Consider the following 54,803-nt stretch of genomic DNA (forward strand, 5'->3'; position numbering starts at 1 on the left):
TCGGTGTTGTCCAGCACGATCGACTCGACTTCGAGTTCCTTGGCGGCCACGTCGAGCTCGTCGCGGCGGGCGCCGGCGATGACGACGTTGTGCCCGGCGTCGCGGAATCCCGCGGCGATGACGCGGCCGAGATCGGTATCGCCTCCGGTGACCAGAACGTCCATGAACAAGGCCTCCTCGTGTGCAACGCTGAACGCGGTTGCCGCCATGTTACTGGACAGTAGCTAGCTGACGAAACTCGCCACGCGGAGGAATGGGTCCTAGGGTTTGGCGAATGTGGCTCATGCGCAAGCTGATGCGTGCGGTGGCGGTCGTGGCGCTCCTCGCCGCAGGCGGGGCGCTCTCCGCGTGTGATTCGGGCTCGAAACAGTCGGGTCCTGTGGTCAACGTCTACGCGGCGGCGTCCCTGAAGCAGGCGTTCACCGCGCTCGCCGACCGCTACAAGAAGGACAACCCCGGCGCGGACGTCCAGTTCAACTTCGCGGGCTCGTCGTCGTTGGTCGAGCAGCTGACCCAGGGCGCGAAGGCCGACGTGTTCGCCTCGGCCGACGCCAACAACATGACCAAGGCCGCCAAGGCCGGGTTGGTCTCCGCGACCCCGGTGAACTTCGCGTCCAACACGCTCGTCATCGTGACCCGGCCGGGTAATCCGAAGCAGCTCAACAGTTTCGGTGATCTGGCCCGGCCCGGGCTGAACGTCGTGGTGTGCGCGGCCCAGGTGCCGTGCGGCACGGCGACCCGGAAGGTGGAGAAGATCGCCGGCGTGCAGCTCAAGCCCGTCAGCGAGGAGACGTCGGTGACCGACGTGCTGAACAAGGTCACGAGTGGGCAGGCCGATGCCGGCGTCGTCTATCAGACCGACGCCAGGTCGGCCGGCGACAAGGTCACCAAGGTCGACTTCCCGCAGGCGGCGTCGGCGGTGAACATCTATCCGATCGCGGTGCTGAAGTCGGCGGGGGATGCGTCTGCCGCGCAGCGGTTCGTCGACCTGGTGACGAGTGACGCCGGTCATCAGACCCTGGCGCAGTTCGGGTTCGCGAAGCCTTGAACCCAGGACTGCCGCGCTGGATTTACGTCCCGGCGGCGCTGGGTGCGTTGTTCGTCGTCGTGCCCCTCATCGCGATCGCCGCGAAGGTCGACTGGTCGCGGTTCCTCGAACTGATCAGCAGCGACTCGTCGGTGACCGCGCTGCTACTGAGCCTCAAGACCGCCGCGGCCAGCACCTCGCTCTGCGTGGTGCTGGGCGTGCCGATGGCACTGGTCCTGGCGCGCAGCGGCTCCCGCGTGGTGCGCTGGACCCGCCCCCTGATTCTGCTGCCGCTGGTGTTGCCGCCGGTCGTCGGCGGTATCGCGCTGCTGTACGCCTTCGGCCGGCTCGGGCTGATCGGCAGGTACCTGGACGCGGCGGGTGTGCACATCGCGTTCTCGACGACGGCGGTCGTGCTGGCACAGACGTTCGTCTCCCTGCCGTTTCTGGTGATCGCGCTGGAAGGCGCGGCTCGCACGGCCGGGTCGCAGTACGAGGCGGTCGCGGCCACGCTGGGCGCCCGTCCGACCACGGTGTGGCGCCGGGTCACGTTGCCGATGCTGGCGCCGGGTCTGGCGTCGGGTTCGGTGCTGGCGTTCGCGCGGTCGCTGGGGGAGTTCGGCGCCACGCTGACGTTCGCCGGCTCGCGCCAGGGGGTGACGCGGACGCTGCCGCTGGAGATCTATCTCCAGCGCGAGGCCGACGCCGATGCCGCCGTGGCGTTGTCGCTGGTGTTGGTGGTGGTCGCGGCCGTCGTGGTGCTCGTGACGGGTGGGGCCCGGTTCGGACGCGGGCCGTTCGAGGCGGAGAGCCGGCAGTGACGGGCGGTCTCGCGGTACGCGCTGTCGTCGGCGCTCGTGGCATCGACGTGGAGCTCGACGTCGCAGCCGGCGAGGTGCTGGCCGTCGTCGGGCCCAACGGTGCGGGGAAATCCAGTGTGCTGCATGTGATCGCCGGCCTGCTGCGGCCCGACGCGGGCACGGTGACGGTGGGCGGTCGCCGGCTGACCGACGCCGCATCGGGCCTGCACGTCGCGGTCCACAACCGGCGGGTCGGCCTGCTGCTGCAGGACCCGGCGCTGTTTCCGCACCTGACGGTCGCCGGCAACGTCGCCTTCGGGCCACGGGCCCGTCATCACCTGCGTGCCGAGGCGCGGCGGACGGCCGGCCGCTGGCTCGGCGAGGTGGGCGCCACCGAACTGGCCGATCGCCGGCCGGGGCAGCTGTCGGGCGGTCAGGCGCAGCGAGTCGCCCTGGCCCGGGCGCTGGCCGCCGAACCCGACGTGCTGCTGCTCGACGAACCGCTGTCGGGACTGGACGTCACGGCCGCCTCGGCGATGCGCCGGTTGCTGCGTGATGTCCTGGGTGCGGGCGGACGCAGTTCGGTGCTGGTCAGCCACGATCTGCTCGACGTCGTCACGCTGGCGGATCGGGTGGTGGTCATCGAGGGTGGCCGCATCGTCGAATCCGGCGCCGTCGCCGACGTGCTGACCGCGCCGCGGACGGCGTTCGGGGCGCGGTTCGCGGGTGTGAATCTGGTCAGCGGACGCGCGGGTGACGACGGCGGCTCGGTACTGGCCGCCGGGCAGACGTGGCGCGGGGTGTGGGGACCGGACGTGACGCCGGGCGGCTCGGCGATCGCGGTGTTCGCTCCGGCGGCGGTATCGGTGAGCCGGGCGCTGCCCGCCGATGACGTCAATGTCGTCGTGGTCGGGGTCGCGGAGCTGGATCACCGCGGCCCGGTCATCCGCGTGCGCGCCGAGGCGACCGACGACGGCGGTGGGGGCCTGGCGGCCGACATCAGCGCCGAGGTGGCGGCAGGTCTACGGCTGATTCCGGGGGAGCGGGTGTACTTCGGCGTCGATCCGCGGGACGTCGCGATCAGGCCCGCCTGACGGCACGCCCGGCCCTTCTCGAGCCGCACCGCGGCACCGCGGCGCCTCAGCAACCGAGCGATATCGCCGTGGTCTGTCCAGATGCCCGAAGCGAGCTAACCGACTCGCGAGGGAATTAGCCGCAACTCGCACTTGCGTCACGCCGGTAACACTGTATTTTCGTCCCCATGCGACACCCGGATGCGCGGACAAGTGCCCGCAAACGCCTTCCGAAATCACTGACTGCTGCGGTAGCAGGTGCGGCGGCCGCGGCGATCGCGCTGCCGAGCGCGATCTCGTATGCCGACCCGGTGCCGCCGGCTCCTGCACCCGCCCCGGCTCCTGCTCCGGCGCCCGCCCCGGCCGGAGAACCGGCCCCGGCGGTCGAAGCGCCCGCGCCCCCGTGGGCTCCGCCGCCGCCCGCGCCGGATCCCGCCGCGCCTCCGGCCGACCCCAACGCGCCGCCGGCCGCCGCGCCCGCGGCTCCCGGCGCACCGGCGCCCGGTACCGCTGCGGGTGCGACTCCGGCTGCCGCCCCGGCGCCGCCGGCTGAGCCCGGCCGCGTCAACAACGACGCCGGTGGCTTCAGTTACGTGGTGCCACAGGGCTGGAAGATCGCCGATGCCACGCAGCTGTCGTACGGCCAGGCGCTGCTGACCAAGGCCCCGGCCGCCGGTTCGGAGCAGGCCCCGAGTGACACCAGCGTGCTGCTGGGCCGGCTGGACCTGAAGCTGTTCGCCGGTGCCGAATCCGACAACGGCAAGGCCGCCAACCGGTTGGCCTCGGACATGGGCGAGTTCTTCATGCCCTTCCCGGGCACCCGTATCGGCCAGGAGACGACGGCGCTGACCGCCGGGACCCTGCCGGGCGCGGCGTCGTTCTACGAGGTCAAGTTCACCGACACCGGCAAGCCCAACGGCCAGATCTGGGCGGGCGTCGTCGGCAACCCGCCGCCGGATGCCACCATCCGCAGCCAGCGCAACCCGCAGCGGTGGTTCGTCGTGTGGCTGGGTTCGGGGAACCACCCGGTCGACAAGGCCGCCGCGGTGACGCTGGCCCAGTCGATCCGCCCGTGGAACCCGCCGCCCCCGCCGCCGGTCGATCCGAACGCCCCGCCCAAGCCCGCCGATCCGGCCCACCCGATGGTCGGCGTGCCGGTACCCGTGACGAACGCACCGCCGGAGATGGCTCCCGCCGGATAGTCGCCCAAATGAATTGAGGACCGTGCCCAGTCGGGCACGGTCCTCAATTCATTTCGGTACGGGTTACGTCGTACTCTTCGACTTCACGAAGCGGTAGATCAGCACCAGGATCACCGCACCGACCAGTGCGCCCCAGAAGGAGTGCTGGATCGGTGGACGGAAGTCGAGCTTGTGCGGCGCGTAGACAATACTGCTCAACGTGCCGCCGACATAGCCACCGGCGATGCCCAGCACGCACGTGAGGATCCACCCCATGTCGTCCTTCCCGGGTACGACGAACCGGGCGATGGCTCCGACGATGAGGCCGAGAAGAATCAACCAGACGATGTGCATCATTGTCATGACCTTTCGATTGACTGATACATCTCGAGGCTAGCCCGGTTCGGCGCGCGACAACGAGGTCTGAAACGCAGCGATCTGGTGACGGTTAGGGGACCAGTCCCGCGCGGCCGGGGCGTCTAGCTGAAGTGCCAGACGGCGGCCGCGGCGAGCGCGCCCATGCCGTTGAGTGACCAGTGCAGCGCGATGGGCGCGAGCAGGCTGCCGGACCGGCGCCGCAGCCAGGTGAAGACGAATCCGGCGGCGGCGGTGGCGACGACGGCCATGGCCACGCCGGCGATCATGCCGGCCACTCCGCCGCCGAGAACGCGGGTGAATCCGACGTTGCTGCTGGTCAGGCCCAGCGAAGTGGCGATGTGCCAGAGGCCGAACAGCAGCGACCCGGCGGCGGCCACGCCACGGAAGCCCCAGGCGCGGTCGAGCGTGCCGTGCAGTACGCCGCGGAACGCGAGTTCTTCGGGGATGACGGTCTGCAACGGGATGACGATCATCGACGCGAGTAGGGCGCCGGAGATGGTGGCGTAGTGGTTGTTGAGGAACATCGGCCGGGTCCAGGGCAGCAGCACGCCGACGGCGATCACCGACCCGACGAGCAGGATCGCGCCGAGCGCGTAGCGCATGCCGGTCCGCCAGTGTGCGCGGCCGAGTCCGAGCTCGGTCCAACCGAGGCCCCGCTTGCGCACCAGGGCCACGAGGGCGAGCGCTGCGAGTGGCACCACGACGATGTTCGCCCAGGGGGTCGTGAAGTGGGCCAGCAGATTGGTCGCGACCAGGACGGCCACCACGACGGCCACGTCGATGTAGACGCGCGGATGCCGCACGGCTGGTGAGCCGGTCGGTAGGCAGGGTGCAGCGGCGGCTGCCGAGGCGTCGATCATCTGTGCCGAGTGTACCGATGCGCGGTGGCGGGCCAGGTCACATCGGTGCGCGACGACTCACTACCGCCGGGCCGGATTGACCTGCTCGCGCGGAGTCAGTGACGGCGCTTCCACCGCCGGTACTCCTCGGGTAGGCACACCGCGCAAGGGCGGTATCCCGCCGCGACGGCAACGGTTTCGTCGGCGAAGAACACCCGGTGGGCGCGGTAGCCGCCGGCGGCGATGGCCCGCATTGCTGACGGGCAATCGAGTCGCCCGTAGAGCTTGTTGCGCCGGTGGCCGCCCAGGCGCCCCGGTGTCGCACTGGCGTAGGGCCGGCCGTGGGCGTCGACGAGCGTGTACCTGCTCACGCGGCGTCGTGGAAGATCAGGCCGAGGGTCATGCGGGATCCCGAGCGCAGGGTCGAAACACCGTGGCGCACAGGGCCGACGGCCCACCCTCTTTTCGATGCCACCGGCCGCTCGCGCGTGGTGATGACGAGCCCGTGCCCGAACGGGATGGAGATGGCGGAGCCGCGCGACTGAGCGCGGGGCCGCTGCTCGTACAGCAGGAATTCGCCACCGGTGTAGTCGACCTCGGGGCGGGTCAGGTTGATGACGACCTGCAGCGGAAAGACCAAGTCCCCGTACAGATCCTGGTGCAGGGCGCACCAGCCGCCGGCACCGTACTTCAGCAGCAGCGCGGTGGTTCTGGTCTGCCCCGCTCGGTGGCAGGTCGCCAGCCAGTCGTCGAAACTGTCGGGCCACGGTGGGTCGCGGCGCAACCTCGTCCACCAGTCCCGGGCGATCGGCAGCAGCCGAGGGTAGAGCGCGTATTTGAGCTCGGTGACGATTTCGGGGTAGGGGCGGTGGAAGTAGCGGTACTGGCCTTCGCCGAACCGGTACCGGGCCATGTCGATGGTCGACCGGAATCGGGTCGCATCGGGGTAGATCGCCGCCAACTCGGCGGCCTCGTCCGGGGTGATGAGAGGTCCGGTGAGCGCGCCGCCGACGGTCTCGAGTTCGGTACGGACGGCACCCCAGTCGGTGCCGGCGACGCGCTGTTGCCAGATGCTCATGCCGCGGCCTCCAAATCCAGCAGGAGACGCTTGGCTGCCGGGCCGCCGAGGTAGCCGCCCATCGCACCGTCGCTGCGGACCACGCGATGGCACGGAACCACCACGGGCAGTGGGTTTTTCGCACATGCGGTGCCGACGGCGCGGACCGCCTTGGGGCTGCCGGCCAGCGCGGCGACGGCGGCGTAGCTGGCCGTCTGCCCGTAGCCGATCTCCGGCAGCTGGTGCAGCACCGCGGCGCGGAATCCCGCCGCGAGCCGCCAATCCAGCGGGACGTCGAAGACCCGGCGGGCCCGGGCGAAGTACTCGTCGAGTTCACGGGCCACCGCGTCGAGCCGGGCCGGCGCCTGCAGGATGCGCGGGCTCACCTTGTCGGCAAGCTGTTGCAGCACGGCGTCATGGTCTTCGACGGCGTAGGCGACTCGGATCAGGCCCTGGTCGGTGGCGGCCAGCAGCAGGGGTCCGACGGGGCTGTCGACGGTGCGGTAGGCGATGTCGAGGACCCCGTCGCGCTGGGCGGCCGCGGTCAGCCGGTTGTGCAGTTCAGCCATCCGGTCCGGGTCGATGTCGGTGATGCGCGCCAGGTCGCTGGTGATGATTTCGCCGTTGATCATTGCGGGCTCCTTTCTGTGTTCCGCGGCGGCGCGGCAACTTCGACGAGTTCGCCGAGGTAGGTGCGTCGGAGCGTGGCGATGCCGTCGCTGGCGGCGCGGCGTGCGGCCGCGGCGGTGCCGCCGAGAATCTCGGCGATCTCGTTGTAGGGCAGTCCCGCGAGGTAGTGGTACGCCACGGCGTGCTTCTGTTTGGGCGGCAGCCCGTCGACCGCGGCGGCCAGGTCATCGAAGTCGCGGGCCTCGCCGGGCCGCGATGGCTCGGGTACGACGTCAGTGGGAATCGGCTGGCGGGTCCGGGATCTGGTGATGTCGATGGCCTTGTGGTGCGCGATGGTCACCAGCCAGGCCTCGAGATTCGCCGTCACCGGTAAATCGGGATAGGCCTTCAGGGCCGCCAGGAACGTCTCTGACCAGGCGTCGTCGGCGTCGTGTGCACCGACAACGACGCAACAGACCCGAAAGACCGTAGGGCCATGGTCGCGCACCACGGTCTCGAAGGGCGGTTTGGCTTTCACACCCAGTAGACGCTCCGTCGTCGGCATTTGTGAGGTGGCGATCCCCACAGATGTACCGATGCTAGATGGCGCGGGAAGCTACGAGGTGGAGGGCTTTACCCACGCAACGACGACAATGAGACCGACGGATCCGCGAGCGCCCCCACATCAACCGGGCGCCGAGACCGGATGAGCTGCTTGATGTCGTCGAGGCCTTCCCAGATGTTGACGTTCATGCCGGCCAGCACACGGTGTCCGCCGTCGAGCCAGAACATGGTGAACTCGCGCGTCCCCAGATCGCCGCGTGTGATGGCCATCTCGTACTGCGGCGCGTATCCGACGTATTCCATGCCGAGATCGAACTGGTCGGTGAAGAAGTACGGCAACTCGTCGTAAGTGCCTGGCGCGCCCAGCATTCCGTCGACGGCGACTGCGGGCTGCTTGAGGGCGTTGGCCCAGTGCTCGGTACGGATCGGGACGCCGAACAGCGGATGCTCGGCGGCCGCGATGTCGCCGACGGCATAGATGTCGTCATCGCTGGTCTTGAGGGATTCGTCGACGGCGACACCGCCGTCGGCGATCACCAGACCGGAGCGTTCCGCGAACTCGACGTTCGGCTTGGCGCCCACCGCGATCAGTACCGCGTCCGCCTCGACGGTCGTCCCGTCGCCGAGTAGCAGGCCCGTCGCTTTGTGGTCGGCGGTGGTGATCTCGTCGACCGTGGTGCCCAACCGCAGATCGACGCCGTGGTCCCGGTGCAGGCCGACGAACACCTCACCGGCTTCCTTGCCCAGGGAGGCCCGCAGCGGCAGCGCGGCCGTCTCGATCACCGTGACCTCGACGTCGAGCCCACGGGCACTGGCCGCGACTTCGAGCCCGATCCAGCCGGCTCCGACTATCGCGAGCCGCTGGCCTGAGGTGAATTCAGCCAACAGTGCGGCGGCGTCGTCGATGGTGCGCAGGTAGTAGACGCCGTCGGCATCGGCGCCCGGGATCGGGGGTTTGCGGGCGCGGGATCCGGTGGCCAGCAACAACTTGTCGTAGTGCTCGTGATCGCCGGAGTTGAAGGCCACCATGTGTGCGGTGCGGTCGAGCGTGGTGACCTCGGTGCCGAGTTTCAGGTCGACGTCGTGCTCGGCGTACCAGCTCTTCGGCTGCACCGTGAATTCTTCGATGGCCTTCTTACCGACCAGGAATTCCTTGGACAGCGGGGGACGCTCGTAGGGGAGCCGGTCTTCGGCGCCGAACAACACCACCTGTCCGTCAAAATCCTTGCCGCGCAGGGCTTCTACGGCCTTGGCGCCCGCCAGCCCGCCGCCGATGATCACAAAAGTGGGTGAGCCGGCCATTCGAGGTTCCCTTCATCGATCTGAATTCGTGCTTGTGAAGCTAGGTTTCGATCCGTTGGCGCACGCTGTCATCGAGCGAGGCCCGCACGAGTGCGGCCGCCAGCCGGGCGTTCCGGTCCGGTGCCAGGCTGCCCAGCTTGCGGACGTCGGTCGGTAGGCCCAGGTCCTTGGCGGCGGCGAGCGCGCGATCGTCGAAATACGGTTGCGCCCAAGTCCAGACGTCCTGGATCTCGCGCAGGAAGATGTCGGCGCCCGTCCGGCCGATACCGTCGAAGCCCTGCAGGGCCTTGCCGGCGGCTTTCACGTCGTGGCGGGCCCGGATCCGCAGGTTGCGAAGGTCGCCGCCGTATTCGTCGTTGACCCGTTTCGCGATGTGGGTCATCCGCGTCGCCGAGCTCTCGTCGTATCGGGCGTATCCGGCGCGTCCGAACGCCTTGATCATCTGGCCGCGGTCGGCCTCGAGTACCGCGGTGGGCGTGCGTAGCCCGGCGCGGAACAACTCTCGCGCCGCGGCGACCGCGGTTTCGGCGGCGATGGGCTTGCTCGCGAGCATGCACAGTGACAGCAGCTTGAACAGGGGCATCGGCTTGTCGCGGAGGGTTATCCCGGCTTCTTCGGCATACGTCGTGCCGGCTGCGTCGAGCAACCGCGCGACGATCTGTCGATCTCGTGCCATAACCCACGCATACCCAACCGCGTGGTGCGCAAACGCTACTTGGGCGGCAGCGTGCCCGCGAAACCGACGCCCCGGTCCACCCAGGCCTGCAGCTGGCGCTTGGTTTTCAGGCCGTCCGGCGCCACGCGCAACCAACCCCGCATCTCGCGGCCGCCCATCACCATCAACTCGACGTGCGGACGTCCCAGCAACTTCTCAGTGTCATCGGGCGCAACCCGCACCAACAGGCCGCTGTCGTGGCTCGCGGCCACCGACATGTGGCCGTTCAGCAGGAACGCCAACCCGCCGAACATCCGCTTTTCCTCGATGCCGCGGACCGGGCCGAGCAGCTCACGGATCCGGTTGGCCAGATCCTCGTCATAGGCCATATGGTCAGTCTGCACCACTGAGCCGCCGGCTTTGGCTATCTTGCCGCTGCGTAGTCAGCGAACACGTTAGATTCCACACGTGCTGATCGCGGCGTTACGGGACCTGCAGTGGCGGCGGCGCCGATTTCTGATCGCGGTCGTCGGCACTTCGTTCGTGTTCGCGATGACGCTGGTGCTCACCGGACTGGCCAACGGATTCCGGGTGGAGGCCAGTAATACCGTCAACTCGCTGGGCATCGACTACTTCATGATCCAGAACGGCGCGGCCGGCCCGTTCCTGGGCTCGTCGCCGTTCGCGCAGACCGAAGTCGAACGCGCACAAAAGCTTCCGGGCGTGCAGGCCGCCGCCGCGGTGGTCTACGCGGGCACCACGGCACTCGACAACGGGACGCCCCGGACCATGAACCTGTTCGGCGCCCCGACCGCCGGACCCGGCATGCCGGCGATGTCGCAGGGCCGCCCGCCCGCCACGCCCGACGAGATCGCGGTGTCGTCGACGCTGGGCCGGAAGATCGGCGACCAGATGCACATCGCCTCCCACAACCTGCAGGTCGTGGGGATCGTCAACAACTCAACGGTGCTGGCGCAGCAGCCCAACCTGTTCCTGACGACGGTGGGTGCGCAGCGTCTGGTGTACGGCGGGCAGCCCGTGATCGCGTCGGTGGGGATCCGGGGCGATCCGGCCAAGGCGCTCGACGGCTACCGGCTGGTGGACCGCCGCGGCGCCATCGACGACATGATGCGGCCGTTGAAGGTCGCGGTGGACGCCATCAGCATCATGGCGGTCCTGCTGTGGGTGGTGGCCGCGACGATCATCGGCATGTTCATCTACATGTCGGCGATGGAGCGCACCCGCGACTTCGCGGTGTTCAAAGCCGTTGGCGTCAAGACGAAATCGATGATGGCCGGGCTGGCATTGCAGGCCGTGTTCATCGCCGTGTGCTCCGCGGCGATCGGCGTGCTGCTGGCGATGGTGCTCGGGCCGATGTTCCCGATGCGGGTCGACGTCCCCGCCGGCGCCTACCTGTTGCTGCCCGTGGTGGCCATCACCATCGGGCTGATCGCCAGCCTGGCGGGCATGCGGAGAGCGGTGACGATAGATCCGGCGATGGCATTCGGGGGGCCATAGACCATGAGCGACTTACAGATTCGTGACCTGGTGGTGGAATACGGCAAGGGCGCCGACAAGGTCAGGCCCATCGACAGCTTCGAACTGGAGCTGTCGGCAGGATCGCTCGCGATCCTCCTGGGGCCCAGCGGTTGTGGGAAGACGACATTGCTGTCGTGCATGGGTGGGATCCTCAAACCCACGTCGGGTCAGATCCTGTTCGACGGTATCGACGTCACCAAACTCGGCCCCAAGGCACTCACCGATTACCGCCGCAACACCGTCGGCATCGTGTTCCAGGCGTTCAATCTGGTGCCCAGCCTGACGGCCGCCGAGAACGTCATGGTGCCGATGCGGGCCGCGGGCATGAGCCGCGGCGCGGCCCGTCAGCGCGCCGCGGAACTGCTGGATCGGGTCGGCCTGTCACACCGGATGACGCACCGCCCCGGTGACATGTCGGGCGGGCAGCAGCAGCGCGTCGCGGTGGCGCGGGCCATCGCGCTGGACCCGCCGCTGATCCTGGCCGACGAGCCGACGGCACACCTGGACTTCATTCAAGTCGAAGAAGTGCTGCGGCTCATCCGGGAACTCGCCGACGATCGCGTCGTCGTGGTCGCCACCCATGACAGCCGCATGCTGCCGCTGGCGGACCGGGTGATCGAACTCGTCCCGACCGTCGCCAGCACCGACCGGGAGCCCGAGGTCTTCGAGCTGGCGGCGGGTCAGCTGGTGTTCGAGCAGACGACCATCGGCGACCTGATCTACGTGGTCAGGGAGGGCCGGTTCGAGATCACCCGCGAGATGCCCGACGGGGAGACGATGCTGCTGTTCACCGCCGGCCCGGGCGAGTACTTCGGCGAGATCGGGCCACTGTTCGGCATTCCCCGCACGGCGACGGTGCGGGCTCTCACCGACGGGGTCGTTGTCGGCTACACCGTCAAGGACTTCCGGGCGCGGCTGGGACCCGACCGCATCCACGAACTCATCGAGCACCGCGAGATCCACCTGGCCGGCGAACCGCCGTCGGCCGACATCGCCTGATTCTCAGTCCGGGTCGACGCGGACCGACAGCAGGTCGGTGCCGATCCAACGCGAGCAGGCCCAAATGTCCCACCCACCATGAGGTGAACAGGAGCATTTGGGCCTGCTCGTGAGCGTTACGCCGCTGCCGTGACCTCAGCGGCCGGCTCCAGCGCCTGGGCGATGATGTCGGCCACGTCGGTCATCGGCCGCACATCGAGTGCGTCCAGGACCTCGGCCGGCACGTCGTCCAGATCCGGCTCGTTGCGCGACGGGATGAAAACCGTTGTCAGCCCGGCACGTTGGGCTGCCATCAGCTTCTGCTTGACGCCGCCGATGGGCAGTACCCGCCCGTTCAGCGTGACCTCGCCCGTCATGCCGACGTCGGAACGCACCTGCCGTCCAGTGGCCATGGAGACCAGCGCGGTCACCATCGTCACACCCGCGGACGGACCGTCCTTGGGCACCGCGCCCGCCGGCACGTGGACGTGGATGCGCCGATCCAGTGCCGTCGGATCGACACCCAGTTCCGCCGCGTGCGACCGCACGTAGGACAGCGCGATCTGCGCCGACTCCTTCATCACGTCGCCCAGCTGACCGGTCAATTGCAGACCCGGCTCGCCATCGTTGGATCCGGCCTCGATGTAGAGGACGTCGCCGCCCATGCCGGTGACGGCCAGGCCGGTCGCCACGCCGGGCACCGCGGTGCGCTCGGCCGACTCCGGCATGAACCGTGGCCGGCCCAGGTAGTCGATCAGATCCGGCTCGTCCACCGTCACCGCGTCGACGCCGGTGGCCAGCTTGGTGGTCACCTTCCGCAGTGCCTTCGCCAGCAGTCGCTCGAACTGCCGGACACCCGGTTCGCGGGTGTAGTCCGCGGCGATCTTGCGCAGTGCCGCGTCCGTCACCGTCACCTCGTCGGTGGTCAGCGCCGCCCGCTCGGCCTGCCGGGGCAGCAGGTAATCCCGGGCGATGGCGACCTTGTCGTCCTCGGTGTAGCCGTCGATGGTGACGAGCTCCATGCGGTCCAGCAGGGCGCTCGGAATGTTCTCGATGACGTTGGCCGTCGCCAGGAACACCACATCGGACAGGTCCAGATCCAGGTCCAGGTAGTGATCGCGGAACGTGTGGTTCTGCGCCGGGTCCAGGACCTCCAGCAGCGCGGCCGCCGGATCGCCGCGGTAGTCCGAGCCCACCTTGTCGATCTCGTCCAGCAGCACAACGGGATTCATGGAACCGGCCTCACCGATGGCCCGCACGATGCGGCCCGGCAGCGCACCGACGTAGGTGCGCCGGTGTCCCCGGATCTCGGCCTCGTCACGCACACCGCCCAGGGCGACGCGGACGAACTTGCGGCCCAGCGCGCGTGCCACCGACTCGCCCAGCGACGTCTTGCCGACGCCGGGAGGACCGGCCAGCACCATGACGGCACCCGAGCCACGGCCACCGACGACCGCCATGCCGCGCTGGGCGCGGCGGGCCCGCACCGCCAGGTACTCGACGATGCGATCCTTCACGTCGTCCAGCCCGTGGTGATCGGCGTCCAGGATCTCCCTGGCGGCCTTCAGATCCGTCGAATCCTCGGTGCGCTCGTTCCACGGCAGCTCCAGCACCGTGTCGAGCCAGGTCCGGATCCAGCCGCCTTCGGGGGTCTGCTCGCTGGACCGCTCCAGCTTTCCGACCTCACGCAGCGCCGCCTCCCGCACCTTCTCGGGCAGCGTGGCCGCCTCGATGCGGGTCCGGTAGTCCGCGGGCTCCTCGGCCCCGGCGCTACCGTCCAGCTCGCCCAACTCCTTGCGGATGGCGTCCAGCTGCTGGCGCAGCAGGAATTCCTTCTGCCGCTTGTCCATTCCGGCGCGGACGTCCTCGGCGATCTTGTCGTTCACCTCGACCTCGGCGAGGTGCTCGCCCGTCCATTCGATGAGCAGGCTCAGGCGACGACTCATGTCCTCGGTCTCCAGCAGCTCGCGCTTCTGGACGTCGGTCAGGTAGGACGCGTAGCCCGCGGTGTCGGCCAGAGCCGACGGCTCGCTGATCTGGTTGACCGCGTCGACGATCTGCCAGGCCTCGCGACGCTGCAGGATTGCCAGTAGCAGCTTCTTGTATTCGGCTGCCAGGGCGCGCGTCTCGTCGGTCGCAGCGGTGTCGGCGATCTCGTCGACCAGGACCCACAGTGCACTGCCCGGGCCGGAGGTGCCGGACCCGATGTGGGCGCGCCGCTCACCGCGGACGACGGCGGCGGTTCCGCCACTGGGCACGCGGCCGACCTGGACGATCGACGCCAGGACGCCGTGCGTGGGGTAGCGGTCGTCGAGGCGGGGAGCGATGAGCAGCTTCCCGGCCTCGCCGGCGGCTGCGGCGGCCTGGGCCGCGTCCACCGCGGCACGTGCGGCCTCATCGAGTTCGATGGGCACGACCATGCCCGGCAGGACGATCGGCTCGGTGACAAACAGGACGGGAACAGCGATGGGCGCTGTTGTGGCGTCAGACATCCGTACCTCCAAAGTTGAATCTCCTGCGCTCAACCTTTGGGGGTGTCGATTTGTTCCGTGGTCGTCTGCTCGTGCCGTTCGCGCGCTGCCCAGCGGGCAGCGGCGCGCTTGCCGATCAGGAACGTCGCCACCATCAGCAATCCAGTGGTCGTCAGTGACAACACCGAGGTCACGGCATTGGCGACGTCCACCGAGGTGGAGAAGATGACCGCCAGATGGAGTGCGGTACCGAGCAGCAGGCCGATGCCCCACATCGCTGAGAGCAGAATGTGCACGCGCCGGCGATAGGCGACCGCGGCCGGGCCGGTGTCCTGTTCTCCGGTCTGAACCCGCTCCGACACGATCTGGGTGAGCGGCGTGCCGACCACGCAGCTGCCGAGGAAGACCACCCCGCCGAGGCCGCCCACCAACGTGTTGCCCGCCAGCAGCATGCGCGGATCCGACGTGCTGACTCCGACGGCCAGGCTCAGCCCGAAGTTGAGCATGAGATAACCCGCGAACGGATCGAGACGACGTGCGCTGATCGCGTCGTAGCCGACCTTGGCGCCGGCCAGCACTGTGGCGGTCAGCAGGGCGACGTATTCCGAGATGCCCGCGGCGCGCAGTCCGTAGTACGCGACCAGCGGCGGCGCAATGTCTAGCAGGATGCCACGAATGATGGGCCGCATGGGCTGTGCCTCGCTCACGGCGACGACACTATTCGGCGATCCTGGGTTGTAGCCAAAAGCGGAAGCCTGCCGTCTCGGGGGTAACGGCAGGCTCCCGTACTGAATAGTGAAGCACCCGGGACGTCCGGTTCCTCGTCTCGATGCCGAAGAGTGACGTCGCAGTTGGCTAACGGTTCGGCGTCGGAACAGGGCTCATGGCCGGAAGCACGCTTCGTACAGTCCCTTCATGGTGTCGGCGAGTTCGTCGGCGGGACCGTCGACGGGTACGCCGGGTGCCACGGCCGAAATCGGCAGTGCCGCAACGGGAGAGGGCGCGGCGCCCCATTCGCCGAGCCATCCGCCCAATTGTGCCGACGACGTCGCGTAGACGATGCGCCCGAGGCCCACCCAGGCGTGCGCGGCCGAGCACATCGGGCAATGCTCACCTGAGGTGTAGGTCACTGCGGCGGCCCGTTGCGCAGCATCGAGATGTGTTGCCGCCCAACGCGCGATGGCGAATTCGGGGTGCTGGGTCTGGTCGCCGCCCGAGACCCGGTTGCGATCCTCGAAGACCACGGCGCCGTCGGCGTCCACCAGGAGCGAGCCGAAAGGCTGGTCGCCGTCCTCCAGTGCCTCGCGGGCCAGCTCGACGCAGCGGTTCAGGTGGCGCAGATCATCGGCGGTGACGGTCATGGCGTGAAGTTTACGGAGTCACAGATCGTCGATGCTGATGATCCGATCCTGGATGGCGCGCGCCACCAGCGCGGCTTTGGTGCCGGCCGGGCGGCCGGCGGCGATGTACTTGGCCCGGATGCGCTGCAGGTGGGTGCGGACGGTGCTGGGTGCAAGGAACAGTTGCTGCGCCACGAGTTCCTTGCTGTCGGTCTGGAACCACGCCAGGAGCACCTCCTGCTCTCGCGGCGCCAGGACCGGGCGCAGGCAGAAGTCCCGGTCATCGAGAACGGCGGCCACGCTGGGGCCCACGTAGGGGAACGGCGTGACGGCGGCCCGGATGGCTTTGAGCAGGTGCTCCCGCCCTTCGGTCTGGATGAGATACGTCCGGGCGCCCGAGTCGATCGCGGTCCGGATGACGTCGCGGTCGGTGAGGTGCGAGTACACCACGACGTGGTAACCCCGCTTGGTGAGCTCGCGCACCGCGGCGAGACTGTTGGCGTCGTCCGCGGTCAGGCCCAGGACGACCACGTGGGCGTCGTCCTCGGGGATGGGGTGGCTGCGCAGGAATTCTTCGGTGTCGACGTAGTGGGACGTCGTGGTCGTGTAGAGCGCGTGGTCGTCGCGGAGCCAGGCCGCGATGCCGGCATGGACAACTTCGCACGAGTCGACGACAGTCACGCGTGAGACCTGACACCCAGCGAACGGATCGATCCGCATCGGCTCGGACTCCTTAACAACCGGATCGCATTGCCATGTTGTCCGTCGAAGTTTGCTGTACGCACGTCGGCGGCACCTGTGCTCAGACTCTAATCCGCGGGTGTGGTGATGTACAGCATTCCGGCGAGAGGTACGGGTGTTTGGCAAATGTGCGGTGCCGCGAATTGGCGATGTGGTAGTGCGCGACGCTATGTACCAGGTAGATAAGTTTCCGATGGATTTCCGAGCCGCTACTGCGGGTTGCTGCCTGGTCAGGTGTATTCCCGGTCTGGGGCGCGGTGTCGCGGACCGCCGGTCTCGGTAAATCTGCTTCTCGGACGTCCCACATTGCATTTGCTGCGATTGTGTCACGTGGTTGCTGAGGAGAATGCAGTCCGAGGCGCCGGTTCTCTGCGGGAAACCGCAGTGGCCGGCTGAAATCCATTGGCGCGCAGGGAATGGGACCCCACTCTCGACAGCCTGATTAGAACGTGTTCTAGTTCAAGGGTGCTCGAGGACACCATGCAGAAGCTGAGCGCCGACGAAGTGGCGCGGATGCGGGCCGTCTACGAACCGCTGACGCAGTCCGTGCGCGAGCTCATCGACGCCACCATCCGCACCGAGGTCGGTGCGGCGGCCATCGCCGCGATCCAGGCCGAGATCGATGCCGCCACCGCCCAACTCCGGGCCCAGCAGCTCGAGGGTTCGTTCGGGATCAGGTTCGGGGCGCACGGCAGCGAAATGCCCTGGGGCAATGCGGTGATCGGAGTCCGCAATCCGATTGCCCCGCCGGTGGTCCTGATCCGGGCCGACGACGGCAGCGTGTCCGCCGACTTTCACCTCGGCGCCGCGTATGAGGGCCCGCCCGGCCACGTCCACGGCGGGGTCTCGGCGATGATCCTCGACCATGTGCTCGGCGAGGGCGCGAGCCTGCCGGGGCGACCGCGGCTCACTGGCACGCTCACCATGCGCTACCGGCGCATGACGCGGCTCGGCGATCTGCACACCGAGGCCCGGATCGTCGGGACCGAGGGCATCAAGACCTATGCCGTCGGGCACATCGCCGATGCCGAGGGCATCACGGTGGAGGCCGAGGGCGTGTTCATCACCCCGCGCTGGGCGCGGGACTGACGGGAGATTCGATGGAGAAGGTCATCGTCACGCTCCGGCGTGACACCGCCGACGACGCCTGGTGTGAGCGTCTGCGCACCGAGGTCGCCGCGGAGTTGCTCGCGCTCGGGGTGCCCGGGTTGGCGGTCAACGTCAAGGACGGTGCGGTCCGGGATTCGCTGATGCTCTTGACGACACTCGACCCGCCGGTGGTCGCGGTGATCAGCGTGTGGACCCAGCAGTACTACGGCGCCCAGATGGCCGCCGTGCTGGACCGGCTGCGTGCCGAATGCACCGAACTGGCCGCATACCTCGTCACCGAGTCGGTCCCGATGGCCGGCCCGCCCGTAGTGCCGGCTGAGCGCACCACGGGCCTGGCGAACGTGGCGCTGCTGCGCCGCCCCGACGGCATGGACGAGCGAGAGTGGTTCCGCCGCTGGCACATCGACCACACCCAGGTCGCGATCGACACGCAGTCGACGTTCGGTTACACGCAGAACGCGGTGGTCCGCTCGCTGACGCCCGGCGCCCCGCAGCTCGGTGCCATCGTCGAGGAGCTGTTCCCCATCGAGGCGACCGGCAGCCTGCATGCCTTCTTCGGCGCCGCCGACGATGCCGATCTGGCCGACCGGGCCGGCAAGATGACCGCCAGTACGGCGGCCTTCGGCGCCAACGTGAACGTCGACACCGTGCCCACCAGCCGCTACATCATGCGAAACCCGTTTGGAGACAACCTGTGACCGACGCCGCCGCGCTCGTTCAGATCGACGACACCAACCGGGTCCGGATCCTGACCCTGAACCGGCCCGATGCCCTCAACGCGTTCAGCGAAGCGCTGTACGACGCCACGACCGTCGCGCTGAAGGATGCCGCCGCCGATCCGGAGGTGTCGGTGGTGTTGCTCACCGGCGCGGGCCGCGCGTTCAGTGCCGGCAACGACCTGGTCGAGATGCAGGAGATGGTCACCAACCCCGAATATCGGATGGGGGAGTACGGCTTTCCCGGACTGATCGAAACGCTGACGGCGTTCTCCAAGCCGCTGATCTGTGCGGTGAACGGCGTCGGCCTGGGTATCGGCACGACCATCCTCGGCTACGCCGACCTGGCGTTCATGTCGACGACAGCGCGGCTCAAATGCCCGTTCACCAGCCTGGGCGTGGCGTCGGAGGCGGCGTCGTCCTACCTGCTGCCTCGGTTGATGGGCCGGCAGAACGCCGCCTGGCTGCTGTTGTCGTCGGAGTGGGTGAGCGCCGAGGAAGCCCTGCGCATGGGCTTGGTATGGCGGGTGTGCGAGCCCGACGACCTGCTGCCGGAAGCTCGTCGCCATGCGGAAATCATTGCCTCGCGGCCGCTTTCGAGTCTGATGGCCGTCAAGCACGCGATGGTCGAGCCCACGCGCGAGGCGATCGTCGCGGCGACGCAGCGCGAGTCCGGTCAGTTCGCCGAGTTGCTCGGCGGGGCTGCCAATGCCGATGCGCTGAGCGCGTTCGTGGGGCGGAAGGGTTAGCTAACCTGCCTTGTGCACCGGACAGTCGGTGCGGGCCGCTTCGATGATGGCCCGCACCGTGCGGCGGCAGCGGCCGCAGTCCAGGCCGGCGCCGCACTTCTCGGCGATCTGCTTCGAGGTGGTCGCACCATCCGCGACGAGTTCGGTGACGACCTGGCTCGTCACCCCGGTACACAGACATACGAACATCAGTCGGCCGCCTCGATCGACGTGATGTGGGCCAGCGTCCCGACGAAAACCGTTGGATAGACGCCGAATCCGGCTGCCGACATCCATTCGGCGGCGGCATCGGGATGGTCGATCCAGCGGCGCGCGGCGGCTTCGTTCTCGATCTGCTGCAGGATCAGCACCTCGTGGCCGTCGTCGAAGGCCCGGTAGACCCAGACCTTGCACACGCCCGCGTCCCGGAACCGGGCGGCGGCGTCGTGCACCTTGTCCATCAGCGCGGGTACGTCCTGAACCGCGGTGACGACACCGACGACGACGGATGCGACGGCGTGTTCGCCCGGCGGTGGCGGGGCCAGATCGATCTTCTCGACCACTTCACCGGCGAAGATCGCGGGGATGTCGTCCACGCCGGAGGCGTCGAAGAATTCGAATATCGCCGGCGAACGCAGCACTTCGCGGACGGAATTCGCGTTGTGGATTCCGACGGTGGCCAGCACGCGGCCCGGTTCCCACAGTGATGAATAGACGACGACGTGATGTGCGGACAGTTCTGTGAGAATTGAGCGGTGCGATTTCAGCCGCTGCCACATCGATTCCACATCGTCGACCCGATAATCCGCGGCAAGAATGAGCGAGTGCAAAGGTTGCGCGCTCATCGGGTCCTGCCGTTCTGGTTCGCTCATGGCCGCGGACGGTCGCCGCGGTATTAGTGCAGTCTAACCTTACTTAGGGCAGCCAGTCCATAGCTGCTGGCCAGCGGTGGAGTCGTGGATCTCGAAACCCGGAGAGACGGGTTCGAACGCGGCGAGAAACGCCGACCGATCCGGTCGCCTACCCAGGTGCACTCGACTAGGTTTGCAACAGGCACGTTGTTGTTCCGCGCCAGTGACACTTGACCCAGCCCGATGGTGTTTAAAGGAGCCGAAATGCAAGGCGACCCCGAGATCCTCAAACTGCTCAATGAGCAATTGACGAGTGAACTCACCGCGATCAACCAATACTTCCTGCATTCGAAAATGCAGGACAACTGGGGCTTCACGGAATTGGCGAAGCACACTCGTGAAGAGTCGTTCGAGGAAATGCGGCACGCCGAAACTCTCACCGATCGCATCCTGCTGCTGGACGGCCTGCCCAATTACCAGCGGTTGTTCTCGCTGCGCGTCGGGCAGACCCTGCGTGAGCAGTTCGAGGCCGACCTGGCCATCGAGTACGAGGTGGTCAACCGTCTGAAGCCGGGCATCATCATGTGCCGCGAGAAGGGTGACGCGACGAGCGCGAACATCTTCGAGGCCATCCTCGCCGACGAGGAAGGCCACATCGACTATCTGGAAACGCAGCTGGAGTTGATGGACAAGCTCGGCGAGCAGCTCTACGCGGCACAGTGTGTGTCGCGCCCGCCGTCGTAAGCGGTGTGTTCGGACGCGGCCTCGCCCTTCAGGCGGGGCTGTTGTCGTTTCGCGATGGATTTGTCGAGAAAAACTAGAACTTGTTCCAGTTTTGCCGTAGCGTGCGAAAAGTGAGCCGAATCGGAGATTTCACCGACGAAGACGTAACCGCCTGGGTGGTCAAGTCACCCGACATCGGCACGGCCATGGCGGGTTTCACCAACGCCGTCTACACCAAGGGCCGCTTGCCGCTGCGCGTGCGTGAGCTGGCCCGCGTGGTGATCGCCCTCGACAACGAGTGCGTGGTGTGTCAGAACACCCGCGACTCGGCGGCCGAGGCCGAAGGTGTCGACGAAGACCTCTACAACCACGCCGGCGTGTGGCAGACCTGGCCCGGCTACTCCGACCAGGAGCGCATCGCGGCCGAGTTCGCCTACCGCTTCGCTTCCGACCACACCGGGCTGCGCGACGACGAGGACTTCTGGGCCCGTGCCAAAGAGCATTTCAGCGACGAGCTGATGACCGACCTCGCGCTTTCGTGCGCCATGTGGCTCGGCATGGGCCGCATGCTGCGGACCCTCGACATCGGTCAGGCCTGCAAGATCACCCTCTGACGGCGAACTACACCAACCCCGTGGCGTCGAAGATCCACGACATGTCAGCCGTCGCGAAATTCTCCAGCCAGGACGGCGGCGCGAAATTCGACAGCGCGCCCATGTCCCAGTAGTCCTTCCACAGCGTCACCTTGCCGTGCTCGACCCGGTGCACGGTGACAAACTTGAGTACGGCCGATTCCCCGGTCTCCCAATGCCATTCCTCGTGATGCTCGTACATGGCGTCGGCGCCGTTGGTGAGGAGCAGACCGTCGAAGTTCTCGTACGAGGCCAGCGGTTCCAGGCCGATCTTGAGGCGTTTGACGATGTCTTCAGGTCCGCGGGCGGCGGCGGCCGGCCCAACCGGCATGTCGAGGTAGATGCAGTCGTCGGAGACGAACTCCTTCAACCGGTCCCAGTCCCGCGCCGACAGCGCCTTCCATAATCCGTGGATCGTATCCTCAACCGACACTGGCGAACTCACCTTCCTTGGCGACGGGCAGGGCTGGGGTCTGACGGGCGAACCGCAGGAAGTGGCCGGTACGGGTGGTGCCGACCAGATCGGTCGGTACGCCGTCGCGGACGACCTGCTGCCCGCCGACGAACACCGCGCCGACGGTGGCGTCGTTGCGGTTGACCATGCGGGACAGTCCGCCGTACTGCTCGACGGGGTCCTCGGCGTAGGCGTCGAGCGAATCGTCCAGCCGCTCCGGGTCGATGACGACCAGGTCGGCGCGGTCACCGACGCGCAGATGTCCGGCGTCCAGGCGGTACCAGTCGGCGAGTTCACCTGTCAGCCGATGTACGGCCCGTTCGACGGTCAGGAACGGGGTGCCGGCGCGCTCGGCGTCGCGCACGTGCCGCAGCAGGCGCAGGCCCATGTTGTAGAACGCCATGTTCCGCAGGTGCGCGCCGGCGTCGGAGAAGCCCAGCTGGACGCCGGGGTCGCGGGCAAGTTTCTTCAACACCTCGGGGCGGTGGTTGGAAATCGTTGTGCGCCAGCGAACGTCGCGCCCATATTCGACCACCAGATCGAGGAAGGCATCCACCGGATGACGTCCGCGCTCGACGCCGACCTGGCCGAACGTCTTGCCGACGAGAGACTTGTCGGGGCAGCCGACGATCTCGGCGTCGAAGAAGTCGCGGTGCCACACCCGGACGCCGAACTTGTTCTCGTAGTCCTTGCGGAACTGTCGCCGGTATTCGTCGTCCCGCATCAGATCGTTGCGCTCGACCTCGTCGCGCAGGTGCAGTGCGGCTGCGCCCGAACCGAATTCCTCGAACACCACGAGGTCGATGCCGTCGGCGTACACCTCGAACGGCACCGGCAGGTGCTGCCACCGGAAGTTCCCGCCGAGCTTGTTCACCAGCCGGGCGACGGGCCCCATGATGGTGATGGCGTAGGGGTTGGCCTTGATGTCGGCGGCCGACAGCAGGCTCGTCTTGAGGTTCTCGCGGAACAGGCCGAGCGACTGGGCCAACTGCGACACCAGGTTCAGCGGGTTCTGCAGGTCCGGGCCCGACTGCAGGATGCGACCCGAGCGGCGCAGCTGGGTCTTGAGCCGGCGGAGCTCGCGGGCTTTGGCGTAGGTGGACGGCAAGGTGCGCGACCGGCAGGTGTCGCCGTCGATCTTGTCGAAAAGCAGTTGCTGCGAGGACATTCCGACGAATCCGGCCTGTAGTGCGGCGGCCAGCATCTGCTCCATCTCGGCCTGCTCACCGCGCGTGGGCCGGACGTCCTTGCGGGTGGCGCGGTCCAGGCCCATGACCGCAGTGCGCATGTCGGAGTGGCCGATGAACGCGGCCACGTTCGGCCCGAGCGGCCGATCCTCGAGTGCGGTGACGTAACCCTCGGCGGTGTCCCAGGTCTTGTTCTTGTCGACCGCGGCGATGACGTGATCGCGGGGGATGGCCTCGACGCGGCCGAACAGATCGCCGGCATCCTCGCCGCCGACGTGCACGGTCGACAGCGAGCACGAACCGAGCATCACGGTGGTCACGCCGTGCCGCAGCGACTCGGTCAATCCCGGCCCGGCCAGCACCTCGACGTCGTAGTGCGTGTGAATGTCCAGCAGGCCGGGCGTCACCCATTTGCCGGTGGCGTCCACGACGTTCGGGCATCCGTTCTGGTCCAGGTCCACGCCGATCGCCACGACGTGGCCGTCGCGGATTCCGATGTCCCGGACCGCGGACGGCGCGCCGGTTCCGTCGAACCAACGGCCCTTTCGGATGATCGTGTCGAACGTCGTTGCAGAGGTCACCTGACGATAGAAGCGTGCCGGCCAGGCCCGTGTCAACGAAAAAGTAAACACTTTCCAAAAAATGTCTACCCGTCCTGCGGAAACCTTGTGACGGCGCTCAGGATCAGGGCGGATACTGGCTCGGGTGACCCCCTTGCAGCGGTACATCGCCGAGGAAATCGCCACTGACCACATCGACGGGTTACTGTCCCGGCGCGAAGCCCTGCGGCGGCTCGCGCTGCTGGGTGTAGGCACCGCCGCCGCGAGCGCACTGATCGCGGCGTGCGGTGAGAATCGCGGGCCGACGGCGGCCTCCACATCGACCTCGAGCAAGGCCTCCATCGCACCCGGGCCACCGCCCGGTATGGAGAACGCCGTGCAGCCCGAGTCGATAACCTGGGCCGACGGCAAGCTACAGGGTGCGTGGGCCGCAGCCGCCCAGCCCCGCGGCGCAGTGCTGGTGATCCACGAGAACAAGGGCCTGACCGACTGGGTGCGATCGGTGGTCGGTCGCTTCGGCGGCACCGGCTATTCGGCACTGGGCATCGATCTGTTGTCGGCGCAGGGTGGCACCGCCGCATTCAAAGACCCCGCCGAGGCCACCGCGGCGCTCGGCAAGATTGCGCCGGACCAGTTCATCGCCGACCTGCGGTCCGGGCTCGACGAACTGCAGCGACGGGCGCCCGGCGCGAAACTGGCGGTGCTCGGATTCTGTTTCGGCGGCGGGCTCACCTGGCAACTCCTGGCGGCCGGCGAGCCGAGGCTGGCGGCGGCGTTGCCGTTCTACGGGCCGCTACCGGACCCGCACGATTTCGCCGGCTCGAAACAGGCTGCGGTACTGGCCTTTTACGGCGCCAAGGATGCGCGGGTGACGGCGAGCAAGGACGCGGCGGCAGCCGCACTCGAGCAGGCCGGCATGGTCCACCAGATCGTCGTCGAGCCAGACGCCGATCATGCGTTCTTCAACGACTCCGGCCAGCGGTACAACCCCACCGCGGCCGCCGACGCCTGGGCACAGACGCAGTCCTGGATGGAGAGGTACCTGGCATGACGACGACGCGCATGGCGGCGGTGCTCGTGGCGACGGCGCTCACCGCCGGGGTGACTGTCGCCTGTTCGGCCACCACGCCGGCACCCAACAGCACTCCGACGTCCAGTGCGGCTCCGGTGACCGGCCCGGTGCAGGGGCCGGCGATCACCATCACCGCGCTCAACTTCGGCGACCCGCTCACCGTGCCGCCCGGCGCGAAGGTCACCGTGATCAACAGCGACGACGTCGCGCATACCGTGACGTCGAAGGTCAAGGGGCAGTTCGACGTCAAGGTCGGCGGCAACGCGCAGGCGACGTTCGACGCACCCTCGACCCCCGGCCGGTACCCGTACTACTGCGTCTACCACCCGGGGATGATCGGCGTGCTGATCGTCCAGTAGCCCGTCAGCGCGGGGGCGTCCAGCTGACCGGCAGGCGCTTGATGCCGTGGATGAACTGCGACCACAGCCGGTCGGGCTCGTCGGTGGCCGTCAGGTCGGGGACGCGGCGGTGAATTTCCTCGAACGCCACGGCGATCTCGCGGCGGGCCAGGTTCGCCCCCAGACAGAAGTGCGCGCCACCACCGCCGAAGCCCAAGTGCGGATTGGGGTTGCGGTGCACGTCGAACAGCCAGGGCCGGTCGAATTTCGCCTCGTCCCGGTTGGCCGAGCCATACCACAACGTAACCTTCTGCCCGGCTTGCATTTTCACGCAGCTCAGCTCGAAGTCCTGCGTGAGCGTCCGGCGCATGTAGACGACAGGGGAGGCCCAGCGGATGATCTCCTCGACGGCGGTGGGCGCCACTGCGTCGTAGTCGGCCCACCACTGGTCGCGCTGCTCGGGAAATCGGCTGAGCGTCAGTACCCCGTGGCTGATGGCGTTACGCGTGGTCTCGTTCCCCGCGACCACCAGCAGGATGAAGAACGACGCCACCTCGCTCGACGTCAGGCGTTCGCCGTCGACCTCGGCCTGCACCAGGGCCGTGGTCAGGTCATCGTGGGGGTTGACGCGCCGGTCGTCGGCCAGGGCGGTGGCATAGGCGCCGATGTCCATGGCGCACCGGAAGAACTCCTCGTAGTCGGTGGTCAGATCGGGATCGCCGAACCCGAGAATGATGTTGGTCCAGTGGAAGATCCGTTCATGATCCGGCTCCGGGATGCCCATCATGTCGCAGATGATCTGCAGCGGCAGGGGACCGGCCAGGTCTGCCACGATGTCGCCGTGACCATCTGGGTGACGTTCGATCATGGACTCGACGAGGCCGCGGGCCCGGTTGCGCACCGAAGCTTCCGTCCGCGCCACCACTTTCGGGGTGAATGCGCTGCGCACGATGTTGCGCAGCCGCGTGTGCCGCGGGTCGTCCATGACGATCATCGACCCGAAATACTCGGCCAGCTCCGGCGTCTGCTCAGCGATCGTGATGCCCTCGGCGGAGCTGAAGATGTGTGGGTGCCGGCTGGCGAAGAACACGTCGTCGTAGCGCGTCAAGGCCCAGTGGCCGGGGCCCGATTCGAACCCTTCCTGGGCCAGTTCGCCGTGGAAGGCGATGGGAGCTTCGCGCCGCAGCGTGGCGAACGCGCCGTCCCTGATCCCGTCGTTGCGTCCCCAGAACCGGACCGAACCGAGGTCGATGTCGGACAGTGCGAGGTCCGTCGGCGGGGCGCCGTTGTCGGGTAACGCGATGGCCATGTTCCGGAGCGTAAGGCTCAGTCGGCCAGTGCCGCGGCAGAATCGGCTGCGAAGACTCCGCCGAACGTGGTAGCACCTTGTGGTGCGCAACCCACATGCAGGACAACCGTTTACGACCTCCGACCAGGACATCGCCCGTGCTCTGCTGGACGTCAGCATCCCCACACTGATGCTGTCGCTGGTGCACATGTCCGGTGATCCGGAGTTGATCCGCGGTGCCCTGCGTCCGGCCGGGCTGTTCCTCAACGAGGTCCAGGGCTACATGTCCGAGGACGACAAGGCGGCAGTTCGCACCCTGGCTCTGAAGGTGATCGCGGACTACCGCGACCGCGGCTGCCCCGAGCCCGAACCGATCGGCGCGGAGCTGATCAAGGAGATGATGGAATGGCTGGTCTGCGAGCCGGTGCCCGACGAATACGTGCCGATGGTGCTGGAGGAGATGGAGCTCGACGGCAGAGATGTCCGCGCCGGCGCGGCGGGTCGTGACGCGGAAGCGGCCGCCGACTTCCCGGTGCTCGTCATCGGCTGCGGCGAATCGGGACTGCTCGCCGGTATCCGCCTGAAAGAGGCGGGAATTCCGTTCACCATCATCGAACGCGCTGCCGGTGTCGGCGGCACCTGGTGGCACAACCGCTATCCCGGTGCCCGCGTCGACGTCGGAAACCACTTCTACTGCTACAGCTTCGAACCCAGCGACCACTGGACGCAGTTCTTCGCCGAACAACCGGAACTACAGGCGTATTTCGAACGCATCCTGGACAAGTACGGCATTCGCCCGCACGTCAGGTTCGAAACCGAGGTCACCGGCGCGACGTGGGACGAGGTGACCGCAACGTGGCAGGTGGCGGTCTGCGGGCCCGACGGGACGGCGGAAACAGTCTCGGCCCGCGCGGTCATCAGCGCCGTCGGGCAACTCAATCGTCCCTATCTGCCGCCGATCTCGGGACGCGACGACTTCGCGGGCCCGTCTTTCCACTCGGCGCAGTGGGATCAGGACGTCGACCTCACCGGAAAGCATGTCGCGATGGTGGGCGCCGGTGCCAGCGGTTTCCAGATCGCGCCGTCGATCGCCGATAAAGTCGCTTCGCTCAACATCTTTCAGCGAACCGCGCAATGGATGTTCCCCAACCCGAACTACCACGCCATGGTCGGCGACGGCGTCAAGTGGGCACTGAAGCACCTGCCGTTCTACGGGCGCTGGTACCGCTTCCTTCTGTTCTGGCCCGGGTGCGACAAGGGGCTGGCGGCGGCCCGCGTCGACCCGGACTATCCCGATCAGCAACGCGCGGTGAGCGAGATCAACGACGTCACCCGAATCATGTTCACCGAGTGGATCAAAGGCCAGATCGGTGACAACCCCGACCTACTGGCCAAGGTGATCCCGGACTACCCGGCCACCGGCAAACGGACGTTGCAGGACAACGGCAGTTGGCTCCGCACACTCACGCAGGACCACGTCGACCTCGTCCGCACGCCCATCGCCCGCATCGAATCCGATGCCGTCGTGACGGACGACGGAGCGCGGCATCCCGCCGATGTGATCGTCTACGCCACCGGATTTCACGCCGGAAAGGTGCTGTGGCCCATGACCATCGTCGGGCGCGACGGCCGGGTGCTGGCCGAGCAGTGGGGTGAACGGCCCACCGCGTATCTGGGTATCACGGTGCCGGGGTTCCCGAATTTCTTCTGCATGTACGGGCCCGGCACCAACCTCGCCAGCGGCGGCAGCCTGATCTTCCACTCGGAATGCCAGATGCGTTACATCTCAGCGTGTTTGGACCTGCTGCTGGCCGGTCATCGTCGGTGGATGGAGCCGCGGCCCGAGAAGCTCGACGATTGGGTGCGACGCAGCCAGGCCCAGATGCGCACCATGGTGTGGTCGCAGCCGTCCATCCGGCACTCGTTCTACAAGAACACCGACGGCGACGTCTACACACTCAGCCCGTGGCGCCTGGTCGACTACTGGACCTGGACGCGGGACGCCGACCCGGAGGACTACGCCTTCGGGTGAGACGCCGGTGCAATCAGTTGGTGACGGCCTCGTCATCCGGCAGGTCGTGCCGGACGACCCGTACCCGCCCGTGGGGCAGGCACGCGGCGTAGCCGTGGCGCTTGCCGTACAGCTCCCACGAGGTGTGCTCCTGATCGGTGGGCACATCGATGCGGTGTCCGTCGGCGAACGCCAGGTGCAGGCTGCCGGTGTCATCCCATTCGGCGTGCGTGCACTTCTGGCCGGCGAAGTCGAACAACGGCCGCTCGTGTTTGCGCACGTCGGCCGGGTTGATCGCGACGACCTCTTGCGGGTCGGTCTCGGTGGCAGGCAGGGTCAGGGCCAGCGGTGCCGAGATGACGAGCTCGTTGTAGTCCTCCATGTCCAGCACCAGTCCGTCGCGGAAGGAGATCCGCTGCACTGCGCATCCTTTAATCCACTGTTCGGTCATAACCCACTGTCTTACGACCGCGCGCGGCGCGCAACAGTGGGCGATGACGGGCAGCCGGTTACCGGTTGACCAGGGGGAATGCCAGGGCGCAGCCGGATTCGATGGAGTGCGTCCAGGCGTCCTGCTCGGCGGCGGCCCGCAGGTGCCGGGGCCGGGCGGTCCAGCCGCAGGTGCAGGTCGCGTAGGAGCAGCCGAGGCCGCGGACGTGCACGCCCACTTCGTCGTGGGATACCGCGGTGGGTCTGGTGAGTGGCGGTGCCGTCATGCTGCTGACCTCCTGGCTGGTCTTGCCGACAATTCTCCCGCCGCCCCATCACAAGAAGCAGCAGCGACAGGTCACAACTAGGCCACTGCATACCTCGCCCGGCGGGCCTTCAAACGTGCGGCGGACAACCAGACCACGCCGTGCGGAGACGGCGAAGATGGCAAATACTGATAACGGTTTGAACACAGCGCCGTGGCAAGCTGGCAAATCACCGCAGGTCGGTGGCTTGTGGACGGGTGCATTGTGGCCCAGGTAACGGGTAAGGTCACCGGTCAAAGGGTGGCTTGTCTCACCGCGATTCCGGATAGTTCCCGCACGCCGAAGCGCGTCGTCGCCGGTCGTGCGCCGCCGTTATGCATTTTTTGAAGGGGTTGTTTGCGTGGACGCGGTGCTCGGGCTGGCCATGACTCCGTCGTCCATGGGCCTGGTCCTGGTCGAGGGCAATGACGTCGACGGTTTCACCATGGACCACGACGCCGTCGAGATCATGAACTCCGGTGACGCCACCGCCGCCGTGCTGCGCAGCGAGGCGCGGGCGGCGACGCGGGGGCTGCGGCTCAAGTCGATCGGGCTCACGTGGAGCGACGACGCCGACGCCGAGGCCTCACTGCTGATGCAGTCGCTGTCGGAATCCGGTTTCGACAATGTCGTGCCGGTGCGCTTCCCGGAGGCCAACGAGGCGGTGGCCCGCGGCATCGCCGACGCGCTGGGTTGCGGCACCACCGCGGTGTGCACCATCGAGCCGGAATTCGCGATCACCATGATCGTGCATGCCGCCAGCGGCGCCGTCCACACAGCTGTGAACCACTCCATCGGCTCCCGGGCCGGACTGACCAGCTGGCTCAGTGCGGTGTTCACCCGCGCGGACTGGCAGCCGGAGGCGTTGGTGGTCATCGGTTCCGCCGGTAACTTCGAGGCCATCCTGCCGGGGCTGCAGGACGCGCTCTCGGTGCCGGTGTTCACGCCGGAAGAGGCGGATTTGGCCCTCGCCCGTGGCGCGGCGCTGGTGTCGGTGCGGGCGGGCGATTCCGACCTGTCCGAGCCCTACTACTTCGGCGACGTGCCGCGCCCCGACGAATGGGCCGGGGAGGATTTCGGCTGGGATCCGACCTTCGACGCGTTCGAGGACCAGTTCGAGCGGCCCGCGTTCGCACCGGTGGGTCGGCATCGTTCGCGCGGTTCGTCGCGGTGGGAGCAGGTGTCGAGCTCGCCCACGCTGCCCCTGACCATGCTGGCCGTCGGGTCGACGGCGTTCGTGGCATCGGTGTCGATGGCCGTCACGCTGCAGTTCCTGCCCTCGCACGGCGGGGCGTCGACGTCGGTGACCAAGAGCCCGCGGCCCGCGGCTGCGGAGCAGGCGGTCGCACCGGCCGAGCCGCCGACGGTGCATGTGGCGCCCGCCGCCGAGCCGTCGGCCGAGCTGTCGGCGCCGGTCGAGGCACCGTTGTCGGATGCACCGGTCGTCGAGCCGCAGGCGGCGCCCGTCGTCGAACCCGAACCGGCGATGCATCCTGACGGCCTGCCGGCCGCCGACGTGCCACCGGCTGCCACGGACATCCCGCCGGTGGAGATGCCGGCGAATGCGGTGCCTGTCGCCGTACCCGCCGAGGCCCCTGCACCGGCGGTTCCGGCGCCTGCTGATGCCGCGCCGCCCGCGGAGCCCGCCGCGCCGCCGCAGTAAACCGTGAGGTCGTGCCGCATTCGCCGGGTGAGCGGCGTGCGCTGACCGAAGTAACGCCCGACGCCGAACTACGATATGTAGTGAACGTATCTCGGACCGGAGGATGGACCCCTTGCCCAAAACTGTGCGTTATGCGCTGGCCGTCGCCGCATCTGCGGTGATGATGCTGAGCGGCTCTGTGGGTGCTGCTGTCGCGGCGTTGCCCGAGTCCCTTCCGGTCGCCGCGATCACGCCGGGTAGCGAACACGCCGTCGGCGTCGGGATGCCCGTCACCGTGACCTTCAGCCGGCCGGTCGCAGACCGGGGACGCGCCGAGCGGACCATTGAGTTCTCGTCGCCGAAGATGACGAAGGCACCCGCGGGGACGTTCGCGTGGCTCGCGGACAACAAGGTTCAGTTCACGCCCAGTACGTACTGGCCGGCGCACTCGTCCATCATGGTGTCGGTCGGCGGGGTCAAGCAGTCGTTCGAGACCGCCACGGCCACCCTCGGCGTCGCAAGCATCAGCGGGCACACCTTCACGGTGAGCATCGACGGCCAGGTCGTGAAGACCATGCCGGCGTCCATGGGCAAGCCCAAGCATCCGACGCCCGTGGGCTCGTTCACCGCGATGGCGAAGGAGAATCCCGTGGTCATGGATTCGCGGACCATCGGCATCCCGCTCAACGACCCCGAGGGGTACAAGTTGACGGTGTACTACGCGGTGCGGGTCACCTCAGGCGGGGTGTACGTGCACGCGGCACCGTGGTCCGTCGCGCAGCAGGGCAATTCGAACGTCAGCCACGGCTGCATCAACCTCAGCACCGATAACGCATCCTGGTACTACAACCAGGTGAACATCGGCGACCCGATCGTCATCAACTCCTGAGCGCTTGCGCCGTCACCTCGTCGGCGGGCAGGAACGCTTCGATGCTCAACTCCGCGGCGGTGAGATCCAGCGCCGTGCCGAACGTGGTGACGGTGCTCAGGAAGGTCAGCACCTGGCCGTCCGGACCGTCGACCTCGAGCGGCACCGCGACGCCGCCGAGGTCGGACGATTCGACGTCGCCACCGGGGTAGGCCTCGATCTCGGTCAGCAGACCGTGAAGCGCGGCCGACGCGCTGCCGGCCACCTCACGGCGCAGCCGGCCGATCACGTGGTGCCGCCACTGTCCGAGATTGCGGATCCGGGGCGCCAGCCCGTCCGGGTGCAGTGAGATGCGGAGCGCGTTGGGCGCTTCCAGCAACCGGGGGGCGACCTCCTGGAGCAGCACGGCGATGCCGGCGTTGGCAGCGACGATGTTCCACAGGTGGTCGACGGCCAGGCACGGGAACGGCTCGTATGCGGCGAGGACGCGATCGATCCCGGTGCGTACCGCGCTCATTTCCGGGTCGCCGAGTGACCGCTCGGCGTACACGGGCGCATGACCCGCGGCCAGAAGTAGCCGGTTCTGTTCTCGCGCAGGAACATTGAGCACGCTGCCGAGCTTGAGCACCATGGCGCGGCTCGGCGTCGACCGGCCGGTCTCGATGAAGCTGAGATGTCGCGCCGACACGTCGGCCTCGATCGCCAGGTCGAGCTGGCTGATGCGCCGCCGCTGACGCCACTGCCGCATCAGCGTTCCGAAGGGTTGCGGCGAATGTGTCGGGGCAGCGCTTGCGACGGTCACGATCCCAGTGTCGCGGCTGCGCGTCCCGGTGGCGACTACCTGTTGGGTAATTGCGCCGATTACCTGGTGCGGACAGTCTCGAATCATGCGCACGAACCACGCACCACAACCGTCGACCCAGTCTCCGCCGGTCTGGCTACGTGCGGTCATGGCGGCCGACCGAACCGGATCGGCCTGGTACGTCGGTACCGGTTTCTTCTTCGCGCCGGTACTGATGCTGGTGTCGCCGTGGCCTGCCCTGACAACCGTCCTGTGGGTCGTCATCGCCGGCACCGGCTTGTGGCTCGGCCTGCTCGGCGTCGCGATGGCGACGGGCCTTGCGCTGGTGCTGCGTTCCGACCAGGAGCTTTCCGACGATTACTGGCAGTCGTTGCTCGACTATCCGGACCGGCCCAAGGTCAGTGCGCGACAGCTGATTTCGCGTTAGCGCCGGTGTAGTCGACCTGCCAGTGCTTGATGCCGTTCAGCCAGCCGGACCGCAGGCGCTCGGGCTCGCCGAGCGGACGCAGGTCCGGCATGTGGTCGGCGATCGCGTTGAACATCAGGTCGATGGTCATGCGGGCCAGGTTCGCCCCGATGCAGTAGTGGGCGCCGGTGCCGCCGAAACCGACGTGCGGATTCGGATCGCGCATGATGTTGAACGCGTACGGGTCGTCGAACACCTCTTCGTCGAAGTTGGCCGACCGGTAGAACATCACCACCCGCTGGCCCTTCTTGATCGGCACTCCGCCGAGTTCGGTGTCCTGCGTCGCGGTGCGCTGGAACGAGGTGACCGGCGTGGCCCAGCGGACGATCTCGTCGGCTGCCGTCGCCGGACGCTCCCGCTTGAACAGTTCCCACTGGTCGGGGTGCTCGGCGAACGCCATCATGCCCTGCGTGATGGTGTTGCGGGTCGTCTCGTTGCCCGCCACCGCCAGCAGGATGACGAAGAAGCCGAACTCGTCGTCGGAGAGCTTGTGGCCCTCGACGTCGGCCTGCACGAGCCGGGTCACCAGGTCGTCGCGCGGGTTGGCGCCGCGGTCGGCGGCCATGGCCATGCCGTACATGATCAGTTCGACCGACGCGGTGATGGCGTCGTTGCCTGCGAATTCGGGGTCCATGTCGCCGACCATCTGGTTGGACCAATGGAACAGCTTCTTGCGGTCTTCCTGGGGCACGCCCATGAGCCCGGCGATCGCCTGCAACGGCAGCTCACACGACACCTCCTCGACGAAATCGCCATAGCCTTTGGTGGCTGCCTCCTGCACGATCTGTTGTGCGCGGCGGCTCAGTTCGTCCCGCAGCAGTTCGATGGCCCGGGGCGTGAACATGCGCGAGATGATCTTGCGCAGGTGGGTGTGGTGCGGTGCGTCCATGTTGAGCAGCACGAACTTGCCGCGCTCGATCTGCTCGGTGACGGTGCCGTCCTGGTACCGGGGGATGGCTGTCTTCACCTGGCTGGAGAACACATCACTGCGGCGGGACACCTCTTTGACGTCTTTGTGCCGCGTCACCACCCAGTAGCCGCCGTCTTCGAAACCACCCTTGCCGCTGGGCTGCTCGTTCCACCAGATCGGCGCGACGTGGCGCAGCTCGGCCAGCTCCGCGACCGGCAGCCGCTGCGCGTAGATATCGGGGTCGGTGAAGTCGAATCCGGCTGGGATGTTGGGTGCCGCCATGTGACGCTCCTCACTCTGCAACGTGTTTCAATTTAGTACCGCGTGCCGGTCCGGGCCGCAAGGTTATGCCGATAATTCGGCCCAGATTCTGGGCGAATGCCGATGCCCGCTGATTCGCCGAGCACTATTCGTCGTAGCTGGTCTGCTCCGGACGGGCGCGTTGCGGGCGGGACCGGATCCGGAGTCGTACGGTCGCACCACATTGATCCGGCAAATTCCCAGCAATACCGCAGTCACCTGTAGCACCATTGGTTACCGGAGACGGACGGGAGGGCAACACATGAGAATCCTGGACAGCGTCAAATTCCGCGCCGTAGGGCTGGCCTGCGCAGCGTTGCTGCTGCCGGTCACGTCGGCGGCGCCCGCATGGGCCGACGACACGGCGCCGGTCGACCTCTCGGCCGCGCCGATCGATCCGCCGCCACCGCCCGTGGCGCCCACGCCGGCTCCGGTCGGAAAGCCGGTCCCCGTCGCGAACGCCGCTCCGGTGCCGCACCTGTCCAGTCCCGAGAATCTGCCGCCGTACACGACCACCGCCGCGGAAGGGTCCCAGGACACCGACCAGCTGTCGTATCTGCGCGATGTCTGGCAAGCCGTCCAGGAGCGCGAGATCAGCCCGAAGCAGGCCCTCGTGTTGCTGGCGCAGCGCCCGATGGACGCCGACGCAGCACCGCCCGCGGGCATTCCCGCCGGCCCGCAGGCGCCGGTGGCGGCTCCGGCGCCGGCGGACGCTCCGGCCGGCTAACTCGGCCGGCCCGCGTCCCGCACCGCCGTCAGCGCCTGGTCGACAACCCGGTAGCACTCGCACGCGATCTGCCCGAGTGCGACGCGGTCGACGATCTCGATGTTGCCCCGCCGGTAGATGATCAGGCCCTCGCGTTGCATCCGTGCCGCCGTCTCGGAGATCGTCGGGCGCTGCACACCCAGCATCTGCGAGAGGCTTTCCTGGGTGCTCGAGAACTGTTGGCAGTCGTATCGGTCATGAGCGGCCAGGAGCCAGCGCGCCAACCGCGCGCGCACCGAGTGCTGGCTGGTGCACAGCACGTTCTGGGCCGTCTGGATGAGGAGATAGTCGGTGAACCGGTCGATCGCGTCGTGCCACGGGCCCGCTTCGGTTGTCGCCTGCAGAAACTCCGCGACCGGAACGTAGGCGGTGTCGCCGGCACACCAGCAGACGACGGTCTGCCGGCTGTTGCGCGCACCCAGATGGCCGGCGATGCCGACCAGGCCTTCTGAGCCGACGGTGCCCACTTCGATCCCGGCGCCGTGCTCGGATTCGGCCAGTACCGAATACACCGAATCGAGGGGAAAGTGGATGTGGCTCAACGGGCTGCCGGCCCGTTGCGCGACGTGGCCGATAGGGCTGAAGTCGGTCTGGATGTGCGGCAGCAATCGATCCAGGCGATCGCTGCCGAAGGTGGCGAGCACAGCGTTGCGGTGCAGATCGCTCAGCTCAACCCCCGTGCCCACCCATGCAAGCTACTCGACGGATGCGCTGTCCCGATACGAACAAGTCACCGGAGCGTCGGTGATTTGCTATGTCAGAGAGCCGACATAGCGGCTACTATTTGCGGGCCGACCGTCAGCGCGGACCGGCACAGCCCTCATAGACATCAACGATTGGTTCCGTATGCCCGATGCGCTGGCCGATGACGCCGATGCCGACAAAGCGTCCGAGCACTGGGAGGTGGCCGCGGTACTCGCCGGTGGCCATTCGCCGAAAGCCGGTGGATTCAAGTACTTCGTCGCCGATCAGCGGTGGGTGTGGTCCGACGAGGTGGCCCAGATGCACGGCTACGCGCCGGGACACGTGGAGCCCACGACGGAGTTGCTGCTCAGCCACAAACACCCCGACGACCGCGCCAGGGTCGCCGAGATCCTGGAACGCGTACGGGCGGGAGGGCTGTTCAGCAGTCGGCACCGCATCATCGACGTCGCCGGCAAGACGCACTGGGTGGTGGTGGTTGCCGACCACATGGCCGACGAATCGGGTGCGGTGGTCGGCACGCGCGGCTACTACGTCGACGTCACCGAGACCATGCAGGCCGACCTGACGTCGGAGATCAAAGAGGTCGTGAAATCCCGCGCCACCATCGAGCAGGCCAAGGGCGTCCTCATGGCGGCATACGGGATCGATGCCGACCGTGCGTTCGACATCCTGACGTGGCGCTCACAGCTGACGCACGTAAAGGTGAAAACCGTTGCGGCACAATTCCTCGGGGCGGTCATGCGCGAGGGGCTGTCGCCCGAGAGCGTCAGCTCGATCGACCGGCTGCTCCTGCCGAACGACCCGGTCGCCAGGTAGTCAGGCCGTCAGCGCCTCGATGCGCGCCGGCACATGCTTGTGCCACGGGGTACCCGCGAACTCATCGCGCCAGTCCGCCGACGTGAGGTTGTTCGGCGCCACACCGGGCACCCGCTTCTCGCCGTCGGCCTCGGTGAAGTCGACGCCGAACCCGTTGGGCAGCGAGGCATGCCCGGGCAGCATGACGTCGGTGACCTCCACGGACGCCTCCGCGCTACCGGCGGCCGTCGTGATCCGGGCCCGCCCGCCGTCGACCAGCCCCAGCGCCGCGGCGTCTTCCACGCTGACCCGAAGTGCGCCGTCGGCATCACGCTTGCGCCAGCCCGGATCCCGGATGATGTCGTTGGCGGTGAACGCCCGTCGCTCACCGGCCGACAGCACGATCGGGTACTCGTCCGAGATCAGCGGTGGCCGGTCGGTGGCGAGTGCACCGAGCTCGGCCAGCATCTCGGGGATCTCGAGCGCAAAGCGCCGGTCGGCGTGCGTGACCAGGCTCCAGTCGTCCTCGTACTCGTGCACCGTGAACGTCACTCCGGACCGCCCTTCGAGGATCGCGGTGAACAGTGCGTTGCCGTCGGCATGACCGGCCCGGCGCACCGCATCGGGATACGTCATCGCGGTCTTCTGTGCCAGCCCCCACAACGCCGCCGCACCGGCCAATCCGTCCGGCAATGTCGGGCCCAGGGTTTCGTACAGCACATACGGCAGTACGCGACCGAGTGACGGGTTGGCGCCCACCGCGCCGAAGAATGCTCCGAGGTACGCGTCGAGGCCCTCGCGGGCGGCCCTGCGCAGCGGGCCCAGTTCGGCGTCGTCGACGACGCCGAGCGCGCGCACCAGCCGCGCCCAGATTTCCGGCTCCGGCAGGGTTCCGGGCAGCGGCGTCATGAGGGGGTGCCGCAGGTGGAAGGTGTTGTGCGGGAACTCGAGATTGAAGAATGTCGCCTCGGGCTTCTCGAACTGGCTCGCCGCAGGTAGCACATAGTGAGCCAGTCGGGCCGTCTCGGTCATCGCGACGTCGATGACCACCAGCAGCTCCAGCGTGCCGAGCGCGTCGCGCACCGCGTTCGAGTCGGCGATGGAGTGTGCCGGGTTGCTGCTCTCGACGATCATGGCGCGGAAGCGGTCCGGATGGTCGGTCAGGATCTCCTGCGGCACGACGTTGGACGGCAGCAGCCCGGCGATGATGGGAGCTCCCGTCACCGGCGAACGGCCGACGCCGCCGGCCGCGAACAGCGGCGCGAACGACGAATGCAGATGCTGCCCGCCACGTTTGGCGAAGTTGCCGGTCAGAATCCACAGCATCTTGTTGAGGTAGGAGCACAAGGTGCTGTTGGGCGCTTGCTGGACGCCGAGGTCCTCGAACACCGAAACGCTTGCCGCACCGGCGATCCGGCGGGCCGCGGCGCGCAGCAGGTCGGCGTCGACGCCGCAGCGCTGGGCGAACTCCTCGACGTCCACCGCACGCAGCGCGCCGCGCACCGCCTCGACGCCCGTCACGTGTGCGGCGAGAAACGCTTCGTCGCAGAGGTTTTCCTGCACGAGGACCGCGGCCAGTGCCGACAGGCACCACGCGTCGGTGCCGGGCCGCACCCGCAGATGGAAGTCGGCCATTTTCGCGGTGTCGGTGAGTACCGGATCGATGACGATCATCGACCGCTGCGGGTCTTTCGCGATGTCCTGCAGCACCGTTCGGGCCCGCGGGAAGCTCTGCGACATCCACGGGTTCTTCCCGGTGAACACCGACACCTCGGCGTGTTCGAATTCGCCGCGGGTGTGTCCGCCGTAGAGCTGTGCGTCGACCCAGAATTCACCGGTCTTCTCCTGCGCCAACGCATTTGACCGGTAGCGGCTGCCGAGTGCCTTGAGGAACGCGCCGCTGTAGGCGCCGCCCAGGTGGTTTCCCTGGCCACCGCCACCGTAGTAGAAGACCTTGTCGCCGCCGTACTCGTCGCGGATTCGCGAGAAGCCCTCGGCGATCTCGGAAATGGCGGTGTCCCAGTCGATTTCCTCGTAGGTGCCGTCGGGACGCCGGCGCATCGGCGAGGTGAGGCGGTCGCGGTTGTTCTGATAGTGGTCCAGCCGCAGCGCCTTGTTGCACGTATAGCCCTGAGAGGCCGGATGCGCTTTGTCCCCACGGATTTTCGCCAGCGTGCGGCCGTCGAGCTGCACGACGATGCCGCAGTTGCATTCGCACAGGATGCAGGCGGTCGACTGCCACTCCTGGGTTTGGGTCATGACGACGCCTTTCGTTCCGAGTCGGTGGCGGCAGCCACGAGGGCGCGCAGCTGCCGATGTACGAGGTCCAATGGGGTGGTGGAGCCCGTGGTGCGGGCCACCAGTACGGCGCCTTCGATGGCGGTGGTGGCGAGCATCGCCAGTTCGGCGGCCTGCTCGGCGGACGCGCCGTCGGCCCGCAGCTGCTCCTCGAGCTGGGCGAGCCAGCGGGTGAAGGCGGCGGCGGCCCGTTCGATCACGGGCGGGTTGTCGGCTTCGACGGCGACCGCGACCACCGGGCAGCCGGCGCGGAATCCGGTCTCGGTGAGCTGGGTGCGGAAACCGTCGACCAGCACGTCGAGTGCCTCGAGCGCCGTGCCTGCCTTGGTGATCCGGCGGGCGATGTGTTCACTGGCGAAATCGATTGCTTCGCAGAGCAATTCGGTCCGGCCGCCGGGGAAGTGGTGGTACGCCGACCCGCGGGGTGCCCCGCTGTGGGCGAGCACGTCCGAGATGGCCGTCGATTGTGCGCCCCGCTCGCGGATGAGCAGTGCCGCAGACACGATCATGCGTTCGCGAGGACCAGTCATCCGCGCCCTTCCGTCGGATTATGTATGTGAACATACATAATTTGTCGACGGGGGTCTAGATGCGGATTCGTCCGCGATGCGGACGTCGGCGGTGTTGAGCCTGTACTGAGGGTGTGAAAGGTCGAGTAGCCCGTGCCGTCAGCGCAGGGTCAAATCCCTACGGTCAGAACAACTACCAACGCGGCCAACAGGATCAGCATCACGGCGGCGATGGACGCCAGCACGGGTTCCGGCAATTCCGCCGATCTGCGATGGGGGAGTACCTGAACATCGAAGATCAGGTCCATCCACTTCGACGGCGATGAGGAACCCGCTGCCGGCGGCCTCGATCACACGGACGCCGCTGCGTTCAGCTCCTCGAGCCGGCCGGTGGCCTCCAGGTACTCCCGGACCCACCGCTCGATCACAGCCGCGGTCTTCTCGACCTTGGTGAACTGACCGACCACCTGGCCGACGGGGTTGAACGCGACGTCGACGCTCTCGTTGGGGTACTTGTGCGTGGCGGCCACCGCCATGCCGGAAACCATGTACTGCAACGGCATTCCGAGCGGCTTCGGGTTGCCTTCCTTCTCCCACGCCTCGGTCCAGTCGTTGCGCAGCATCCGGGCCGGCTTGCCGGTGAACGACCGGCTGCGCACGGTGTCCTTGCTGCTGGCCTTGGCGTACGCGGCGTGCTGCTGCTCGGAGTGTTCGCTCTCCTCGACCATCACCCACTGCGAACCGGTCCACGCGCCCTGTGCGCCGAGCGCCAGGGCCGCGGCGATCTGCTGGCCGCTGCCGATGCCTCCCGCGGCCAGCACCGGGACCGGAGCGACCTCCTTGACCACCTGCGGCCACAGCACGATCGAGCCGATCTCACCGCTGTGCCCGCCGGCCTCGCCGCCCTGGGCGATGATGATGTCGACGCCCGCGTCGGCGTGCTTCCGGGCCTGTGACGGCGAGCCGCACAATGCGGCGACCTTGCGGCCCTCGGCATGGATGTGGTCGATCATGTCCTTCGGCGGCGTGCCGAGCGCGTTGGCGATCAGCGTGCACTTGGGGTGCTGCAACGCGACCTCGACCTGCGGGGTCGCGGTGGCCTCGGTCCAGCCCAGCAGCTGCAGGGCGTCGTCGTCGCTGTGGTCGACCGGCACGCCGTGGTCGGCGAGGAGCTTCTTCGCGAAATCCAGGTGCTCCTGGGGGACCAGGGCGTTGAGCTGCTTCTTGAGCACCTCGGGATCCAGGTCGACCTGGTCCATGCCCTCGTACTTGTTGGGGATGACGATGTCGACGCCGTAGGGGTGGTCACCGATGTTCTCGTCGATCCACTTCAACTCGATCTCGAGTTGCTCGGGGGAGAAGCCGACCGCGCCGAGGACGCCGAAGCCGCCGGCTTTGCTGACCGCCACGACCACGTCGCGGCAGTGGGTGAAGGCGAAGATCGGGTATTCGATGCCGAGTTGATCGCAGATAGCGGTGCGCATAGGGATTCCTTGTGCTGGGGCCGAGGCAGAGGCGGTAAAACTGAAACGTGTTCTAATTTAGTACCGCGTGACAGTCCGGCGCGCAAGGCTACGCGCGGATTTGCGCCCAGATTCCGCGCGAAGGCCGTTCCAGAACCTCAGCGCACCACGACTCGTCGTAACCAGCCGGGCCGGTCGCTGGGCGCCGCCGCCGCGCGGACGACCGTCCAGCCGAGTCGCTCCGCTTCGGCCGCGAGCCCGGGCCGCGGATTCACCGGGATCGGGTGCCCCACGACGCGCATCAACGGCAGGTCCTCGTCGCCGTCGGCGTAGAAGTAACTCTGCTGCAGGTCAACCTGATTGGCCTGGCTGAACTCCTCGACCGCGGCGGCCTTGCGGTGGCCCCACACGATCGGCCGAACGATGTCGCCGGTGAGGGTGCCGTCGGCGTCGACGGTGAAGTGATTGCAGATGACGTGCTCGACCCCGAGATAGCGGGCCAGCGGCATGACGTGCATGGTCAGGGCCGACGAACTGAGCACCACCTTGTGGCCGGACTGCTGGTGGGCGCGCACGACCTCGCGCATCGTCGGGAAAATCCTGGCCTGCACGTGGCTGTGGAACAGCTGCTCGCCGAGCGACTCCTGCTCGGCGAGGGACTCGCCGCGCAGGTAACCGGCGGCGCGCACCAGCAACCGCTCGAACTCCATGCGGCGCAGCTTGTATCGCACCGTCGCTTCGAGAATTCCGGTGAGCTCGCCGAAGGCCGCCTGCCGCTGCCGGAACCGGTGGGCGGCGTGCACCGTCGCGATGAAACCCGACACCAGCGTGCCGTCGACGTCGAAGAACGCGCCGACGCGCGAGCTGTCCGCGCCAGTGGCATCGGCGTCGACCGCAGCGATCGGGGCGTTCGGCGCAGCCATGCTGACCAGTATGCCGGTATTCCCCGCGCGGCCTCCTGGTTGCCCATCGGCCGAGCGGTAGCGTGACCCGTCATGGGACGCGTGGACGGAAAAGTTGCACTGATCACTGGCGGCGCACGGGGCATGGGTGCCGCGCACGCCCGGATGCTGGTCGGCGAGGGCGCCAAGGTCGTCATCGGCGACATCCTCGATGAGCCGGGCGAAGCGCTGGCCGCCGAACTCGGGGACGCCGCGCGCTTCGTGCACCTCGATGTCACCGACGCCGATCAGTGGGCGGCCGCGGTCACCACCGCCACCGAACACTTCGGTCTGCTCAACGTCCTGGTCAACAACGCCGGCATCAGTGCCCTCGGCAAGATCGGCGAGTTCGACATGACCAAGTGGCAGAAGTGCATCGACGTCAACCTCACCGGCACCTTCCTGGGCATGCAGTCGGTGGTCGCGCCGATGCGGGAGGCCGGCGGCGGATCGATCATCAACATCTCGTCCATCGAGGGCATGCGCGGTGCGACGCTCCTGCACGCGTACGTCGCATCCAAGTGGGCGGTGCGCGGCCTGACGAAATCGGCGGCGATCGACCTCGGTAAGGACAAGATCCGGGTCAACACGATCCTGCCGGGCTTCATCCGCACGCCGATGACCAAATATTTTCCCGATGACATGATGATCGCGCCGCTGGGCCGGCCCGGGCAGTCCGACGAGGTAGCGACCTTTGTGGTGTTCCTGGCCAGCGACGAATCGTCGTTTGCCACCGGCAGCGAGTTCGTCGTCGACGGCGGCCTGACGACCGACGTGCCGCACAAGTTCTGACCTCAGCGATTCCGGAACTGACGGTCTGACGGGGCACAATGAGATGCCCCCACATCGCGCATCCCCGTGTTGAAGCGCGTTCGGATGCTGACGTTTCGGAGGGAGCAGGGCTATCTCAACGGAGTTGCGCCGCGGTGCAGTGCTGGGTGCGGTCATGTCTCTGGTGCTGCTGTTCGCGTGCACCGGCGATCTGCCGCGCCTGCTGAAGCCCATGAGCGAGGCCGCCGAGGTGGAGCTCGCACAAGGCTGGCAGCTGTCCTCTGCGCAGGGCATGGTGGCCGGCGGCGCGCAGCTCAGCGTCGACGGGTTCCCCGCTGCCGGGCCGGGCTGGCACCAGGTGCGACACATGCCGGCCACGGTGCTGCAGGCGCTGCAGGACGACGGCACCTACCCGGACCTCTACTACGGCGACAACCTGCTGACCAAGGTGCCGCAGGACCTGTACAAGCAGGACTGGTGGTACCGCACCACATTCGTCGCACCGGCCGGGCACTCGACGTACCGGCTGAACTTTCCCGGCATCAACTACCGGGCCGAAATCTGGCTGAACGGGCATCAGATCGCCGACAGCAGGCAGGTCGCGGGCATGTACGTCGACCACACCCTCGACGTGTCGAAGTGGATCGACCGTGGCCGTACCAACACCCTCGCCGTCAAGGTGACCCCGGAGCGCGCGCTGCAGGACGTCGACGGTGTGGAGCTGGCCGACAGCTGGTTCGACTGGATCAACTGGAATTACCTCGGGTACCAGGGGCCGGGTAAGAACCCGGCCAACGGCAACTCGTTCGTGGCGGACCGCAACGCCGGCATCCTCAAGCCGGTCACCCTCAAGATGTCCGGTGACGTGGCGATCACCGACGCGACCGTGAACAGCCAGCTGCCGTTGCCGCGCACCGACAGTGCCCAGCTGAGCGTCCGGTCGGGGCTGACCAACTACTCCGGCGAGCGCGTCAACGGTGTCGTGCGCGCGACCATCACCCGTGCCGGCAAGGCGGACATCGACATCGAGCGGCCGGTGTCGCTCGGGCCGGGGGAGAGCCGCGACGTCACGTTCAGCCCCGAGAACTACGAGGCGTTGCGCGTCTCTCATCCCGATCTGTGGTGGCCGTACACCATGGGCAGGCCCGACCTGTACGACCTCCGGATCCAGTTCCTGCAATACGGGCAGGCCACCGATGAGTTGAAGCAGCGCTTCGGCATCCGGTCCATCGAGCAGGGCCGCGACGACAGCGAGGAATTCCCGCAACTGGGCTCCGGCGGCAACTTCTACCTCAAGGTCAACGGCCGCGACTTCCTGGCGCGCGGGGCCACGTACACCCCGGACCTGCTGTACCGCGACGATCCCGACCGCGACAACGCGATCCTGCGCTACGTCAAGGATCTGGGTCTGAACATGATCCGGATGGAATCCAAGATTCCGGGTGCGCGCTTCATCGAGCGCGCCGACGAACTGGGTATCCCGCTCATGGTGGGCTGGATGTGCTGCAACCAGTGGGAGAAGTGGCCGCAGTGGGGCCAGGAGGACCACCGGGTCGCGCAGGACAGCCTGCGTTCGCAGATCATGATGCTGCGGTCACATGCGTCGGCGTTCGTCTGGGCCAACGCCAGCGACGGGCATCCGCCCGCCGACATCCTCGAGCAGTACCACGAGATTCTGCGAAAGCTGCACTGGCAGAACGCCGTTGTCGACACGGTGTCGTCGTACACGACGGATTCGTCGGGTAACCGCCTGTGGGACGGCATCCAGATGGCCGGCCCCTATACGTGGCGGCCCCCGGCGTACTGGTTCGACGGTGACTACGCCGCCGCGCGCGGCGCGTCGGCCGAGCAGGGCGACAACGAACACATTCCGCCGTTCGCCAGCCTGCGCAAGTTCATCCCGCCGGACAAGCTCTGGCCGATCAACGACATGTGGTACTTCCACGCCGGTTCCAATCCCGGCAACGAGGCGCTGGCCAGCATCCGTGACGCCGTCGTCCAGCGCTACGGATCATCCAGTGGTGCAGAGGAATTCACGCGCAAGGCCCAGCTCGCCCACTACGAGGCGACGCGGGCCCAGTTCGAGTCGTTCGCGGCGCTGGGCTGGGCGGACCACAAGATGACGATCTACTGGATGCTCAACAACCACTGGCCGTCGTTCTTCGGCAACATCTTCGACTACTACCTGCGGCCCGGCGGTGCGTACTACGGCGCGAAGAAGGGCCTGCAGCCGCTGTCGGTGACGTTCGATTCGTACGCGACCGGCGACCACAGCACGGCCAAGGTCAGCATCACCAACCAGAGCCCCGAGAAGGCGGTGGGCCTGCGCGTGCGCACCCGGATCTACGACATCAACGGGACCATGCGTGACGACCGCACCAGTGACCCGTACGACGTGGTCTCCGGTGCCGCCGCGGTGGCGCTGACGTTGCCGCGCGTGGTGCCCGATTCGCGGGTGTTCTTCGTCCGGTGTGAGCTGCTGAACCCGGTTGGCGAGGTCATTGCCGACAACGACTACTGGCAGTCGCAGCAGGACGACATCGGAGACCCGCGCAAGGATGTCGCCTTCGAGCTGCACCAGACCGCATGGGCCGACATGACGCCGCTGAACTACATGACCAAGGCGCGCCTGGAGGTCAGCGCCGCCGGTGCGGTGAACAGCGACGGCCAGCAGGTCGTCGACATCACGCTGCACAATCCGACCAAGCAGGTCGCATTCTTCGAGCGTGCCGAGCTGACCACCGCTCCCGACGCCGACGAAATCCTGCCCATCGAGTACAGCGACAACTACGTCACCGTGTATCCGGGCGAGACCGCACATGTCCGGGGGCTGGTGCCCCAACCGGGCGTGACCGCGGGTTGGGTCCGGGTCGGCGGCTACAACACGCCACCGGTGACGGTGCCGGTGACGGGCAGCTCCCGGCCGTCGGACTCGGCTGACGCCGCATCCCGCGCCGCGATCGCCGACCCCGGATTGGCTGAGCCCGCTCCCCGCCCCGCGACACCCGACGCGGTACCGCGGGTCCCGCGGCCGGGCGCATAGGACATGATGAAGGCACACACGAAGGAGAACCAGATGGCTGACGAACGTTCCGCACTGGCCGAGCGCACCGCCGCAAGCGGGTGGCAGCGCCACACGGACGACCGCGTCGACGTCTACCTGCGTGGCGCGTCCCGGGTGCGGGTGATCTGGCGCGGTGACGACGCGATCAGCGGTGGCACGCGCTTCCAGGACGACATCATGGAGAACTACACGCGCCAACTCGACACCGTGCGCGCCTGGCTGGCGGGCTGACTCAGTCCGCAGTGCCCTCCGGCCGCGCCGTACCCTGATCGCCATGGGCGTACGTGCGGGCATCGTGGTGACGGGGACCGAAGTTCTCACCGGCCGGGTCCAGGACCTCAACGGGCCGTGGCTGGCGGACCGGCTGCTCGAACTCGGCGTGGAACTCGCCCACATCACCATCTGCGGTGACCGGCCGGAGGACATCGAGGCCCAGCTGAATTTCCTTGCCGCACAAGGTGTCGACCTGATCGTCACCAGCGGTGGCCTCGGACCGACGGCCGACGACATGACCGTCGCCGTGGTGACCAGGTTCTGTGGCCGCGAGCTCGTGCTCGACGAAGCGCTCGAGGAGCGCATCGCCGAGATCTTGCGAGCCTTCATGGGCCGGTTCCCGGGCGCCGATTTCGACGCCGTCCGGGCCGCGAACCGCAAGCAGGCCTTGGTGCCCGCGGGCGAGGGCGTCGAGATCCTCGACCCCGTCGGCACGGCACCGGGCGTCGTGGTCACCCGGCTCGGGGGCGGGCCGACGGTGATGGTGCTGCCCGGGCCGCCCCGCGAACTTCAGCCCATGTGGGCCCGCGCCATCGAGACGGCGACCGCCCAGCGCGCCGTGGCCGGCCGCACGATCTATCGGCAGGAGACCATCCGGATGTTCGGCCTGCCCGAGTCCGGGCTGGCCGAGACGCTGCGCGAGGCCGAAACTCTGGTGGCCGGTTTCGCGGACCTGGAGATCACGACGTGCCTGCGGCGCGGTGAGCTGGAGATCGTCACCCGCTACGAACCCGACGCCGCCGAAAGCTACCGGCAGCTGGCCGGGTTGCTCCGCGAGCGTCATCCCCATGACGTCTTCTCCGAGGACGGCTCACTGGTCGATGACCAAGTGGCACAACTGCTTTCGGGCCGTACCATTGCGACGGCCGAGTCGTGCACGGCGGGCCTGCTGGCGGCACGGCTGGCCGACCGGCCGGGCTCCTCGGCCTACCTGGCCGGTGGCGTGGTGTCGTATTCGAATGAAGCCAAGGCCGACCTGCTCGGCGTCGATCCCGCGTTGATCGCGGCCCACGGTGCGGTTTCCGAACCGGTCGCCGAGGCCATGGCGGCTGGCGCACTGCAGCGGTTCGGCGCCGACGTCGCCGTGGGCATCACCGGCATCGCCGGACCCGGCGGTGGCAGCGACGAAAAGCCGGTCGGCACAGTGTGTTTCAGTGTCGGGCTGGCCGGCGGCGCGACCCACACCCGCACCATCCACCTGCCCGGCAACCGGGCCGACATCCGGGAGCGGTCGACGACCGTCGCCATGCACATGCTGCGCCGCGTACTCAGCGGTCAGCGTGTGACGGTCTGACGGGCCCTACTGCGCGGCCAGGTCGGCGTCCCAAACCTCGAGAATCTTGGTCAGGATGTCCTCTGGCACACCGAGACCCGCCAGGTGGCTTTCGCCCGGCAGCGTGAACATCTCCGCGTCGGCGATGCGCGCGACCGCGTGCTGCCCGTGGGCGTAGGGCACGATGTGGTCGGCGTCGCCGTGCCACCAGCGCACCGGAACCTTGATGTCCGCCAGTCGGAAGCCCCAGTCTCGGGCGAACACGACGACGTCGGCGAACGGTGCCGCGAGCTGCTTGCGGCTGCCGTTGAGCAGGTCGTCGAGGAACATGGCCTTGAACTCCGGGCGGCTCAGCAGGTTCCGGTCGCCGTCGGGGGAGATGCGCGCATATAGGTCCAGCGCGGGGGAGCCGAACGGCGCGATCACCTTGATGAGTGACCCGGCCACCCAGCGGATGGGGGTGTCGGCGACCTCGATGATCGGCCGGACGATCTTGGCCAGCTCCATCAGGCCGCTGCTGATGCCGTCCTCGCCGATCAACGGCGCGACGCCGCCGAGCACCGCGGCCATCACCACCCGGTCGGGCATGGCGGCCGCGGTGGCCAGGGTGTAGGGGCCGCCGCCGGACAAGCCGATCACCGCGAATCGGTTGATGCCGAGGGTGTCGGCGATGGTCCGCAGGTCCTCGGTGAACCCGAGCACGTTCTCGTACTGGTACGGCGTCGAGGATCCGATGCCGGGCCGGTCGATGCCGATCAGCCGGATGTTCTGGCGGGAGGCGAAGGCACGGGCCTCGGTCGGGATCTGCCGGCGCGCGCCGGGCGTCCCGTGCAGCCAGAACACGGCTCGTCCCTGGGGATCCCCGAACTCGGCGAAACCGATCTGGCGGTCCTCGCCGACGGCGATGTTGCCTTCCAGCTTCGGGCGATCGATCGACATGGCCATGCCCGAATTGTTGCACGCAGCCGTGAGCGGGCTCAGGGGCGCGGGTAGCGGTCCGCCCACGGCGCGGCCTGCTCCAGTTGCCGGGCCAGTTGCAGCAGGATGGTCTCGTCCGGCGCCATCAGCTGGACGCCGATGGGCAGTCCGTCCGCGGTGCGGCCCAGCGGCAGGGAAATGGCGGCCCAGCCCGTCACGTTGGTCAGCGACGTCCAGCCGGTGGTGGCGAATTCGACGTCGAAGAATTCCCGGGTGCTGGCGCGGGGCTGATCGAGCAGGCCGTACGGCGGCGGTCCGGACAGCAGTGTCGGCACCAGCAGGACGTCGTGGCCGGCCATCCCGGCGGCGAACCGCCGGGTCTGGTCGTGGACGGCCGCGATGGCTTCGGCGTAGGCCAGGCCGGTGGTGGCGAATCCCTCGCGGATCATCATCCAGGTGCTCGGTTCGAACTCGTCTTCGCGTGGCGGACGGCCCAGGTGCGCCGCGGCCAGCTCATGCAGTTGGACGTTGCTGACCCGGTGCAGCACCGCGACGGCGTCGGCGACAGCGTCTGGATCGATGCTCGGCGCCGACGGCTCGACCTGGTGGCCCAGGTCCGCCAGCAGCGTCCCGGTGGCCTCGACAGCGGCGGCGACCTGCGGGTCGGTGCACGGCCCCGGGAACGGCGAATCGACCGCGATCGCGATGCGTTGCGCTGCCGGGGTCTGCGCGATGGCGTCGAGGAACGGCTGGGCGGGCGGGGGAGCAGAGTACGGGTCGCCCGGCGCGCTACCGGTGACGGCATCGAGCAGCGCCGCGCAGTCGCGGACGGTGCGGGTGAGGGCATGCTCGTTGACCAGCCCCTCCAGCCCGTGCCCGGCGCTGGGCGCGAACGAGGTCCGGGCGCGGCGCGGTTTGAGGCCGACGACACCGCAGCATGATGCCGGCACCCGGATCGAGCCGGTGCCGTCGCCACCAGAGGCGGCGGGCACGATGCCGGCCGCGACGGCGGCGGCGGACCCTCCGCTCGACCCGCCGGGGGTGACCTCCGGTGACCACGGATTGACCGTCGGCCCGAAGAGGGACGGTTCGGTGGTGCAGTGGTTGCCCCACTCCGGTGTGTTGGTCTTGCCGAAGATCACCAGCCCGGCGTCCAGATACCGCTGCACGATCCAGGCGGTCTGGTCGGCGACATGGGTGCGCAGCGCCCGTGACCCCATGGCCTCCGGGGCGCCGGCCAGCGACGCCCCGAGGTCCTTGAGCAGGAACGGCACCCCGGCCAGCGGTCCGGCTGTGCCGGTGCGCAGCGCGCCGGACTCATCGAGCCGGCGGGCCTGTTCGCGGCCGCGGTCGAACAGATCGGTGACCACGGCGTTGAGCGGGCGCGCCGCTTCGAGCCGGGTGATCGCGGCCTCCAGCAGCTCGGCACTGCTCACCGCGCCGCTGGCCACCAGCTGCGCCTGCCCGACGGCATCGTCCACGAGATCGGTCACGAGGGCATCCTGTCAGTCGGCGCCGGCCTTGCTGTCTACGCGGGTGCGGTAGAGGCTCGCCACCGTCGTGACGACGAGCGTGACGATGATGACCGCCAACGACAGCAGCGTGGGAATCTGCGGCACGTGCACGGGCTCCCCGCCGTTGACGAACGGCAGCGTGTTCTCGTGCAGCGCGTGCAGGACCAGCTTCACGCCGATGAACGCGAGGATGAAGGCCAGGCCCTGTGACAGGTAGACCAGCCGCTTGAGCATGTCGCCGAGTAGGAAGTACAGCTGGCGCAGACCCATCAGCGCGAAGACGTTCGCGGTGAACACCAGGTACGGCTCCTGCGTGAGGCCGTAGATCGCCGGGATCGAGTCGAGCGCGAACAGCAGATCGGTGGTCCCCAGCGCGATGATGACCAGGATCATCGGGGTCAGCACCCGCTTGCCGTTCACGACGGTGTGCAGCTTGCTGCCGTCCCACTGGTCGGAGGCCTTGAGGTATTTGCGGGCGAACCGCACCATCGAGTTCTCGGCGTCGTCGTCGTGCTCGGTGTCCCGGACCAGCTTGACCGCCGTGTACACCAGGAACGCGCCGAACAGGTAGAAGATCCACGAGAACTGCGAAATGGCAACGGCGCCAAGGGCGATGAAGACGCCTCGGAAGATCAGCGCCAGGATGATGCCGATCAGCAGCACCTCCTGCTGCAGGACCCGGGGCACCTTGAAGCTGGCCATGATGATCAGGAAGATGAACAGGTTGTCGACCGACAGGCTGTATTCGGTGAGCCAGCCCGCGAAGTACTCGACGCCGTAATTGCCGCCGTGGAATTGCCATACCCAGATGCCGAAGGCGACCGCCAGGCCGATGTAGAGCGCAAGATAGCCCGCGGTTTCGCGGGTGGTGGGTTCATGTGGACGGCGGCCGATCACCGCCACGTCGAAGAGCAGTACGGCGATCGTCACCCCGAGGGTGATGGACCATTCCAGAGTCGAAACATTCATGCGAGGGTGCCTCCGGGCGTCAGAAAACGACCGAGGTCTCTACCACCGCCGAAGCGGCCCACGGCACCGGCTACCCGACGTTGGGCAACGTGATGACGACACCGTGACGAAGGAATACTCCCCTCGAGAACCATTATCGCAGACGCCAGCGTCACGCGGTGATCAGGACGGTCAACTGTGCCCCGTCACGTTCGACGCGCATCCCGGCGCGACGGGCGACGGCGGCGACGGCAGCGGCATCGTTGGGTTCGGCCCGGCTGCCCGCGAGCGCCCGGGCCAGGCGGCCCTTGTGGGCCTTGTTGAAGTGGCTGACGACGGTGCGCCGCCCGTCGGGGTGTTCGGTGTAGACGTCGACGGTCACGGCGCCGGGAATCTTGCCAAGCGCCTCGTATGAGCCGGACCGCAGGTCAACGATCAGCTCCTGCTGCTGGAGCTGGGCGAGTACGGGTTCCAGGACGGGCTTCCACCGGCTGGCCAGGGTGCCGCCGGCGGGCAGTTTCGACGATGCCGACAGCCGGTACGCCGGAATCGGGTCGTCGGCGCGCAGCAGGCCGAACAGGGCCGATCCGACGGCCAGACGGGACCGGGCACGCGTCGCGGTGGCGCCGCGCAGCGAGCCGACGTCCAGGGCGTCGTACAGGACCCCGGTGTAGCGGTCGATGGCCGGCATCGTCGCAGCGCTGCGCAGTTCGGCGTTGCGCTGGATTTCGGAGTCCTGCGATGCGGAGATGGACAGGGCTTTGCGGCTGGCCTCCGGGCTGGCTGCGAGCTCGACGAGTTCGTCGAGCAGCGCGGCGCGCAGCGCCGTGAGTTCCGGCGCACTGAGCGCCCCGAGCTGCAGCGGCGGTCCGTCGCCACCTGGGCGCTTGGTCTCCGAGGGCGGCAGCAGCACGATCACGGCGAAGACGGTAGCCGACGCCGACAGGTACGACGCGTACCATGTACCTGTCAATCGTGGGTCTTTGCTTTGCCGCTGTGGTCGCTGTGGCCTAAAGTTCGGTACCTACTGACGTCGGGGCAGAGGTCGGTGGGCCGAGGTTCCGTACCTGCGGTGATTACCAGGGAATGCTGGGGTGGTTATGGGTAGGAACGCCAAGTTCGCCGTTGACATGCGGGTTCGCGTCAACCGTGGCGACGCCAAGGACGTGCGTGGGGTGATCGTCGAGGACTACGGCGATCATGCGGGCTATTCGGTCGATGTCGGTGAGAACCATATTGTCGACGCGGCACGCCGCTGGGCCGTCCTGCTGGACAGCGGCACTCTCGTCTTCGCTGACGATGCCCATCTGAAGCCGGAGTAATCCCGCTCACCCGGAAGCGATGAGCAGCGGGACCAGCTGCTCGGCATCTGTCCACGACCCGTGCTGCCCGATGAGGGCAGATTCGACAGGCTCGACCGTCCGGCGCACCAATCCGGCGTTGTCCCGGGCCGCCGCCACGACATCGCCGATGCGGCTGCGCGCCGCGTCACCGACCCGCGCACCGAACCAGCCCTCCGCGATGGCCTGCTCCCTGGTACGGACCCAGGCCTTGGCGCCCAACGTCTCTCGCCACCCGTCGGCGACCGACTCCGCCGCGCCCGCGGCGACATACACGTGCCGCGCCCGGGCCTCCCCGGCGACGGCGACGACGCCGTCCAACAGCTCGGGACGTGCATCGATGTCGACGACATCGGCTTCGTCGAGGTTGACCATGCCGTGGTCGGCGACGACCGCCAGCAGCCCGCCGGCCGGCAGCGCGTCGACGATCGATTCGACCAGCCGGTCCACCTGCCGCAACTGCATGCGCCACGCCGTCGACCCCGCGCCGTACAGGTGGCCGAGCATGTCCAGGTCGGCGTGATAGCCGTAGCAGAACCCGCCCTCGGCCACGGCCTGCTGCACCCGGGCCGCGAGGTCGCCGAGCCGATGCACGCCGACATACCGTCCGCCGCGCAGCACCGCGCGGGTCAGCCCCGAGTTGGTGAATTCGGCGCCCGAGATGACGCTGACCGCCACGCCGGCGGCCGTGGCCTGGCCGAACGTCGTCGGCAGCGGCTGCACATCCTCGGGCACCAGCACGTCGCGCAGATCGGCGCCGACTGGATGCGGCGTCCAGCGCAGCGCGTTCACCACGCCGTGGTCGGGAATCCGGAACGAGTAGCCGACCATGCCGTGCTCGCCGGAGCGCCGGCCGGTTCCCACCGCGGCCAGGCCGGCACTGGTGGTCGACGGATAGCCGACGTGCAGGTTCGGGCCGCGGAGTCCCGCCAGGACCGGCGCGTCGTCGGCATAGGTGTCGAGCAGCTGGGCGCCGAGGCCGTCGATCAGCAGGACGCACGCGCCGCGAACGCCGCCAGGCAGGTCGATGGGCCGGTGCACCCCGTCGAGTTGGGCTGCCGTCACACCCATCGCGGCAAGCACGGCCGGCACCACGTCGGCGAGATGCGGCGCGTCGGGTCGCGGGCTCGGGACATCCATGGCCGCGAGCTTAGGGATTTCCCGGACGAAGTAAACGCAATTACCGACAGCTAATTCCTATTCACCCCAGCGAATAGGGAAAACGCAATTATCGCGTGATGCGAGCAAATGCGTTGTCAGCCGCCCCAGCCGCGGCTGCCGTCCCAGCCGCCGCACATGCCGTTGAAGCAGCCATGCCCGAAGCCACCGGTGAACGGGTTCCAGCCCCCGCAACCCTGCCAGTTCGCGCCGCTGCCGCAGCCACCGCCGCCGCCCTGGCCGTCAGGACCGCCGTAGCCGGTGTTGTCGGCGACTACGGTTCGGTCCGGGCTGACACTTCCGGAGAGCGTGATCGCGGCGGCCGGCGCGGCAATTATCGCTGCTGTGGCGGCCACCGCGGCGACCGCCGATGTTGTGAATTTCCGCCTAATTAGCATGTCTACAGAATGCTCCTGAGCGGCCGGATATTCCAGCTTCCGGCGCTCGTTCATCGAATTCTGTGAGCAGAGTTACTGCGGGGCGCACCATTCCCTCCGCGGCATGTATTTCGGTCAGGTATCACGCGCTCGGGAGTGTCATCCAAGAAAAGTCACAGGTTTCCCATCAGGACCCGGGTCGTCGCCGCTGTTACCCTTTTCCCGTCATGAGTGTTGTGCCGAGCGGTGAAATCAAGGCACTGTCCGGCCTGCGCATCGTCGCCGCAGTGTGGGTGGTGCTGTTCCATTTCCGTCCGCTGTTGAAGCAGGCGTCACCGCCCCTGAGCGACGCACTCGCCCCGATCCTGGACTGCGGCGCGCAGGGTGTCGATCTGTTCTTCATCCTCAGCGGCTTCGTCCTCACCTGGAACTACCTCGAGCGCATGGGACCGGCCTGGTCGACGCGGGCGACGCTGCATTTCCTGTGGCTCCGCCTGGCCCGGGTCTGGCCCGTGTACCTGGTCACCATGCATCTCGCCGTGGCCTGGATCATCTTCACACTCAACGTCGGCGACTTCCCGTCGCCGGAAGCGGCCACCCTGACCGGCCCCAACTATCTGCGCCAGCTGTTCCTGGTCCAGCTGTGGGTGGTGCCGTACTTCGACAACTCCAGCTGGGACGGCCCGGCCTGGTCGATCAGCGCGGAATGGCTGGCCTACCTGTTGTTCGGGCTGCTGGTCATCGTGCTGTTCCGGGTGGCCCGGGCCAGCCGGGCGCGCAGCCTGCTGTGGCTGGCGTTCGCCGTGACGCTGCCGCCGCTGCTTTTCCTGGCAGCCACCGGCGAGTTCTACACGCCGTGGAGCTGGCTGCCGCGCATCGTGCTGCAGTTCACCGCGGGTGCTGTGGCATGTGCCGCCGTGCGCAAGCTGAACCTGACCGATCGGGGCCGCACCGTCGCCGGCGTGCTGTCGGCGGTGCTGCTCGCCCTCATCGTGGGCCTCGTGTACTGGTTCGACGCGCATCCCGTCCCGACGATCCGCGACGACTTCGGCCTCGTCGACGTCTTCTTCCTGCCGTTGGTGGTGGCTCTGTCGGTCGGCACCGGAACCCTGCCCGCACTGCTGTCGACGCGCGCCATGGTCTACGGCGGCAAGGTGTCGTTCAGCCTGTACATGGTCCACGAGCTGGTACACCAGAGCTGGAACTGGGCCGCGGCGCAGTACCGCATCGAGATGTTGCCGAGTTGGGGCACCAAGTTCATCGTGCTGGCGCTGCTGGCCGGCTCGTTCGCCGGTGCGGTGGTGCTGTTCCACTACGTCGAAGAGCCGGCGCGGCACTGGATGCGGCGCATGGTCGGGCCGGCGGATGCCTCGAAAGCTGTTGCAGGGCAACGTAAACTGCAGGCGATATCCGGCGACGATGACGACGTCGAGCGCGCCGAACGGGCGGGCTGACCGCGATCCGTCCTACCACCGAATGATCATGGGAGACCAGTGCGCCATCTGACCGCCTTGTTGCTGACCGCTGCGCTGTGTGCGGTGTCCGTGGTGGGCGCGCCCGGTCCCGCGCAGGCTTACCGGTTTGTGCGTCCGGGCGTGCCGCCCGAACGGGTCGCGGTGATCAGCGACTCGTACACCAACGGCACCAACTTCGGTGGCCAGGGGCCGCGGAGCTGGACGGCGCAGGCGGGCCGGAACCTCGATGCGTGGGGCGTGCCCATCGCTGCCGATGTCGCCGCCGAGGG

General features: G+C 67.8%; 61 protein-coding genes (2 of these 61 cut by a window edge). 26 read left to right on the forward strand and 35 right to left on the reverse strand.

Annotated elements, in window-relative coordinates:
- Positions 1–164 carry the start of an SDR family oxidoreductase gene (locus QRN63_RS28970; RefSeq protein ID WP_285034544.1) on the reverse strand. The gene continues 508 nt to the left of window position 1, outside the view, so the window shows 164 of its 672 coding nt (coding positions 1–164); its start codon is at positions 162–164; its stop codon lies off the left edge, out of view.
- A 119-nt stretch (positions 165–283) separates the two neighbouring features.
- Here QRN63_RS28970 and modA point away from each other — a divergent pair, with 119 nt between their 5' ends.
- The 4 genes from modA to QRN63_RS28990 all read left to right on the forward strand — a co-directional run bounded on the left by modA (position 284) and on the right by QRN63_RS28990 (position 4,102).
- Positions 284–1,048 carry a molybdate ABC transporter substrate-binding protein gene (gene modA / locus QRN63_RS28975; RefSeq protein WP_285034545.1) on the forward strand — a complete coding sequence of 255 codons (765 nt, stop codon included), beginning with the start codon at positions 284–286 and terminating at the stop codon, positions 1,046–1,048.
- On the forward strand, positions 1,045–1,848 hold the full coding sequence (locus tag QRN63_RS28980) for an ABC transporter permease (protein WP_285034504.1): 804 nt from the start codon (positions 1,045–1,047) through the stop codon (positions 1,846–1,848). The genes modA and QRN63_RS28980 overlap by 4 nt, the downstream gene beginning before the upstream one ends.
- The gene (locus tag QRN63_RS28985) at positions 1,845–2,921 is read left to right on the forward strand and encodes a sulfate/molybdate ABC transporter ATP-binding protein (RefSeq protein ID WP_285034505.1); all 1,077 of its coding nucleotides are present in this window, start codon (positions 1,845–1,847) and stop codon (positions 2,919–2,921) included. Before QRN63_RS28980 ends, QRN63_RS28985 begins: the two co-directional genes overlap by 4 nt.
- Positions 2,922–3,088: 167 nt before the next feature.
- Positions 3,089–4,102: an APA family fibronectin-binding glycoprotein gene (locus QRN63_RS28990; protein WP_285034506.1), complete on the forward strand. Its 1,014-nt coding sequence runs from the start codon at positions 3,089–3,091 to the stop codon at positions 4,100–4,102.
- Positions 4,103–4,165: 63 nt separating this feature from the next.
- On the opposite strand, the gene QRN63_RS28995 is transcribed toward QRN63_RS28990, so the two are convergent.
- From QRN63_RS28995 to QRN63_RS29035, 9 genes are all read right to left on the reverse strand, one after another.
- Entirely contained in the window at positions 4,166–4,438 is a 273-nt protein-coding gene (locus tag QRN63_RS28995) for a GlsB/YeaQ/YmgE family stress response membrane protein (protein ID WP_267317648.1), read from the reverse strand.
- A gap of 122 nt (positions 4,439–4,560) precedes the next feature.
- Positions 4,561–5,319 carry a CPBP family intramembrane glutamic endopeptidase gene (locus tag QRN63_RS29000; RefSeq protein ID WP_285034507.1) on the reverse strand — a complete coding sequence of 253 codons (759 nt, stop codon included), beginning with the start codon at positions 5,317–5,319 and terminating at the stop codon, positions 4,561–4,563.
- 95 nt (positions 5,320–5,414) lie between these two features.
- Complete coding sequence (locus QRN63_RS29005) at positions 5,415–5,669, reverse strand: Ada metal-binding domain-containing protein (RefSeq protein WP_285034508.1); 255 nt, start codon at positions 5,667–5,669, stop codon at positions 5,415–5,417.
- Entirely contained in the window at positions 5,666–6,376 is a 711-nt protein-coding gene (locus QRN63_RS29010; RefSeq protein ID WP_285034509.1) for a 2OG-Fe(II) oxygenase, read from the reverse strand. The genes QRN63_RS29005 and QRN63_RS29010 overlap by 4 nt, the downstream gene beginning before the upstream one ends.
- A complete protein-coding gene (locus QRN63_RS29015; RefSeq protein WP_285034546.1) occupies positions 6,373–6,924 on the reverse strand; it encodes a methylated-DNA--[protein]-cysteine S-methyltransferase in 552 nt (183 codons plus the stop codon). The genes QRN63_RS29010 and QRN63_RS29015 overlap by 4 nt, the downstream gene beginning before the upstream one ends.
- A gap of 59 nt (positions 6,925–6,983) precedes the next feature.
- The gene (locus tag QRN63_RS29020; protein WP_285034510.1) at positions 6,984–7,529 is read right to left on the reverse strand and encodes an RNA polymerase sigma factor; all 546 of its coding nucleotides are present in this window, start codon (positions 7,527–7,529) and stop codon (positions 6,984–6,986) included.
- A 68-nt stretch (positions 7,530–7,597) separates the two neighbouring features.
- Positions 7,598–8,830 carry an NAD(P)/FAD-dependent oxidoreductase gene (locus tag QRN63_RS29025; RefSeq protein ID WP_285034511.1) on the reverse strand — a complete coding sequence of 411 codons (1,233 nt, stop codon included), beginning with the start codon at positions 8,828–8,830 and terminating at the stop codon, positions 7,598–7,600.
- Between the two features lie 40 nt (positions 8,831–8,870).
- Positions 8,871–9,506: an HhH-GDP family DNA glycosylase gene (locus QRN63_RS29030; protein WP_267317642.1), complete on the reverse strand. Its 636-nt coding sequence runs from the start codon at positions 9,504–9,506 to the stop codon at positions 8,871–8,873.
- A gap of 35 nt (positions 9,507–9,541) precedes the next feature.
- The gene (locus QRN63_RS29035; protein WP_285034512.1) at positions 9,542–9,874 is read right to left on the reverse strand and encodes a TfoX/Sxy family protein; all 333 of its coding nucleotides are present in this window, start codon (positions 9,872–9,874) and stop codon (positions 9,542–9,544) included.
- 79 nt (positions 9,875–9,953) lie between these two features.
- Between QRN63_RS29035 and QRN63_RS29040 the strand changes: the two genes are divergently transcribed.
- Together QRN63_RS29040 and QRN63_RS29045 are read left to right on the forward strand one after the other, a co-directional pair.
- On the forward strand, positions 9,954–11,003 hold the full coding sequence (locus QRN63_RS29040) for an ABC transporter permease (RefSeq protein WP_267317640.1): 1,050 nt from the start codon (positions 9,954–9,956) through the stop codon (positions 11,001–11,003).
- A 3-nt stretch (positions 11,004–11,006) separates the two neighbouring features.
- A complete protein-coding gene (locus QRN63_RS29045; RefSeq protein ID WP_285034513.1) occupies positions 11,007–12,023 on the forward strand; it encodes an ABC transporter ATP-binding protein in 1,017 nt (338 codons plus the stop codon).
- A 116-nt stretch (positions 12,024–12,139) separates the two neighbouring features.
- Here QRN63_RS29045 and lon read toward each other — a convergent pair whose 3' ends face one another.
- The 4 genes from lon to QRN63_RS29065 all read right to left on the reverse strand — a co-directional run bounded on the left by lon (position 12,140) and on the right by QRN63_RS29065 (position 16,494).
- A complete protein-coding gene (gene lon, locus QRN63_RS29050) occupies positions 12,140–14,494 on the reverse strand; it encodes an endopeptidase La (protein WP_285034514.1) in 2,355 nt (784 codons plus the stop codon).
- Positions 14,495–14,523: 29 nt separating this feature from the next.
- Complete coding sequence (locus tag QRN63_RS29055) at positions 14,524–15,180, reverse strand: VC0807 family protein (RefSeq protein WP_267317637.1); 657 nt, start codon at positions 15,178–15,180, stop codon at positions 14,524–14,526.
- Positions 15,181–15,354: 174 nt separating this feature from the next.
- The gene (locus QRN63_RS29060) at positions 15,355–15,834 is read right to left on the reverse strand and encodes a nucleoside deaminase (protein WP_267317636.1); all 480 of its coding nucleotides are present in this window, start codon (positions 15,832–15,834) and stop codon (positions 15,355–15,357) included.
- Positions 15,835–15,852: 18 nt separating this feature from the next.
- Entirely contained in the window at positions 15,853–16,494 is a 642-nt protein-coding gene (locus QRN63_RS29065; protein WP_285034515.1) for a LuxR C-terminal-related transcriptional regulator, read from the reverse strand.
- Positions 16,495–17,034: 540 nt separating this feature from the next.
- Between QRN63_RS29065 and QRN63_RS29070 the strand changes: the two genes are divergently transcribed.
- From QRN63_RS29070 to QRN63_RS29080, 3 genes are read left to right on the forward strand one after another with little or no spacing between them, the layout of a single operon-like run.
- Entirely contained in the window at positions 17,035–17,643 is a 609-nt protein-coding gene (locus tag QRN63_RS29070) for a PaaI family thioesterase (RefSeq protein ID WP_502888210.1), read from the forward strand.
- Positions 17,644–17,654: 11 nt separating this feature from the next.
- The gene (locus QRN63_RS29075) at positions 17,655–18,362 is read left to right on the forward strand and encodes an EthD domain-containing protein (protein ID WP_285034517.1); all 708 of its coding nucleotides are present in this window, start codon (positions 17,655–17,657) and stop codon (positions 18,360–18,362) included.
- Positions 18,359–19,129 carry an enoyl-CoA hydratase/isomerase family protein gene (locus QRN63_RS29080; protein WP_285034518.1) on the forward strand — a complete coding sequence of 257 codons (771 nt, stop codon included), beginning with the start codon at positions 18,359–18,361 and terminating at the stop codon, positions 19,127–19,129. The genes QRN63_RS29075 and QRN63_RS29080 overlap by 4 nt, the downstream gene beginning before the upstream one ends.
- Here the strand turns inward: QRN63_RS29080 and QRN63_RS29085 are convergent, their stop codons facing one another.
- Together QRN63_RS29085 and QRN63_RS29090 are read right to left on the reverse strand one after the other, a co-directional pair.
- Positions 19,130–19,318, reverse strand: a complete 189-nt coding sequence (locus QRN63_RS29085) for a (2Fe-2S)-binding protein (RefSeq protein ID WP_061001233.1) — start codon at positions 19,316–19,318, stop codon at positions 19,130–19,132.
- Complete coding sequence (locus QRN63_RS29090; protein WP_285034547.1) at positions 19,318–19,953, reverse strand: fatty-acid--CoA ligase; 636 nt, start codon at positions 19,951–19,953, stop codon at positions 19,318–19,320. Before QRN63_RS29090 ends, QRN63_RS29085 begins: the two co-directional genes overlap by 1 nt.
- Positions 19,954–20,223: 270 nt before the next feature.
- On the opposite strand from QRN63_RS29090, the gene bfr reads away from it, so the two are divergent.
- The gene (gene bfr / locus QRN63_RS29095; protein WP_267317631.1) at positions 20,224–20,703 is read left to right on the forward strand and encodes a bacterioferritin; all 480 of its coding nucleotides are present in this window, start codon (positions 20,224–20,226) and stop codon (positions 20,701–20,703) included.
- Between the two features lie 110 nt (positions 20,704–20,813).
- On the forward strand, positions 20,814–21,296 hold the full coding sequence (locus QRN63_RS29100) for a carboxymuconolactone decarboxylase family protein (protein WP_267317630.1): 483 nt from the start codon (positions 20,814–20,816) through the stop codon (positions 21,294–21,296).
- Positions 21,297–21,303: 7 nt separating this feature from the next.
- On the opposite strand, the gene QRN63_RS29105 is transcribed toward QRN63_RS29100, so the two are convergent.
- Both QRN63_RS29105 and QRN63_RS29110 read right to left on the reverse strand, forming a co-directional pair.
- Positions 21,304–21,747: a nuclear transport factor 2 family protein gene (locus QRN63_RS29105; protein ID WP_285034519.1), complete on the reverse strand. Its 444-nt coding sequence runs from the start codon at positions 21,745–21,747 to the stop codon at positions 21,304–21,306.
- Complete coding sequence (locus QRN63_RS29110; RefSeq protein ID WP_285034520.1) at positions 21,737–23,536, reverse strand: N-acyl-D-amino-acid deacylase family protein; 1,800 nt, start codon at positions 23,534–23,536, stop codon at positions 21,737–21,739. Before QRN63_RS29110 ends, QRN63_RS29105 begins: the two co-directional genes overlap by 11 nt.
- Positions 23,537–23,660: 124 nt before the next feature.
- Here QRN63_RS29110 and QRN63_RS29115 point away from each other — a divergent pair, with 124 nt between their 5' ends.
- Positions 23,661–24,566 carry a dienelactone hydrolase family protein gene (locus QRN63_RS29115; protein WP_285034521.1) on the forward strand — a complete coding sequence of 302 codons (906 nt, stop codon included), beginning with the start codon at positions 23,661–23,663 and terminating at the stop codon, positions 24,564–24,566.
- The gene (locus QRN63_RS29120) at positions 24,563–24,946 is read left to right on the forward strand and encodes a cupredoxin domain-containing protein (RefSeq protein WP_267317627.1); all 384 of its coding nucleotides are present in this window, start codon (positions 24,563–24,565) and stop codon (positions 24,944–24,946) included. The genes QRN63_RS29115 and QRN63_RS29120 overlap by 4 nt, the downstream gene beginning before the upstream one ends.
- Before the next feature lie 4 nt (positions 24,947–24,950).
- Here the strand turns inward: QRN63_RS29120 and QRN63_RS29125 are convergent, their stop codons facing one another.
- Positions 24,951–26,234, reverse strand: a complete 1,284-nt coding sequence (locus QRN63_RS29125; protein WP_285034522.1) for a cytochrome P450 — start codon at positions 26,232–26,234, stop codon at positions 24,951–24,953.
- Positions 26,235–26,316: 82 nt separating this feature from the next.
- On the opposite strand from QRN63_RS29125, the gene QRN63_RS29130 reads away from it, so the two are divergent.
- Entirely contained in the window at positions 26,317–28,245 is a 1,929-nt protein-coding gene (locus QRN63_RS29130; protein WP_285034523.1) for a flavin-containing monooxygenase, read from the forward strand.
- Between the two features lie 13 nt (positions 28,246–28,258).
- Here QRN63_RS29130 and QRN63_RS29135 read toward each other — a convergent pair whose 3' ends face one another.
- Positions 28,259–28,675 (reverse strand): DUF6188 family protein, encoded by a 417-nt coding sequence (locus QRN63_RS29135; RefSeq protein WP_285034524.1) that lies wholly within the window; start codon positions 28,673–28,675, stop codon positions 28,259–28,261.
- A 58-nt stretch (positions 28,676–28,733) separates the two neighbouring features.
- Positions 28,734–28,940: a hypothetical protein gene (locus tag QRN63_RS29140; RefSeq protein ID WP_285034525.1), complete on the reverse strand. Its 207-nt coding sequence runs from the start codon at positions 28,938–28,940 to the stop codon at positions 28,734–28,736.
- A 379-nt stretch (positions 28,941–29,319) separates the two neighbouring features.
- On the opposite strand from QRN63_RS29140, the gene QRN63_RS29145 reads away from it, so the two are divergent.
- On the forward strand, positions 29,320–30,621 hold the full coding sequence (locus tag QRN63_RS29145) for a DUF7159 family protein (protein WP_285034526.1): 1,302 nt from the start codon (positions 29,320–29,322) through the stop codon (positions 30,619–30,621).
- Between the two features lie 103 nt (positions 30,622–30,724).
- Entirely contained in the window at positions 30,725–31,489 is a 765-nt protein-coding gene (locus tag QRN63_RS29150; protein WP_502888208.1) for a L,D-transpeptidase, read from the forward strand.
- Here the strand turns inward: QRN63_RS29150 and QRN63_RS29155 are convergent.
- Positions 31,479–32,216: a helix-turn-helix domain-containing protein gene (locus QRN63_RS29155; protein ID WP_285034549.1), complete on the reverse strand. Its 738-nt coding sequence runs from the start codon at positions 32,214–32,216 to the stop codon at positions 31,479–31,481. The two genes, QRN63_RS29150 and QRN63_RS29155, sit on opposite strands and share 11 nt — an antisense overlap.
- Positions 32,217–32,355: 139 nt before the next feature.
- Here QRN63_RS29155 and QRN63_RS29160 point away from each other — a divergent pair, with 139 nt between their 5' ends.
- Complete coding sequence (locus QRN63_RS29160) at positions 32,356–32,697, forward strand: hypothetical protein (protein ID WP_285034527.1); 342 nt, start codon at positions 32,356–32,358, stop codon at positions 32,695–32,697.
- Here the strand turns inward: QRN63_RS29160 and QRN63_RS29165 are convergent.
- Complete coding sequence (locus tag QRN63_RS29165) at positions 32,669–33,928, reverse strand: cytochrome P450 (protein ID WP_285034528.1); 1,260 nt, start codon at positions 33,926–33,928, stop codon at positions 32,669–32,671. The two genes, QRN63_RS29160 and QRN63_RS29165, sit on opposite strands and share 29 nt — an antisense overlap.
- A gap of 280 nt (positions 33,929–34,208) precedes the next feature.
- Between QRN63_RS29165 and QRN63_RS29170 the strand changes: the two genes are divergently transcribed.
- Positions 34,209–34,673, forward strand: a complete 465-nt coding sequence (locus tag QRN63_RS29170) for a hypothetical protein (protein ID WP_267317619.1) — start codon at positions 34,209–34,211, stop codon at positions 34,671–34,673.
- On the opposite strand, the gene QRN63_RS29175 is transcribed toward QRN63_RS29170, so the two are convergent.
- Complete coding sequence (locus QRN63_RS29175; protein WP_285034529.1) at positions 34,670–35,398, reverse strand: Crp/Fnr family transcriptional regulator; 729 nt, start codon at positions 35,396–35,398, stop codon at positions 34,670–34,672. The genes QRN63_RS29170 and QRN63_RS29175 overlap by 4 nt on opposite strands.
- A 160-nt stretch (positions 35,399–35,558) precedes the next feature.
- On the opposite strand from QRN63_RS29175, the gene QRN63_RS29180 reads away from it, so the two are divergent.
- Positions 35,559–36,233 carry a PAS and ANTAR domain-containing protein gene (locus QRN63_RS29180; protein ID WP_267317617.1) on the forward strand — a complete coding sequence of 225 codons (675 nt, stop codon included), beginning with the start codon at positions 35,559–35,561 and terminating at the stop codon, positions 36,231–36,233.
- Here the strand turns inward: QRN63_RS29180 and QRN63_RS29185 are convergent, their stop codons facing one another.
- The 5 genes from QRN63_RS29185 to QRN63_RS29205 all read right to left on the reverse strand — a co-directional run bounded on the left by QRN63_RS29185 (position 36,234) and on the right by QRN63_RS29205 (position 41,405).
- The gene (locus QRN63_RS29185; RefSeq protein ID WP_285034530.1) at positions 36,234–38,471 is read right to left on the reverse strand and encodes a molybdopterin-dependent oxidoreductase; all 2,238 of its coding nucleotides are present in this window, start codon (positions 38,469–38,471) and stop codon (positions 36,234–36,236) included.
- Positions 38,468–39,040: a TetR/AcrR family transcriptional regulator gene (locus QRN63_RS29190; protein ID WP_285034531.1), complete on the reverse strand. Its 573-nt coding sequence runs from the start codon at positions 39,038–39,040 to the stop codon at positions 38,468–38,470. Before QRN63_RS29190 ends, QRN63_RS29185 begins: the two co-directional genes overlap by 4 nt.
- Before the next feature lie 149 nt (positions 39,041–39,189).
- Complete coding sequence (locus QRN63_RS29195; RefSeq protein WP_285034532.1) at positions 39,190–39,327, reverse strand: hypothetical protein; 138 nt, start codon at positions 39,325–39,327, stop codon at positions 39,190–39,192.
- Positions 39,328–39,369: 42 nt separating this feature from the next.
- Entirely contained in the window at positions 39,370–40,503 is a 1,134-nt protein-coding gene (locus tag QRN63_RS29200; RefSeq protein WP_267317613.1) for a nitronate monooxygenase, read from the reverse strand.
- 137 nt (positions 40,504–40,640) lie between these two features.
- Positions 40,641–41,405, reverse strand: coding sequence for an HAD family hydrolase (locus QRN63_RS29205; RefSeq protein ID WP_285034533.1), 765 nt, complete (start codon positions 41,403–41,405; stop codon positions 40,641–40,643).
- A 72-nt stretch (positions 41,406–41,477) separates the two neighbouring features.
- Between QRN63_RS29205 and QRN63_RS29210 the strand changes: the two genes are divergently transcribed.
- The 4 genes from QRN63_RS29210 (at position 41,478) to QRN63_RS29225 (ending at position 46,825) form a co-directional block, all read left to right on the forward strand.
- Positions 41,478–42,215: a glucose 1-dehydrogenase gene (locus QRN63_RS29210; protein ID WP_285034534.1), complete on the forward strand. Its 738-nt coding sequence runs from the start codon at positions 41,478–41,480 to the stop codon at positions 42,213–42,215.
- Between the two features lie 154 nt (positions 42,216–42,369).
- Positions 42,370–45,237 (forward strand): glycoside hydrolase family 2 protein, encoded by a 2,868-nt coding sequence (locus QRN63_RS29215; protein WP_267317610.1) that lies wholly within the window; start codon positions 42,370–42,372, stop codon positions 45,235–45,237.
- A 33-nt stretch (positions 45,238–45,270) separates the two neighbouring features.
- Positions 45,271–45,489, forward strand: a complete 219-nt coding sequence (locus tag QRN63_RS29220; RefSeq protein ID WP_267317609.1) for a hypothetical protein — start codon at positions 45,271–45,273, stop codon at positions 45,487–45,489.
- Between the two features lie 43 nt (positions 45,490–45,532).
- Positions 45,533–46,825 (forward strand): competence/damage-inducible protein A, encoded by a 1,293-nt coding sequence (locus QRN63_RS29225; protein WP_502888209.1) that lies wholly within the window; start codon positions 45,533–45,535, stop codon positions 46,823–46,825.
- A 6-nt stretch (positions 46,826–46,831) separates the two neighbouring features.
- On the opposite strand, the gene QRN63_RS29230 is transcribed toward QRN63_RS29225, so the two are convergent.
- The 4 genes from QRN63_RS29230 to yaaA all read right to left on the reverse strand — a co-directional run bounded on the left by QRN63_RS29230 (position 46,832) and on the right by yaaA (position 51,103).
- A complete protein-coding gene (locus QRN63_RS29230; RefSeq protein ID WP_267317608.1) occupies positions 46,832–47,749 on the reverse strand; it encodes an alpha/beta fold hydrolase in 918 nt (305 codons plus the stop codon).
- A 32-nt stretch (positions 47,750–47,781) separates the two neighbouring features.
- Positions 47,782–49,215 (reverse strand): amidase, encoded by a 1,434-nt coding sequence (locus tag QRN63_RS29235; RefSeq protein WP_285034535.1) that lies wholly within the window; start codon positions 49,213–49,215, stop codon positions 47,782–47,784.
- Between the two features lie 12 nt (positions 49,216–49,227).
- Positions 49,228–50,205, reverse strand: coding sequence for a TerC family protein (locus QRN63_RS29240; RefSeq protein WP_267317606.1), 978 nt, complete (start codon positions 50,203–50,205; stop codon positions 49,228–49,230).
- A gap of 151 nt (positions 50,206–50,356) precedes the next feature.
- Positions 50,357–51,103 (reverse strand): peroxide stress protein YaaA, encoded by a 747-nt coding sequence (yaaA, locus tag QRN63_RS29245; RefSeq protein WP_285034551.1) that lies wholly within the window; start codon positions 51,101–51,103, stop codon positions 50,357–50,359.
- A 181-nt stretch (positions 51,104–51,284) separates the two neighbouring features.
- Between yaaA and QRN63_RS29250 the strand changes: the two genes are divergently transcribed.
- Entirely contained in the window at positions 51,285–51,506 is a 222-nt protein-coding gene (locus QRN63_RS29250) for a hypothetical protein (protein WP_043392134.1), read from the forward strand.
- 6 nt (positions 51,507–51,512) lie between these two features.
- On the opposite strand, the gene QRN63_RS29255 is transcribed toward QRN63_RS29250, so the two are convergent.
- Together QRN63_RS29255 and QRN63_RS29260 are read right to left on the reverse strand one after the other, a co-directional pair.
- Complete coding sequence (locus tag QRN63_RS29255) at positions 51,513–52,664, reverse strand: alkaline phosphatase family protein (protein ID WP_267317605.1); 1,152 nt, start codon at positions 52,662–52,664, stop codon at positions 51,513–51,515.
- Positions 52,665–52,780: 116 nt separating this feature from the next.
- Positions 52,781–53,080, reverse strand: a complete 300-nt coding sequence (locus QRN63_RS29260; protein WP_267318019.1) for a hypothetical protein — start codon at positions 53,078–53,080, stop codon at positions 52,781–52,783.
- 206 nt (positions 53,081–53,286) lie between these two features.
- Between QRN63_RS29260 and QRN63_RS29265 the strand changes: the two genes are divergently transcribed.
- Both QRN63_RS29265 and QRN63_RS29270 read left to right on the forward strand, forming a co-directional pair.
- The gene (locus tag QRN63_RS29265; RefSeq protein ID WP_285034536.1) at positions 53,287–54,513 is read left to right on the forward strand and encodes an acyltransferase family protein; all 1,227 of its coding nucleotides are present in this window, start codon (positions 53,287–53,289) and stop codon (positions 54,511–54,513) included.
- Positions 54,514–54,552: 39 nt separating this feature from the next.
- A protein-coding gene (locus QRN63_RS29270; protein WP_285034537.1) for an Rv0518 family GDSL lipase crosses the window boundary here: on the forward strand, positions 54,553–54,803 show its start. 439 nt of this gene lie beyond the right edge of the window; 251 of the gene's 690 nt are visible here — the first part of the coding sequence; the start codon lies at positions 54,553–54,555; its stop codon lies beyond the right edge, outside the window.

The sequence above is a fragment of the Mycolicibacterium sp. lyk4-40-TYG-92 genome (assembly GCF_030209435.1).
Taxonomy (GTDB): domain Bacteria; phylum Actinomycetota; class Actinomycetes; order Mycobacteriales; family Mycobacteriaceae; genus Mycobacterium.

What these genes read in the sequence shown, in the direction of transcription:
- QRN63_RS29260 (WP_267318019.1), bottom strand. Translation starts at nt 53,080, where the DNA reads ATGCTAATTAGGCGGAAATTCACAACATCGGCGGTCGCCGCGGTGGCC.
- QRN63_RS29255 (WP_267317605.1), bottom strand. Translation starts at nt 52,664, where the DNA reads ATGGATGTCCCGAGCCCGCGACCCGACGCGCCGCATCTCGCCGACGTG.
- QRN63_RS28990 (WP_285034506.1), top strand. Translation starts at nt 3,089, where the DNA reads ATGCGACACCCGGATGCGCGGACAAGTGCCCGCAAACGCCTTCCGAAA.
- QRN63_RS29265 (WP_285034536.1), top strand. Translation starts at nt 53,287, where the DNA reads ATGAGTGTTGTGCCGAGCGGTGAAATCAAGGCACTGTCCGGCCTGCGC.
- QRN63_RS29160 (WP_285034527.1), top strand. Translation starts at nt 32,356, where the DNA reads ATGCGCACGAACCACGCACCACAACCGTCGACCCAGTCTCCGCCGGTC.
- QRN63_RS29020 (WP_285034510.1), bottom strand. Translation starts at nt 7,529, where the DNA reads ATGCCGACGACGGAGCGTCTACTGGGTGTGAAAGCCAAACCGCCCTTC.
- QRN63_RS29015 (WP_285034546.1), bottom strand. Translation starts at nt 6,924, where the DNA reads ATGGCTGAACTGCACAACCGGCTGACCGCGGCCGCCCAGCGCGACGGG.
- QRN63_RS29165 (WP_285034528.1), bottom strand. Translation starts at nt 33,928, where the DNA reads ATGGCGGCACCCAACATCCCAGCCGGATTCGACTTCACCGACCCCGAT.
- QRN63_RS29190 (WP_285034531.1), bottom strand. Translation starts at nt 39,040, where the DNA reads ATGACTGGTCCTCGCGAACGCATGATCGTGTCTGCGGCACTGCTCATC.
- QRN63_RS29075 (WP_285034517.1), top strand. Translation starts at nt 17,655, where the DNA reads ATGGAGAAGGTCATCGTCACGCTCCGGCGTGACACCGCCGACGACGCC.
- QRN63_RS29200 (WP_267317613.1), bottom strand. Translation starts at nt 40,503, where the DNA reads ATGCGCACCGCTATCTGCGATCAACTCGGCATCGAATACCCGATCTTC.
- QRN63_RS29010 (WP_285034509.1), bottom strand. Translation starts at nt 6,376, where the DNA reads ATGAGCATCTGGCAACAGCGCGTCGCCGGCACCGACTGGGGTGCCGTC.
- QRN63_RS29035 (WP_285034512.1), bottom strand. Translation starts at nt 9,874, where the DNA reads ATGGCCTATGACGAGGATCTGGCCAACCGGATCCGTGAGCTGCTCGGC.
- QRN63_RS29140 (WP_285034525.1), bottom strand. Translation starts at nt 28,940, where the DNA reads ATGACGGCACCGCCACTCACCAGACCCACCGCGGTATCCCACGACGAA.
- QRN63_RS29070 (WP_502888210.1), top strand. Translation starts at nt 17,035, where the DNA reads ATGCAGAAGCTGAGCGCCGACGAAGTGGCGCGGATGCGGGCCGTCTAC.
- bfr (WP_267317631.1), top strand. Translation starts at nt 20,224, where the DNA reads ATGCAAGGCGACCCCGAGATCCTCAAACTGCTCAATGAGCAATTGACG.
- QRN63_RS29125 (WP_285034522.1), bottom strand. Translation starts at nt 26,234, where the DNA reads ATGGCCATCGCGTTACCCGACAACGGCGCCCCGCCGACGGACCTCGCA.
- QRN63_RS29090 (WP_285034547.1), bottom strand. Translation starts at nt 19,953, where the DNA reads ATGAGCGCGCAACCTTTGCACTCGCTCATTCTTGCCGCGGATTATCGG.
- QRN63_RS28995 (WP_267317648.1), bottom strand. Translation starts at nt 4,438, where the DNA reads ATGATGCACATCGTCTGGTTGATTCTTCTCGGCCTCATCGTCGGAGCC.
- QRN63_RS29170 (WP_267317619.1), top strand. Translation starts at nt 34,209, where the DNA reads ATGAGAATCCTGGACAGCGTCAAATTCCGCGCCGTAGGGCTGGCCTGC.
- QRN63_RS29195 (WP_285034532.1), bottom strand. Translation starts at nt 39,327, where the DNA reads ATGGACCTGATCTTCGATGTTCAGGTACTCCCCCATCGCAGATCGGCG.
- modA (WP_285034545.1), top strand. Translation starts at nt 284, where the DNA reads ATGCGCAAGCTGATGCGTGCGGTGGCGGTCGTGGCGCTCCTCGCCGCA.
- lon (WP_285034514.1), bottom strand. Translation starts at nt 14,494, where the DNA reads ATGTCTGACGCCACAACAGCGCCCATCGCTGTTCCCGTCCTGTTTGTC.
- QRN63_RS29135 (WP_285034524.1), bottom strand. Translation starts at nt 28,675, where the DNA reads ATGACCGAACAGTGGATTAAAGGATGCGCAGTGCAGCGGATCTCCTTC.
- QRN63_RS29085 (WP_061001233.1), bottom strand. Translation starts at nt 19,318, where the DNA reads ATGTTCGTATGTCTGTGTACCGGGGTGACGAGCCAGGTCGTCACCGAA.
- QRN63_RS29210 (WP_285034534.1), top strand. Translation starts at nt 41,478, where the DNA reads ATGGGACGCGTGGACGGAAAAGTTGCACTGATCACTGGCGGCGCACGG.
- QRN63_RS29045 (WP_285034513.1), top strand. Translation starts at nt 11,007, where the DNA reads ATGAGCGACTTACAGATTCGTGACCTGGTGGTGGAATACGGCAAGGGC.
- QRN63_RS29185 (WP_285034530.1), bottom strand. Translation starts at nt 38,471, where the DNA reads ATGACCCAAACCCAGGAGTGGCAGTCGACCGCCTGCATCCTGTGCGAA.
- QRN63_RS29250 (WP_043392134.1), top strand. Translation starts at nt 51,285, where the DNA reads ATGGGTAGGAACGCCAAGTTCGCCGTTGACATGCGGGTTCGCGTCAAC.
- QRN63_RS29240 (WP_267317606.1), bottom strand. Translation starts at nt 50,205, where the DNA reads ATGAATGTTTCGACTCTGGAATGGTCCATCACCCTCGGGGTGACGATC.
- QRN63_RS29025 (WP_285034511.1), bottom strand. Translation starts at nt 8,830, where the DNA reads ATGGCCGGCTCACCCACTTTTGTGATCATCGGCGGCGGGCTGGCGGGC.
- QRN63_RS29000 (WP_285034507.1), bottom strand. Translation starts at nt 5,319, where the DNA reads ATGATCGACGCCTCGGCAGCCGCCGCTGCACCCTGCCTACCGACCGGC.
- QRN63_RS29120 (WP_267317627.1), top strand. Translation starts at nt 24,563, where the DNA reads ATGACGACGACGCGCATGGCGGCGGTGCTCGTGGCGACGGCGCTCACC.
- QRN63_RS29180 (WP_267317617.1), top strand. Translation starts at nt 35,559, where the DNA reads ATGCCCGATGCGCTGGCCGATGACGCCGATGCCGACAAAGCGTCCGAG.
- QRN63_RS29220 (WP_267317609.1), top strand. Translation starts at nt 45,271, where the DNA reads ATGGCTGACGAACGTTCCGCACTGGCCGAGCGCACCGCCGCAAGCGGG.
- QRN63_RS29150 (WP_502888208.1), top strand. Translation starts at nt 30,725, where the DNA reads ATGGACCCCTTGCCCAAAACTGTGCGTTATGCGCTGGCCGTCGCCGCA.
- QRN63_RS29225 (WP_502888209.1), top strand. Translation starts at nt 45,533, where the DNA reads ATGGGCGTACGTGCGGGCATCGTGGTGACGGGGACCGAAGTTCTCACC.
- QRN63_RS29155 (WP_285034549.1), bottom strand. Translation starts at nt 32,216, where the DNA reads ATGCGGCAGTGGCGTCAGCGGCGGCGCATCAGCCAGCTCGACCTGGCG.
- QRN63_RS29230 (WP_267317608.1), bottom strand. Translation starts at nt 47,749, where the DNA reads ATGGCCATGTCGATCGATCGCCCGAAGCTGGAAGGCAACATCGCCGTC.
- QRN63_RS29215 (WP_267317610.1), top strand. Translation starts at nt 42,370, where the DNA reads ATGTCTCTGGTGCTGCTGTTCGCGTGCACCGGCGATCTGCCGCGCCTG.
- QRN63_RS29030 (WP_267317642.1), bottom strand. Translation starts at nt 9,506, where the DNA reads ATGGCACGAGATCGACAGATCGTCGCGCGGTTGCTCGACGCAGCCGGC.
- QRN63_RS29060 (WP_267317636.1), bottom strand. Translation starts at nt 15,834, where the DNA reads ATGACCGTCACCGCCGATGATCTGCGCCACCTGAACCGCTGCGTCGAG.
- QRN63_RS29205 (WP_285034533.1), bottom strand. Translation starts at nt 41,405, where the DNA reads ATGGCTGCGCCGAACGCCCCGATCGCTGCGGTCGACGCCGATGCCACT.